Origin of the sequence: Chryseobacterium limigenitum (assembly GCF_900114875.1) — a bacterium.
Classification (GTDB): domain Bacteria; phylum Bacteroidota; class Bacteroidia; order Flavobacteriales; family Weeksellaceae; genus Chryseobacterium; species Chryseobacterium limigenitum.
Map to the genome: position 1 here is coordinate 1 of NZ_FPKW01000012.1, position 57,671 is coordinate 57,671.

Annotated in this window: 52 protein-coding genes (1 of these 52 running past the window's edge); 23 read left to right on the top strand and 29 right to left on the bottom strand. The window is 34.1% G+C overall.

All coding sequences use genetic code 11. From position 1 onward, the window contains the following. The 3 genes from BT156_RS14210 to BT156_RS14220 all read left to right on the top strand — a co-directional run. On the top strand, window positions 1-236 hold a 236-nt coding region (locus BT156_RS14210; protein ID WP_228430145.1), incomplete at its 5' end, for a transposase. Between the two features lie 565 nt (window positions 237-801). Further along, window positions 802-3,711 carry a SusC/RagA family TonB-linked outer membrane protein gene (locus BT156_RS14215; RefSeq protein WP_072410996.1) on the top strand — a complete coding sequence of 970 codons (2,910 nt, stop codon included), beginning with the start codon at window positions 802-804 and terminating at the stop codon, window positions 3,709-3,711. A 21-nt stretch (window positions 3,712-3,732) separates the two neighbouring features. Beyond that, a complete protein-coding gene (locus tag BT156_RS14220) occupies window positions 3,733-5,628 on the top strand; it encodes a SusD/RagB family nutrient-binding outer membrane lipoprotein (RefSeq protein ID WP_072410997.1) in 1,896 nt (631 codons plus the stop codon). Between the two features lie 78 nt (window positions 5,629-5,706). Here the strand turns inward: BT156_RS14220 and BT156_RS14225 are convergent, their stop codons facing one another. The 13 genes from BT156_RS14225 to BT156_RS14285 form a co-directional block, all read right to left on the bottom strand. After that, window positions 5,707-6,231: a hypothetical protein gene (locus tag BT156_RS14225; protein WP_083582356.1), complete on the bottom strand. Its 525-nt coding sequence runs from the start codon at window positions 6,229-6,231 to the stop codon at window positions 5,707-5,709. A gap of 11 nt (window positions 6,232-6,242) precedes the next feature. Further along, on the bottom strand, window positions 6,243-6,779 hold the full coding sequence (locus tag BT156_RS14230) for a hypothetical protein (protein ID WP_072410999.1): 537 nt from the start codon (window positions 6,777-6,779) through the stop codon (window positions 6,243-6,245). Further along, window positions 6,776-9,538, bottom strand: coding sequence for a COG1470 family protein (locus BT156_RS14235; protein WP_072411001.1), 2,763 nt, complete (start codon window positions 9,536-9,538; stop codon window positions 6,776-6,778). Before BT156_RS14235 ends, BT156_RS14230 begins: the two co-directional genes overlap by 4 nt. Continuing rightward, window positions 9,531-10,331, bottom strand: coding sequence for a WxL protein host-binding domain-containing protein (locus BT156_RS14240; protein ID WP_072411003.1), 801 nt, complete (start codon window positions 10,329-10,331; stop codon window positions 9,531-9,533). Before BT156_RS14240 ends, BT156_RS14235 begins: the two co-directional genes overlap by 8 nt. Window positions 10,332-10,429: 98 nt before the next feature. Beyond that, the gene (locus tag BT156_RS14245; RefSeq protein WP_072411005.1) at window positions 10,430-11,008 is read right to left on the bottom strand and encodes a hypothetical protein; all 579 of its coding nucleotides are present in this window, start codon (window positions 11,006-11,008) and stop codon (window positions 10,430-10,432) included. A gap of 235 nt (window positions 11,009-11,243) precedes the next feature. Further along, complete coding sequence (locus BT156_RS14250; protein WP_072411007.1) at window positions 11,244-13,592, bottom strand: phosphocholine-specific phospholipase C; 2,349 nt, start codon at window positions 13,590-13,592, stop codon at window positions 11,244-11,246. Window positions 13,593-13,674: 82 nt separating this feature from the next. After that, on the bottom strand, window positions 13,675-15,150 hold the full coding sequence (locus BT156_RS14255; protein WP_072411009.1) for a SusD/RagB family nutrient-binding outer membrane lipoprotein: 1,476 nt from the start codon (window positions 15,148-15,150) through the stop codon (window positions 13,675-13,677). A 22-nt stretch (window positions 15,151-15,172) separates the two neighbouring features. After that, a complete protein-coding gene (locus tag BT156_RS14260) occupies window positions 15,173-18,313 on the bottom strand; it encodes a SusC/RagA family TonB-linked outer membrane protein (protein ID WP_072411011.1) in 3,141 nt (1,046 codons plus the stop codon). A 188-nt stretch (window positions 18,314-18,501) separates the two neighbouring features. Next, window positions 18,502-20,106, bottom strand: a complete 1,605-nt coding sequence (locus BT156_RS14265; RefSeq protein WP_083582357.1) for a BamA/TamA family outer membrane protein — start codon at window positions 20,104-20,106, stop codon at window positions 18,502-18,504. Window positions 20,107-20,125: 19 nt separating this feature from the next. Next, window positions 20,126-20,926 (bottom strand): SDR family oxidoreductase, encoded by an 801-nt coding sequence (locus BT156_RS14270; RefSeq protein WP_072411015.1) that lies wholly within the window; start codon window positions 20,924-20,926, stop codon window positions 20,126-20,128. Continuing rightward, window positions 20,919-22,154: a 3-phosphoshikimate 1-carboxyvinyltransferase gene (locus BT156_RS14275; RefSeq protein WP_072411159.1), complete on the bottom strand. Its 1,236-nt coding sequence runs from the start codon at window positions 22,152-22,154 to the stop codon at window positions 20,919-20,921. The genes BT156_RS14270 and BT156_RS14275 overlap by 8 nt, the downstream gene beginning before the upstream one ends. An 89-nt stretch (window positions 22,155-22,243) precedes the next feature. Continuing rightward, on the bottom strand, window positions 22,244-22,570 hold the full coding sequence (locus BT156_RS14280; RefSeq protein ID WP_034678907.1) for a nucleotide pyrophosphohydrolase: 327 nt from the start codon (window positions 22,568-22,570) through the stop codon (window positions 22,244-22,246). Beyond that, window positions 22,570-23,979: a hypothetical protein gene (locus tag BT156_RS14285; RefSeq protein WP_072411017.1), complete on the bottom strand. Its 1,410-nt coding sequence runs from the start codon at window positions 23,977-23,979 to the stop codon at window positions 22,570-22,572. Before BT156_RS14285 ends, BT156_RS14280 begins: the two co-directional genes overlap by 1 nt. A 183-nt stretch (window positions 23,980-24,162) precedes the next feature. On the opposite strand from BT156_RS14285, the gene BT156_RS14290 reads away from it, so the two are divergent. The 7 genes from BT156_RS14290 to guaB all read left to right on the top strand — a co-directional run bounded on the left by BT156_RS14290 (window position 24,163) and on the right by guaB (window position 30,848). After that, a complete protein-coding gene (locus BT156_RS14290) occupies window positions 24,163-24,414 on the top strand; it encodes a type B 50S ribosomal protein L31 (protein WP_054511422.1) in 252 nt (83 codons plus the stop codon). Between the two features lie 270 nt (window positions 24,415-24,684). Further along, on the top strand, window positions 24,685-25,845 hold the full coding sequence (locus BT156_RS14295) for a GlmU family protein (protein ID WP_072411019.1): 1,161 nt from the start codon (window positions 24,685-24,687) through the stop codon (window positions 25,843-25,845). Window positions 25,846-25,944: 99 nt separating this feature from the next. After that, a complete protein-coding gene (locus BT156_RS14300) occupies window positions 25,945-26,454 on the top strand; it encodes an RNA polymerase sigma factor (RefSeq protein ID WP_072411021.1) in 510 nt (169 codons plus the stop codon). After that, a complete protein-coding gene (locus BT156_RS14305) occupies window positions 26,429-27,109 on the top strand; it encodes a hypothetical protein (protein ID WP_185116585.1) in 681 nt (226 codons plus the stop codon). Before BT156_RS14300 ends, BT156_RS14305 begins: the two co-directional genes overlap by 26 nt. Window positions 27,110-27,176: 67 nt before the next feature. Continuing rightward, window positions 27,177-28,457 carry a DUF4252 domain-containing protein gene (locus BT156_RS14310; protein WP_072411023.1) on the top strand — a complete coding sequence of 427 codons (1,281 nt, stop codon included), beginning with the start codon at window positions 27,177-27,179 and terminating at the stop codon, window positions 28,455-28,457. 13 nt (window positions 28,458-28,470) lie between these two features. Then, complete coding sequence (locus BT156_RS14315; RefSeq protein ID WP_072411024.1) at window positions 28,471-28,974, top strand: DUF4252 domain-containing protein; 504 nt, start codon at window positions 28,471-28,473, stop codon at window positions 28,972-28,974. Between the two features lie 413 nt (window positions 28,975-29,387). Continuing rightward, the gene (gene guaB / locus BT156_RS14320; RefSeq protein WP_072411025.1) at window positions 29,388-30,848 is read left to right on the top strand and encodes an IMP dehydrogenase; all 1,461 of its coding nucleotides are present in this window, start codon (window positions 29,388-29,390) and stop codon (window positions 30,846-30,848) included. Window positions 30,849-31,038: 190 nt separating this feature from the next. Here guaB and BT156_RS14325 read toward each other — a convergent pair whose 3' ends face one another. Then, on the bottom strand, window positions 31,039-31,557 hold the full coding sequence (locus BT156_RS14325) for a DsbA family protein (protein WP_072411026.1): 519 nt from the start codon (window positions 31,555-31,557) through the stop codon (window positions 31,039-31,041). 9 nt (window positions 31,558-31,566) lie between these two features. Beyond that, window positions 31,567-32,025, bottom strand: coding sequence for a redoxin domain-containing protein (locus BT156_RS14330; RefSeq protein WP_083582358.1), 459 nt, complete (start codon window positions 32,023-32,025; stop codon window positions 31,567-31,569). A 254-nt stretch (window positions 32,026-32,279) separates the two neighbouring features. Between BT156_RS14330 and BT156_RS14335 the strand changes: the two genes are divergently transcribed. Then, window positions 32,280-34,148 carry a zinc-dependent metalloprotease gene (locus BT156_RS14335; RefSeq protein WP_072411027.1) on the top strand — a complete coding sequence of 623 codons (1,869 nt, stop codon included), beginning with the start codon at window positions 32,280-32,282 and terminating at the stop codon, window positions 34,146-34,148. A gap of 172 nt (window positions 34,149-34,320) precedes the next feature. On the opposite strand, the gene BT156_RS14340 is transcribed toward BT156_RS14335, so the two are convergent. The 3 genes from BT156_RS14340 to BT156_RS14350 form a co-directional block, all read right to left on the bottom strand. Next, window positions 34,321-35,010 carry a T9SS type A sorting domain-containing protein gene (locus BT156_RS14340; RefSeq protein ID WP_072411028.1) on the bottom strand — a complete coding sequence of 230 codons (690 nt, stop codon included), beginning with the start codon at window positions 35,008-35,010 and terminating at the stop codon, window positions 34,321-34,323. A 6-nt stretch (window positions 35,011-35,016) separates the two neighbouring features. Then, entirely contained in the window at window positions 35,017-35,610 is a 594-nt protein-coding gene (locus tag BT156_RS14345) for a phage tail protein (RefSeq protein ID WP_072411029.1), read from the bottom strand. Window positions 35,611-35,723: 113 nt separating this feature from the next. Beyond that, entirely contained in the window at window positions 35,724-36,794 is a 1,071-nt protein-coding gene (locus BT156_RS14350) for a DUF4407 domain-containing protein (protein WP_072411030.1), read from the bottom strand. A 227-nt stretch (window positions 36,795-37,021) separates the two neighbouring features. Between BT156_RS14350 and BT156_RS14355 the strand changes: the two genes are divergently transcribed. The 3 genes from BT156_RS14355 to BT156_RS14365 all read left to right on the top strand — a co-directional run bounded on the left by BT156_RS14355 (window position 37,022) and on the right by BT156_RS14365 (window position 39,937). Then, entirely contained in the window at window positions 37,022-38,923 is a 1,902-nt protein-coding gene (locus BT156_RS14355) for a zinc-dependent metalloprotease (protein ID WP_072411031.1), read from the top strand. Window positions 38,924-38,976: 53 nt separating this feature from the next. Further along, the gene (locus BT156_RS14360) at window positions 38,977-39,444 is read left to right on the top strand and encodes a DUF6705 family protein (RefSeq protein ID WP_072411032.1); all 468 of its coding nucleotides are present in this window, start codon (window positions 38,977-38,979) and stop codon (window positions 39,442-39,444) included. 85 nt (window positions 39,445-39,529) lie between these two features. Further along, the gene (locus BT156_RS14365) at window positions 39,530-39,937 is read left to right on the top strand and encodes a hypothetical protein (protein ID WP_072411033.1); all 408 of its coding nucleotides are present in this window, start codon (window positions 39,530-39,532) and stop codon (window positions 39,935-39,937) included. 34 nt (window positions 39,938-39,971) lie between these two features. On the opposite strand, the gene ruvC is transcribed toward BT156_RS14365, so the two are convergent. Then, window positions 39,972-40,526, bottom strand: coding sequence for a crossover junction endodeoxyribonuclease RuvC (gene ruvC, locus BT156_RS14370; RefSeq protein WP_072411035.1), 555 nt, complete (start codon window positions 40,524-40,526; stop codon window positions 39,972-39,974). A gap of 162 nt (window positions 40,527-40,688) precedes the next feature. On the opposite strand from ruvC, the gene BT156_RS14375 reads away from it, so the two are divergent. Continuing rightward, the gene (locus BT156_RS14375) at window positions 40,689-41,120 is read left to right on the top strand and encodes a hypothetical protein (protein ID WP_139255485.1); all 432 of its coding nucleotides are present in this window, start codon (window positions 40,689-40,691) and stop codon (window positions 41,118-41,120) included. A gap of 2 nt (window positions 41,121-41,122) precedes the next feature. Further along, window positions 41,123-42,484 (top strand): M64 family metallopeptidase, encoded by a 1,362-nt coding sequence (locus BT156_RS14380; protein ID WP_072411038.1) that lies wholly within the window; start codon window positions 41,123-41,125, stop codon window positions 42,482-42,484. A gap of 61 nt (window positions 42,485-42,545) precedes the next feature. Here the strand turns inward: BT156_RS14380 and BT156_RS14385 are convergent, their stop codons facing one another. After that, complete coding sequence (locus BT156_RS14385) at window positions 42,546-43,064, bottom strand: 2'-5' RNA ligase family protein (RefSeq protein ID WP_072411039.1); 519 nt, start codon at window positions 43,062-43,064, stop codon at window positions 42,546-42,548. Between the two features lie 104 nt (window positions 43,065-43,168). Here BT156_RS14385 and BT156_RS14390 point away from each other — a divergent pair, with 104 nt between their 5' ends. From BT156_RS14390 to BT156_RS14400, 3 genes are read left to right on the top strand one after another with little or no spacing between them, the layout of a single operon-like run. Continuing rightward, window positions 43,169-43,492, top strand: a complete 324-nt coding sequence (locus BT156_RS14390) for a PadR family transcriptional regulator (protein ID WP_072411164.1) — start codon at window positions 43,169-43,171, stop codon at window positions 43,490-43,492. Further along, window positions 43,489-44,199 (top strand): hypothetical protein, encoded by a 711-nt coding sequence (locus BT156_RS14395; RefSeq protein ID WP_072411040.1) that lies wholly within the window; start codon window positions 43,489-43,491, stop codon window positions 44,197-44,199. The genes BT156_RS14390 and BT156_RS14395 overlap by 4 nt, the downstream gene beginning before the upstream one ends. A gap of 10 nt (window positions 44,200-44,209) precedes the next feature. Then, complete coding sequence (locus BT156_RS14400) at window positions 44,210-44,935, top strand: hypothetical protein (protein WP_139255486.1); 726 nt, start codon at window positions 44,210-44,212, stop codon at window positions 44,933-44,935. Here BT156_RS14400 and BT156_RS14405 read toward each other — a convergent pair. The 4 genes from BT156_RS14405 to BT156_RS14420 form a co-directional block, all read right to left on the bottom strand. Further along, window positions 44,916-46,085: a serine hydrolase domain-containing protein gene (locus BT156_RS14405; protein ID WP_072411042.1), complete on the bottom strand. Its 1,170-nt coding sequence runs from the start codon at window positions 46,083-46,085 to the stop codon at window positions 44,916-44,918. The two genes, BT156_RS14400 and BT156_RS14405, sit on opposite strands and share 20 nt — an antisense overlap. Window positions 46,086-46,247: 162 nt before the next feature. Further along, window positions 46,248-47,144 carry a hypothetical protein gene (locus BT156_RS14410; protein WP_072411043.1) on the bottom strand — a complete coding sequence of 299 codons (897 nt, stop codon included), beginning with the start codon at window positions 47,142-47,144 and terminating at the stop codon, window positions 46,248-46,250. Between the two features lie 42 nt (window positions 47,145-47,186). Beyond that, window positions 47,187-47,897 carry a Dph6-related ATP pyrophosphatase gene (locus tag BT156_RS14415; protein ID WP_072411044.1) on the bottom strand — a complete coding sequence of 237 codons (711 nt, stop codon included), beginning with the start codon at window positions 47,895-47,897 and terminating at the stop codon, window positions 47,187-47,189. Window positions 47,898-47,995: 98 nt separating this feature from the next. Beyond that, the gene (locus BT156_RS14420) at window positions 47,996-51,343 is read right to left on the bottom strand and encodes a methylmalonyl-CoA mutase family protein (RefSeq protein WP_072411045.1); all 3,348 of its coding nucleotides are present in this window, start codon (window positions 51,341-51,343) and stop codon (window positions 47,996-47,998) included. 183 nt (window positions 51,344-51,526) lie between these two features. Between BT156_RS14420 and BT156_RS14425 the strand changes: the two genes are divergently transcribed. Then, complete coding sequence (locus tag BT156_RS14425) at window positions 51,527-51,859, top strand: hypothetical protein (protein ID WP_072411046.1); 333 nt, start codon at window positions 51,527-51,529, stop codon at window positions 51,857-51,859. A 40-nt stretch (window positions 51,860-51,899) separates the two neighbouring features. Here the strand turns inward: BT156_RS14425 and BT156_RS14430 are convergent, their stop codons facing one another. Beyond that, window positions 51,900-53,009 carry a DUF3667 domain-containing protein gene (locus BT156_RS14430; protein WP_072411047.1) on the bottom strand — a complete coding sequence of 370 codons (1,110 nt, stop codon included), beginning with the start codon at window positions 53,007-53,009 and terminating at the stop codon, window positions 51,900-51,902. Between the two features lie 346 nt (window positions 53,010-53,355). On the opposite strand from BT156_RS14430, the gene rplM reads away from it, so the two are divergent. The 3 genes from rplM (at window position 53,356) to rpsB (ending at window position 55,176) form a co-directional block, all read left to right on the top strand. Then, window positions 53,356-53,811, top strand: coding sequence for a 50S ribosomal protein L13 (gene rplM, locus BT156_RS14435; protein ID WP_066754694.1), 456 nt, complete (start codon window positions 53,356-53,358; stop codon window positions 53,809-53,811). A gap of 5 nt (window positions 53,812-53,816) precedes the next feature. Further along, window positions 53,817-54,203, top strand: a complete 387-nt coding sequence (gene rpsI / locus BT156_RS14440; protein WP_054511446.1) for a 30S ribosomal protein S9 — start codon at window positions 53,817-53,819, stop codon at window positions 54,201-54,203. Between the two features lie 208 nt (window positions 54,204-54,411). Further along, window positions 54,412-55,176, top strand: coding sequence for a 30S ribosomal protein S2 (gene rpsB / locus BT156_RS14445; RefSeq protein ID WP_066754696.1), 765 nt, complete (start codon window positions 54,412-54,414; stop codon window positions 55,174-55,176). 74 nt (window positions 55,177-55,250) lie between these two features. Here rpsB and BT156_RS14450 read toward each other — a convergent pair whose 3' ends face one another. The 4 genes from BT156_RS14450 to BT156_RS14465 form a co-directional block, all read right to left on the bottom strand. Beyond that, entirely contained in the window at window positions 55,251-55,700 is a 450-nt protein-coding gene (locus BT156_RS14450; protein WP_072411049.1) for a DUF6759 domain-containing protein, read from the bottom strand. 32 nt (window positions 55,701-55,732) lie between these two features. Beyond that, window positions 55,733-56,380, bottom strand: coding sequence for a DUF6759 domain-containing protein (locus tag BT156_RS14455; protein WP_072411051.1), 648 nt, complete (start codon window positions 56,378-56,380; stop codon window positions 55,733-55,735). 192 nt (window positions 56,381-56,572) lie between these two features. Next, window positions 56,573-57,250, bottom strand: a complete 678-nt coding sequence (gene trmB, locus BT156_RS14460; RefSeq protein WP_072411053.1) for a tRNA (guanosine(46)-N7)-methyltransferase TrmB — start codon at window positions 57,248-57,250, stop codon at window positions 56,573-56,575. 84 nt (window positions 57,251-57,334) lie between these two features. Continuing rightward, window positions 57,335-57,671: the end of a DUF6759 domain-containing protein gene (locus BT156_RS14465; protein WP_072411055.1), read on the bottom strand. Its footprint extends 449 nt past the window's final position; only the last 337 of its 786 coding nucleotides appear in the window; its start codon lies beyond the right edge, outside the window — the gene reads right to left on this strand; its stop codon occupies window positions 57,335-57,337.

The window sequence follows — 57,671 nt, forward strand, 5'->3', positions numbered from 1 at the left end:
TGTTGAAATTGGCACATTGGTTTAAAGAGGTGGAAGAATCAGGATTTAAAGCTTTCTCAGTGCTCAGAAAAACCATAATGAATCATTACAATGAGATTCTCAATTATTTTGAAAGAAGAAGCACGAATGCTTCCGCCGAGTCTTTCAATGCTAAAATAAAAAACTTCAGAGTACAATTAAGAGGCGTGCGGGATAAAGCATTTTTCCTCTTCAGGTTGTCTAAACTTTTTGCCTAGTCCCCAAGTTTTAGGATTGATCCGGAAACTATCATAAAATAAAGCGCAAAAATTTACAACTCTATCTCAATGAATTCGTTTATAAGCTAAATCGAAGATATTTTGGAGACAAGGTCTTCGATAGACTCGTGATAGCGGCTATTACAGGGGTGATTAAAAACGGATATACATATAAATAATAATCTTATACTAAATACGATACTCTATGTAACGTTTAATTAGCCGAAACAATCCGGTTAATAATACAATATATCTATGTCTTTTCTTGTTTAATTTCCTAATAATTCTATTTCAATAATCTAATTTTCATTCCTTGCTTCAGTTTTTAGTGATTAATGTGATTTCTTCTTAGCAAGCTAAAACGTTTAACTATAAGAAAGTCAAAAAATCTTTCTTAAATGATATAAATTTTTACTTTAATTTTTTTACTATTCACTAAAATGTGATTATTTTTATTAATTTAAATTTATTATTTAATTAATAAATTGATTAAATGTAAAGATTATTAATTTTTGCTTCTTAAAATATCTTAAAATATTATTATGTTTATATCAAATCACAATTTATGAAAAGAACTTTATTTAAGATTGGATTGCTTTCATCCACATTAGTATGTTTCAGTATATTGAATGCTCAGCAAAATGATTCTCTCAAAACAACTAAAATTGATGAAGTTGTTGTCACTGCTTATGGTGTGAAAAAAGAAAAAAAAGCTCTTGGGTATTCTTTTCAAGATGTAAAAGGTCAAACTTTAGTTGATGCTAAAGAAAACAATGTTACCAATGCTTTGGTAGGTAAGGTAGCGGGTCTTCAAATAATAAAGGGAGGTTTTGGGCCAGGTTCATCTTCAAGAATAAATCTAAGAGGCTTTAATTCGTTTAAGGGAGATAATCAGCCACTTATTGTAGTTGATGGAGTTCCATTAAGTAATAATCTAGGATCGAAACCTAAACAAAATGATGGGAACTATAATAATGACTTTTGGAATCCTGATCTAGATATGGGGAATGGATTAAGTGATATTAATCCTGATGACATTGAGAGCGTTTCTGTTTTGAAAGGAGGAGCAGCTTCAGCATTATATGGTTCAAGAGGAGGAAATGGTGTTATTTTGATCACTACAAAGACTGGTAAAAAAAGAGGGGGAGTAGGAATTACCTATTCTACGAGCTTAGGTTTTGAAAATATTTTTATAAAACCAGATTTGCAACATAGTTTTGCTCAGGGAAGTAATGGTGTTGTGAATTCTTCATCTGATCCGAATCCCACAACTAGTTCATGGGGACCTAGTTTTGAGAGTTCAGGTATGAAAGTTCATGATAATTTAAAAAGTTTCTTTAAAACGGGTACTAATTCACAGCACACATTAAGTTTTCAGGAAAATTTGGGAGAAAATTCAAGTTTATATACTTCTGCGAATTATTTGTATAATAATAGTCAAATTCCGAATTCTAAATATGAAAGATTCAATTTTATGGCTAAAATGAATTCTAATTTTGGAGCCAATAAAAGATGGACTACAGAAATGAAAGCTCAATATATTAGCGCAAAATCTAATAACAGACCCTCTGGAGGAAGAGGTGATGGAAACTATTATCCTAATATCCTGTTAATGCCACAAAATATTGATATTAGAGATTACAGGGAGGGACAAATGCAAAATGATGTTGCTTCCCGCTGGATAACCTCTAATGGTATAAACCCATATTGGTCTGCTTATAACAGTCTTAATTCTGATAAAAAAGATCGTTTTTTATTAAATGGTTATCTTAAATACCAATTTAATAATTGGTTGAGTGCAGACATAAGGTTAGGAACAGATTTCTATTCTTTAAACTCTGATGCTAAAGTTTGGACAGGATCTTCTCGCAATAATTCCTATGCAACAAGTCAGGAGAAGTTTTATGAAAACAACTACATCGCAAGTTTAAATGCTAAAAAGGATAATATCATAGGGAAATGGGGAGGCTCACTTTCTGTGTATGGTCAAATGATGGAAACAAGAACAAAAGCATTGTATTTTTCGACACAAAAGCTAATTGTACCGAATGTTTTCAGTACAGATAATACGAGTGATCTCGCGGCGGCTGCTCTTAATGAAGTTGATTTTTGGAAGAAAATTAATTCTGTATTTGCAGCTGCTGAAATTAATTATGATGGTTATTTTTTCATTAATGCAACGGCAAGAAATGATTGGTCATCAACTTTAAGTATTGAAAATAGATCATATTTTTACCCCTCAGTTAGTACTTCCTTAGTTTTAACGGAAATGCTAAATAAATTTAACGGAACTACTTCTAAATTTATAACGTTTGCAAAACTTCGTGCTGCATATGCTATAACAGGGAATTCCTTAAATCCATATGAATTGTATAACACTTATAGTCTTGGTGCAGATCCTAATGGCCATGCAATTCTTGGGAAAAAGAAGATTCTTTATGATTCTAATCTAATGGCTGAAAAGCTTAAGACATTTGAAGTTGGAGTAGATTTAAAATTCTTCAATCGGGTATCATTGGATGTAAGTTATTTTAACAATAATGCAACAGGTCAATTAATTGATTTACCGATGAATCCTCTTTCTGGTTATGAGTTCAAAAAAATAAGTTCTGGAGGATTACATAACAGTGGAATTGAGATTGTCTTGAATGCAGATATCTTTAAAAAAGAGAATTTTAGCTGGAATGCAAATGCCAATTTTTCTAAAATGAAAAGTGTAATTGATAAAATTGACGGTAGCGTTTTAAAATATGTATTAGGAGGTTTTGATAATGTTGGAATTTTTGCTGAAGTTGGAAAACCTTATGGGGCAATTTATGGAACAAAATTTTTAAGAGTAGAAGATGTAAACAATCCTTATTACGGAAAACTTATTGTAACAAACAATGGGCTGCCACAAGCGACCTCTGAAAATTATTATTTAGGTGACCAAACTCCTAAGGCTTTGTTTGGATTTACCAATAGTTTTGTATATAAAAATATTGGTCTTTCTTTTTTAATTGATGGAAGAATAGGAGGGAAGTTTTTTTCATCAACACAAGCTGCTCTACAAAATTCAGGTCTTGCCGCAGATACAGCTCCGGGAGGAAAAAGAGATAATTTTATTCTTGATGGTGTGGTACAGAATGGGAATGGCTATACAGCAAATTCAACTGAAATTACACAACAAGATTATTGGGGAGCAGTAACTTCCGGAAATCTAGGAATTACAGAGCAAAATATCTATGATGCAACGAATATTCGTCTAAGAAATGTTCAATTAACCTATAATTTTCCTAAAAGTATTTTCCAGAAACTGGCATTACAAAGTGCTAAAGTTGCCTTTACAGCAAATAATGTATGGATGATTTACAGCAAAGCAAAAGGGATAGATCCGGAATCGGTTTTTGCCATCAACTCAAATGCTGTAGGATTTGAAAACATGGCATTTCCTACCTCTAGATCATACTTATTTACCATTACATTAGGATTTTAATACCAAACAACAATTGAAAAAATGAAAAAATATATTTTATCCTTTTTTGCATTGACAGTACTTTCTGTTTCATGTAATGATTTTGACGAAATTAATGAAAATCCATTTTCGGTTGATACTAATAAAGCAGAGCCAGAATACCTTTTAAATAATTCAATTCTCGGAGCACAACAAGATCCCAATATTGCAGAACGTGTTTTTGTTTTGTATTGGAAAACCGCAGGAAGACAGCATCTCACAACAGGGATTGCCGGAGGTAGCTATGACGACTCATGGACTTCGGAATATTGGAAGTATATTTCTGAGTGGCTGAATAATGCCAACGCTGCAATTCAGTTGGCAAACGAAAAGAAAGCACTTGGACAAGGAAAACCCTATTATGATAATGTAATCCAGGTTTCCAGAATTTGGAGAGCCTATTTAATGAGTGAATTTTCTGATAATTTTGGACCGCAACCAATTCAGGCATTTCAGGGTACCAATCCTACTTTTAATTCTGAAAAAGAAGTCTATTATTATATTTTGGATGAATTAAAAGATGCGGTTGCAAAAATGGATGTGAATCAAGGGGCTCCTTCAAATTCTAATGCCTATGATATGGTTTATGGATTCAGCTGGAGCAAATGGGTGAAGTATGCCAATTCTATGAGAATGAGAATTGCAATGAGAATTGCCGAGGTAGATCCTGCAAAGGCAAAAACAGAATTCGAAGCGGCTGCAAATTCAAATATGTTTATTGCTACAAGTGCGGATAATTTTAAAGTTGCTGAAAAGCAGGGTTGGGATCCTTTGACAGGAGTTATGTCCCGTGAATGGAATTCCCAAATTTTATCTGGAACTCTTAACAATATGTATATTGGTATGGGTGGAGTAAATTCTACGGATCAACTACCTTCGTCGCAGGCTTCTGCTGTAAAAGCAGCTAATTATCTGGGGATAAAATACGATCAGCAATTTACAACGATGACAAACGATCCAAGTGCTGGATATTGGTTGGATGGCTTACCCAATAAAATTGATCCAAGAGCCTATAAAACTTTTTATATTCCTGGTGATCTTACAAGTCCGGTTTATTCTCTTTATCCGACATACACCAATCAGGCAACAACTAATCACGGTGATCTGACATTTGCTGATAATTCTAAAATAACAGTGAATACAGTAAATACCTGGAATGCTTATACTATTGGGAACTGGGGCGTGAAAGGGCAAAGAAATGGGCTAAGAAATGTTGTAGGCTGTATGCCTGCTTTAGGAAAACAATATCGTGAAAGCACGAATTCCCGAATATTCTTTGCAAGCTGGGAAAGTTATTTTCTTATTGCTGAAGCGGCTTTAAAAGGGTGGTCTGTTCCAATGAACGATGAAGCAGCTTATAACAAAGGTATCCAAGATAGCTTTACTTATAATGGAGTTTCTCAGTTTTACAGTCAATATATTACATCTACAGATTATAATAGGGATGGAACTTCAGCTTCATATTCTCATACTATAGAGCCGGGTACAACACATATGATGCAGTATAAAGATCCTACAACAAATAATTTGGTTTCTGTAGCAATAAATTATCCGGTAAATACAATTTATAAAAACGGAGCATTTAAAAACGATAAATTAACGAAAATTATAACCCAAAAATATCTTGCTAATGTACCATGGCTTCCTCTGGAATCTTGGAATGATCATAGAAGATTAGGATTACCTTTCTTCGAAAATCCTGCGGTAGAAACTCCTTTGGTAAATTTACCAAATCTTAATTCTGGAAACTATATGATAAATTCAATTAAGAATTTCCCGCAAAGACTAAGATATCCAAGTACCTTCAGAAATACCGATCAGACGGGTTACGATAAAGCCGTTCAGCTTCTAGGTGGAGAAGATGCTGTTCTTACTCCCTTGTGGTGGGCAAAACATTAAGAAAACCTACTAGTTTATTTTTTTATACATCCCTTTTCGATTTTTTTCGAAGGGGGATGTTTTATTTTAAACATAATATTAAAGAGCACTGATTGTAAAAACAACCCTGCTGTTATACGTAGTTGCAGGAATGGTAACAGATACACCGCTCAATTGCAGCTGTATTGGTATATTGCTGTATGATCCAAGTGCTAAAACTGCAGCAATTCTGAACAATTCAACATCGGTGAGTGTAAGGGTTTGATAATTTGTACCCCCGGTAATAGTGCATAGAACACAAACTGTTGTTCCGTTTCCTGTTCTTCTGGCAGATAATACCAATGAATTATGCCATGTAGGATTAGCTTGATAATGTACAGAAACTTTTGCACTACCTAAAAGTAAAGGAACACTTGCAGCTAACAGCACTTGATTGGCTGCACTTTGATAGGTTCCGCTATAATTAGTTCCAGCTTCAGTAATTGTTGTAATAGGAACAGCCCAACTTGTACCGGTGACTGTTAAAGTCTGAGCTTTATGACACTGGCTGAATAACAAAAGAATAACAATATATAAATATTTTGTCAGAGGAGATTTTTCGAAAAAAGGACTGTTAGACTTCATTATAATTAATTTTACTCAGTGATGGTATAGGTGATGACGACTGGGGTATTGGTACGAGCTAATAAGTTGGCATATGTATTAGGAACAACACTGATGGTGAGTTGATGACCATTATTTGCTCCGTTTCCTGTAAATGCTCCGCCAATTCCACTGATGATGGTGACTGGCGTTGTAGTAAGGGTCACTTGCCCGGAAGAAGTTCCCATAGTACCGCCACCGACTCCTGAAGCAGTTCCTGCCTGTAATCTTATACTGACACCCGGAATAACTTGATTGACAGATGCCGTAACTCTTCTTGTAAGGCCTGCGGGAGCAATTGCAGAAGTATAATTGATCCATTTCGAGGTATTAACAGACGGATTTACTATCGTTAATCCTGCTTCTGTGGGAGCTGCAAAATTTAATGTAAAATTTCCTGTTGGTTCTATATCCAATAAAGTAACGACAGGTAATGCTACAGAAACAGCGCTATTTCCGGTAGTTTGTGAAAATAGTACACAGGATATAGTTAAACAATAGATTATTAATATGTTGATGAAGAATCTCATTTTTTCTTTTTTATTTCATTGTAACCAACTTTTATAGATTCTTGTTGATATTTTACTTCTGTTTGCTGTTTTACTATATTAATGACAAGATCTTTTGTTTCCGAAGGATTTAAGGTAAAACTAAAAGTATCCATTGGGATTTTGTAGCGCTTATCTAAACCATTTCTGTATATTTTTACATTCCAAGTGCCGGGACGCAGATAAGTAAAATCAAAATTTTCTCCTAGAAAGCCTACTTTTCGATAAATCTGCTCACCATTAGAAGCTTCAATAATAATACTCTCTTTTTTCTTTTTTTCTTTATTAAATTGAAATTGAGTAAAACTTAACTGATTTTTTTCCTCAGATTCATTAAACTGAATACGACCTTGAATATTTGCCGCTGTCGTTAAATTAAAATTAAAAATATTCTCTTTATTGGTTAATAAGACTTGAGTGGGTAAGGTTATATCAGCAATATCATTAACTTCTGTTGTTGAACGATCGATTTCTAGTAGATAATCTCCAGGAGTTACATTTTTAAAAATATAGTTTCCATTTTTGTCCGTTACAGAAAGATGGCTGCCCATCATAAGTCTTATCCCGTCAATTTTTTTTGTTCCAAGGTTACCAATGTTCCCTGATAAAGTAGTGTATTCTGCAATTTTTTGTACAGGAGCATCAAAACGCCACGTATAACGCAGTGAAAATATAAAGTCTTTATTTCCTATTTGTCCACGTTGTAAAGCATATCTACCGGAAACATCAAACTCATGACCTTTAAAGAGCTTCTGATGAAAAATGATTTCAAACAAATTTCGATCATTATAATATTCTTCTGGAAGGTAATTGTTTTGATAGAAAATACTTAAAGAGGTATCGTCTGAAAATCTGCTTAGAATTCGGGCTCCATAATATATTTGTTTTTCATTTTGCATTTGATATCGGGATGTTATGGCATAACTTCCAAATACATTAAAAGAGGTTTTAAATTTTTCAAAAGCTAAATTGAGGGTGTAAAAACTTGATTTTCCTGTAAATTCCGACAAATAATTATCCGTTTTACCGAATTGAGATTGCGCATTGATCTGGAAAATACCAATCTGCTGATCGACACTTACTCTGACAAATCTTTCATAATAATCAAATTGTCTGGGCTCCAAACGATCCTGGTATTTCTGATATCCATTATAAATCATCAAAGATCCTTTTTTTGAATATTTATAATTGATTCCATACTGAAGATAATTTCTATACGGAGCTGCTAAAAATAAAGTATCTCTTTTAAAATTTTTTGCATCCTGTATATAATTGGCGAATAGATTGAGCCTTTTTGAAATTTTATATTGAAGATTTCCATTAATGGTACTGGTATTTGTAAAGTAACCAGCAAATTGCGGACTTGACCTCATATACATTATATTTCCGTTGAATTTTTCAAAACTTCCCAAAACCTGCATCATGTAAGCACTTCCTTCCGTTCGGTCAGTTTTACTGTAAGCCAATTCACCAGAAACGTCAATGTTTTTATTAAGTTTAAATTTTCCTGTTGCGTAGGGAAGATGAGCATTAGAATCTAACTTCAATCCATTAAGATTAAACCCTACATCCTCAGTTCTTGGTATTTTATATAAATAACCTGCTGTAATCTCGGATTCTTTATTAAGTTTAAAGGTTGAATAGACATTAAATTCATCTTTTACATCCCGGAAAAATCTCGGATGATTATAAAAACTTCCTATACTGAATTTTTTGAAGTTATACCGAAATTCAGCACCTCGTCCGTACCTTGCAAATTCGGTAAGATAGGAGGAAGTATACGTTTTATCACCTAAATGAACGAAAAAATTATCTCTTTTATAATTGATAAAATACTCTTCATATTGAGTAAAAGAATTAAATTCTACAGGATTTTTTGTTACCGCATGAAATTCAATTTGTCCTTTATTATCTTTATCAAGGCTTCCTTTACCATAAATTTCTCCTTGAAAACCGTCATGATAAACTCCTCTGTTTTCCATTCCAATGAAAGATAAAGATGCTGAAATCGGTAAGCGATGGTAAATATCGTCGTCAGTAGGTTTAATAGAAATAATTTTGGTAGTCGTATAAACTGTTTGAATTTCTTGTGGGTTATCAACAGAAGAAACTGAAAGATTTAAATTGAAATATTCATTTTTTCCTAAATCGGAACTTGTACTTTTGCTGACGGTAACTATTTTTGTCTCTCCGGGTTGTAGAAGTAGATGAGAACCATTATCAACAATCGCATTTTTACTTTCGAGTAAAAGATTTTCGGTGATATTTCCACTGTTTTTTAATAGAAAAGAAGAATTGATGGTTTCTCCGGCTTTTACAAATTCAGGAGAGTTGATCGCTGTGACGGATAGCTTTTTGTTTCCCGAAACTGTTACTTGTAAAGATTTAATGACAGGATCGCCATTATTTTTCTCTTTTCCATATAATGTTACCGTATAATTTCCTTGTGGGCATTCTGCAGCAACTCTTAAAGGAACAATATAAACAGAACTTTGACCTGCCAAAACCGGGTATTCACTTTTCTTAATAATAGGGACAATATACTGACCGGAAGTTTCTACACGGAAATCATAGACCTTATTTCCTGAAGTTATATTTTCTATGGTAAAGGAAACAGAAGTAGCCGTTCCCGGCAGTAGACTATCTTTTTTGCTGACAAATTCTTTAGGTTGTTGCTGAGAAAAAATATGTACTGGGAATAATAATAGAATGATAAAATAAAGTGTCCGGTTTTTAATCATTTTTTACTTCTAGTTCCACATTCAGCGCGAATGCATTTTCGTCTTCATCGGTTGCTATGATGACGGCATTGTATTGATCAGGTGGTATTTTGTCGAGATCAATATGATATGATTTGGATGTTGTTGGCAATAGCCCCATTGCCTGACTAGAAAAAGCACCCATCTTTTGTCCGGTTTTACGATTGTATATTTCAATCGATGCTGTAGGTTTACAATAAATATCTCCTTTATTGGCTATTGCAATTTTTACAACTTGCCTGCCTTCTTCTTTTTCAATTTTTACACTTTCAAATTTTAGATCAGGTTTTACTTTTTCAGAATCATAATCTGTAATTACCTGAATGGCATACCGGATGATAGAAGTTATATTCACTCCTTGTTTACTGTCGCTGGGTTTTATATCCTCTACAGGCTCAACAATAAATACACTCCAATAGCTTCCTGCTTTGGAAAGTTGCTTCGGAACTGTGATTTCATAATATATCTCAGTTTTTTCTTTGCCTTTCAGAGTGATAAAATTGGTATTAAGTTTAATCCAATCTGTATTTGTTCTTTCATTGGTATGCGGATTGGTATAGCTGATCGTTCCATCTGCCTGATACATAAAATCCTGTAAAAATATTTTTACATTTTGCGGTTTGTTATCTGTATTTTCTATGGCAATTTTTCCTTTATAAACTTGTCCGTTTTCTACTTTATAGTTGTGGGTAAGGCCATTTAAAATGACAATGCTTGCCTGTAAAAATGTAAAAGGAATGAGTAGATAAACAAAAAAGAAGATGCGCTTTATCATTTTAAATGTAAAGTTTTATGGTTAAAAGAAGGCAAAAGAAAGCTAAGAAGAAACCGATTTATCAATTTCTTCTTACTTATAATGTGATGTTTTCAGGCTTAATTGTCTGAAATCGTGTATGTAACAGTAGCAACGGTTGTCGCGGCTGCCTGTAAATCTGCATAAGCTGCAATTCCGCCAGGTCCGCTACCTGCGGCTAGAGCATAAGTAAGATTATGACCATTGTTAGCTCCATTTCCGGTGTAAGCACTTCCTATTCCTGAAACGATAGTCTGATCTACAGCACTTAAGGTTAGTTGCGCTGATGGAGTGCCCAACGTTCCGGCTCCTGCACCTGTAGCAGCAGCGGCTGTAACATGAATATCTATTCCCGGAATGACTGCATTTAATTTTACAGAGACATTACGGGTAGGATCAGCAACAGATTTGATCGAAGAATAGTTCAGCCAAAGTGTAGTATCGTTTGCATTTGGAGTAATAGGTAATCCGGCTTCAGTAGGTGCTGTAAAACCCAATGTAATGTTTTTTGTGGCTGCCGGCTCAATATCTACCAGAGCAACTTCCGGAATACTAACAGTAATCGTATGATTGTCTGTGTTGGTGTCTTGTGCATTTAAATTAGCAGACATGGCAAATGCAACTAAAGACATTGCAATTGAAAATTTAATTTTTTTCATGGGATAAAAAGTTTGTAAAGTGAAGTTAAGAAAATTCAATAAAGTATGAAATATTTTTATGATATTTTTTATATGTTTATTTATTTACTATAAATATTCTGTTATTAATTTTTATTGTTGAATTTTTCGGTGATTTGTTAAATAATCTGTATTTAAAGTATGATTGTAATCAACCAACAAAAAAGTCTTACACAAAATTTGTATAAGACTTTATTATATTAATTGTTGCTTTTAATTATGCCCAATGCGGATCAGAAATAGAGGTTTTTCCTGTTTCAATTCTTCCTGCAAAATGCCAGGTATTATTCCCGGAATTTATCTTCAGATCATACCAGCCTTTGGTTTTATTTAAGCTGATACTTATTTTCTCCTGTTCCATAGCAACTGAAGTTTTCGTTGTCTTTTCATAAAGATCTTCCAAATCAAAACTGATACTATTGCTTTCTTTTTTATTCTTTTTAATCACTAATTCAACCTCATTTTTAGTGGGATTATTGATCAACGAAATTTCTAGTTTAGGATCGTTTTCTCCTTTAAATCGTCTGTAGAAACCATTTGGGCCAAAAACTTCATGATCATATTTTCCTTCATTTATAGAATGCAACAATTCTTTTTTTGAATATAAAGCATAAGAAAAATGGAAGTTATCATGATCAAACTGTGTTCTGTCATAGATCAACAAAGGAACTGCTGCTTCTTTTAAATTGGTCATTTTAATTTTTCCTCTTTCTAAATTTACATGATAATCATATGGAAGTGGATTGGATGGCTTTGTTCCTTTTTCCTGAATATCCAGTAAATTATCATTCAACTCGTTTTCAGAATACCATTTTAAATTCGGGACAGGTTTGTTTTTTGCTGCATTGATGGTCTTTGTGTAATCTTTTTGATTTAAATAATCCATCTGCGGAGCTTTCACATTAGACGAATTAAAAGCGGAAGTCAGATCTCCGCAAATCGCTCTTCTCCAATCGCTGATATTATCTATAGTAACATCTTTTTTATATTTTTTCTGAATGAATTTCTCCAAAAACTGTAACACAGAAGTATGATCCGAAACTTCAGAATTTACAAAGCCACCTTTCGTCCAGGGAGATGCAATGATCATCGGAACTCTGTATCCTAAACCAACCGTCCCTTCAATTCTCTCATGATCTTTCAGCTTTTGGGTCAACATATATTCCTGATTTTTGCTGACATATTCTGCGCCTTCTTTTCCATTCATATCAACAGGTTGACTTGGATTCATTGGCGGTGCAAAAGGTAAAACATGATCAAAATAACCGTCATTTTCATCATAATTAATAATGAAAATTGTTTTTTTCCAGGTTTCAGGATCTTTGGTTAAAATATTTAAAACCTCAGAAATATACCACGCTCCGTACCAAGGCGAACCGGGATGATCAGAAAAATGCTCGGGAGCAACCAACCATGAAACTAACGGCAATTTTTTCTCCTCAACATCTTTTCGGAACTGGAATAATACGTCACTTTTCGGAACTACCAATTTTTCTCCATTTTCATCCGTGCCTATTTCCAAATCCCAATATTCGGGATCATTTGAGTTGATAGTGAATGCTTTTTCGTGAAGATTTTTTTCTGTTTGAGAAAGGTTGGCAAAATTTTCAGGTTTATATTTTTCAAGATCTTCATTAAGTTCGGTAATCATTCCTTCAAATCTTTCTTTTTGACTTGGATTTTTCTCAATTTCCTTTTTTAAATAAGAAATAATATTCGGAATGTTTTTATAATATCCTTTTGAAAATTTCACATTGAATTTGGAAAACCATTCAATCGGATTATCCGTAAAATTGCTCAACCAAGCTTCCTGTTCACCCGACATTCCTTTTGGAAGACTTATTTCGTTCTGATAGATTTTCCATGAAATATTATTTTCCTCTAAAATTTCAGGAAAGCTTTTCCAGCGAGCTTGTTTAGCTTTTTCGTAATCAATATTTTCATTAAAAACATTAGCTTTTGCTTTACCATTTTGTTGTTCTCTTATTGTTCCAGACCAATGGAAAAGTCGGTTTGGCGTTGTTCCTGTCAATGATGAACAGAAATATTGATCGAAAATCGTAAATGCATCCGCCAGTTGATAATAAAACGGGAGATCTTCACGGTTATAATATCCAAGTGTCAACGGAATTTCTTTGTAATCTTTATTACCAGATGATTTTGCCTGAAGCCATTGATCGTATTTTCCTTTATTTAATGCTTTTTGCTGATTGTCCCAAGAGTGCGGAAGGGAGCTCATCCAGGTAGATTTTGTATTTCTTAGATCTAAACGTGCTGGCGAAGCATATTTTCCTGCATCATTTTTTTGAAAGAATGCTGAATGCCCATCAGGTTTGATGAAAGTTCTTTTGTCTAAAAAACCTCTCACGCCTTTTAAAGCTCCGAAAGCATGATCAAAAGATCTGTTTTCCTGCATTAAAATAACAACATGTTCTGCGTCATAAAAAGTAGACAGAGCAGCGGGTTCAATTGTTAATGCTTTTAAAATGGCAGGATGCAAAACACTTGAAGTTCCCAATCCTGCTAATAAAAGGCTCGATTTTTCTAAAAATTCTCTTCTGTTCATAATTTGAATAAATAAGAAAGAAACCACAAGATAATAGATTTTCCTGTGATTTCTTTTTTGATATTAAAAAATAGTTAGATTTTTACTGTAACCACCAAGGTTTAGAGTTGATGTTGTCATTTCCTCCATATTGTGATGTTAATGCTGCCTTCAGATTGGTACTGTTATAATTGTATTCAGATTGTGGATATCTGAATCTGAAAGGTGCTGAAACTCCAGTTTGTAAAGGATAATTTGGAAAGCCTGTTCTCAGATAATCGTAATAAGACGTCCATTGTGATTGATGAAACATTGTCATATATTTCTGGGTCATAATCTTTTCCAACTGAGTCTGTAGCGGAGCAGTATCGTTGTAAACAACTAAAGAAGTCGTTACATATTGATTCACATCAAAACCTGCAAAATACTGATTCGGATTTTTTACATAGGTCTGATAAAATGTAAAGCTCGCTTTAATTGCATTGTCATAATGCGTTTTAGCTGATCCCGAAATCCATCCTCTGGCTGTAGCTTCTGCTAAAATAAATTCTAATTCTGAATAACTTAATACCGCTGAAGGCTCATTCGTAGCATCTTTATAGAATCTGTCATTTACTTTAGAAATGTTTTTGGCTGTAACCAAAGCCGCATTATCAGAATAAGGTGAGGTTGGGTTCCCCCCGTTGTATGCTGTAAAATCGGTGATTGCTTTTCCTGCTTCTTTTGCTCCTGTAGTCTGTGCTGCAAAAGTAAACAAACGCGGATCTTGTCTGGTTTTGAACATGTTGATAAAATAATCTGCCATATACAAACTCGAACCATAGCCACTGTTATTGAACATTGTGTATCTGCTGTCTGCAGCATCTGCAAATTTCAATTCTCCATTGTCAGAAATTGAAGTCATCACAGGTTGGCTTCCTGCGATGGAAGCAAATTCCGTTGCAATATTATAAGTTCCTAATGTCGTTTTTTTAGACATCGTAATTAAGATTTTCAAACGGAAAGAATTGATCAGCTTTTTCCATTTGGTAGCGTCGCCGTTGTAGATGATGTCACCTTCAATTTTATCATTGGAATTAATGAGATCGTTGGCTTCTTTTAATTCAGATAAAATTCCTGCCATCACCGTTTCCTGAGTATCATATTTTGGCTGCGTAATGCCGGATTCTCCTTTCAAAGCCTCAGAATAAGGGATGCTGCCGAATTTTAAACTTAAATTAAAGAAATAATACGCTCTGTAAAATTTACCGATCGCCTGATAATTTTTATTGTTGATCTTTTCGGCTTCCTGCATCATTTTTGCGGTATTCAAAAGTCCTGAAGAGTAAACATCGAACGAAGCATCGTTCCATTTCATGTATTGATAGGTGTTTTCTCCGTCCGTCCCGATCATCATTCTTGAAGCGTACATATTGTCGCCGTTCACCTGAAAAGCAGATTTCGAAACGTATGTTAAAAGAAATTTAGGGTCAATACTTGCCTGATCATTCGGGTTTTCGTTGATCGTGTCAAGATTGGTTTCGCAAGATGTCATTGCAAATAATCCTACGATAAATAATGATTTTATAATATTTTTCATGTTGATTGAAATGCTTTTTTAATTAAAATTTAAGATTAAATCCTACTCCGAACCATCTGCTTGACGGATCCTGAATATCATTACCTGTTTTGATCTGGAAATCGGGATCGGAGTATAAATTTTTAGATTTTTTCCACATCGCAAGGTTGTAGGCAGAAATATTGGCTGTGAAACCTTTTACCATGCCTTTTGGATTAAGAAGATATGAGAAGTCATATTCCAGAACAACCGATCTCAATTTCACAAAGGTTCTGTCGAAAACATTGGCAAATAATTCACTTTCATCTTCTGTTACTCTGGCCTGATATGGATAATTCTGTGCCCAATCCTGGAAGCTGATGGCTTTGGTGTGCGGAGTATAAGTTCCCGTTGCAGCATTATAATTTACCCCATCCGGCACAAAATAATAAGTTCCCGGATTCGCATATTCCTGATCTCTGTAAGCTGTAGAGTTCGGATGTTTTCCGCCCCACCACATTTTTTCTACTACCTGAGATCTCATAACACCGCCGATGCTTCCATCGATCCCGATGTTTAAAGTAAATTTTTTGTATTTGAATGTATTGTTGAAACCAAACGTCCAATCCGGATTGAAATGTCCTAAGTTGGTCGGGGTTGTAGCTCTTGTCGGCATACCCGTTTCTGCATTTAAAATAACTTTCCCGTCCGGAGATTTTTGCCAGGTTATATCATAATAACTGTCCATTCTTTCTCCAAGTTTGATGTTGTTGTAATTTGGCATGTCTCCATAAATGGAAGTTAGTTTTTGCTCGTATTTACTCCAGTTGATCAAAGATTTCCAAGTGAAATTGGCAGTTTTAATCGGAACTAATCCTAATGAAATTTCAACACCTTTTGTAGTATATTCATTTCCGTTGACGTATTGCGAAGTGAAACCTGACGACTGCGCGCTCGGAAACTGAAGGATATTGTTATAATCTAACGTTCTGAAATAGGTTGCGTCTAGCGTAATTCTATTATTAAATAAACCTGCGCTTAAGCCTAATTCATAAGATTTTGTCTGTTCAGGTTTTAAAGAGTTTTCGTAGTTCAGGGTTGTCGGATAATAATAAGTCGGATTTCCGTTATAGGTCACTCCACTGTTGTTCAAATAATAATTTCGAATCGAATAAGGCTGAAAATCATACGCTACTTTTGCCCATGAAGCGGATAATTTTAATAAATTGATAGATTCCGGCATTTTAACCAGATTCGAGATCACTGCGCTTAATGAAGCAGACGGATAGAAGTATGATCTGTTAGCTTTCGGTAGAGTGGAAGACCAGTCATTACGCCCTGAAACGTTGATGAAAAAAGCATTATACAAACCGACATCTATCGTAGAATAGACACTGTAAATTAATTTTTCCTTTAAATAATCGTAATATTTTACAGAACCTATAGAGTTGTCTAACGTATATTGTTCAGGAACTTTCAAACCGTCTGTTGAAGCATTGTCAACATCATTTTTATAATAAAAAGTAGAACCTCCGGCATTGATCGTGAAATCAAAATTCTCTGAAATTTTCTTTTTATAAGTTGCTAAAACATCAGAGTTGAGATTCCAGGTTTTCGTATCGTTCAAAATATAACCACCACTTCTCGGTGCGCTGTAATTGAAATAAGAATAAGGACTTAAAATTTCCTGCTTATTATGGTTCTCAACAAGAGATATTTTCCCTTTTACGGAGAAATCTTGTGTGGCTTTATACTCTAAACCGGTCTGCGCATTGATAATGTCAGTTCTGTTTTTATTTTTATAATATTCAGCTCCGAACCAAGGATTGTTGTACCAAGCGTAGTTCCAATTTGCCTGGGCTGTTCCCTCTTTTCCGGGGATCCACATGTGGTTTTTAAGATCTCTCCCGTCTACATCGCCACCCATCCAGATCAGGATTGTGTACATGTGACCACTCGGATTATAGTCGTAATTTGGAATATTTGGAGTGAATGTTTGATTAAAATTAAACTTCGTATCAAAGATCAATTTATCTCCCAAATGATTTTCTGAAGAGAAATTAATACCATAACGTTGTAGATAAGCTTCCGGAACTCGGTCGTCATAATTCATGAAATTCCCGGAAAGTCTGTACGTATCTTTATTATTTTTATAGCTTACCGAAAAACTGTTATTATTGATAACCGCAGGTTTTAAAAAAGTAGAGAGATTGTCGTGATATTCCCAATCGATAGGAACTCTTTCATATCTTGATTTATCGTTGTACTGAGTTCCCGTCACGGCTCCATACCACGGAATAGTCTGTCCGGTTATTTTATCTCTGATCGGGCTGTTCCATTGGGTAATTTTAGTTCCGGGAACGAATTTTGGACCCCAGATCATATCTCCGTCATTCACCCCGCCGTCAGCGCCGTCCCAGAATTCATATTGTCCGTGAGAACCATTTCCGTATTCTGTCTGAGTTTTTGGAAGATTCGTAAATCCGCCTGTAACCATTGTATTTTGAGAAAACTCAACAGTGAAGCCTTTCTTTTTAGCACTTTTTGTTGTGATTAAAACCGCCCCGTATCTTCCTCGCGAACCGTATAATGCAGAAGCAGGAGCGCCTTTCAGAACATTGATATTTTCAATATTATTGGGATCTAAATTCTGAAAAACTCCTTTTTCAACAATTACTCCATCAATAACAAAAACTAAATTGGAATTTCCTCTTAACGTAAATTCCGGAGCCTGCTGCATTCCTGTTGGGTTCGAAACATTCAATCCGGCAACCTGCCCTGAAAACAGATTTCCAATGCTTGGTGTTGTAATAGATTCAAATTGTTTTGTCCCGACTTCCTGAGTGGAATAACCAATTTTTTCTTTCTTTTTCGCAATACCCAGAGCGGTAATTACAACGCCTTCAATTTGTTTTTCACTTACCTTTTTTAAGACAACAGAATAATTTCTTTTAGAAGAAACCTCAATGGAGTAACTTGAAAATTCCGGAGAATAAAATTCAAGAATATCTTTTGGGTTGGCTGTGATGGTAAAATTACCGTTTTGGTCTGTTATTACAGATTTTCCAGAATTCTTGTCGGTGATATTTACACCTGAAATTGTAGAACCATTCTCGGATTTTACATTTCCGGAAATGTTGATCTCTTGGGCAGTTAAATAAAGGGGGAGTAAAAAAATCGCAAAAGTAGCTAAAGTCTTCTTCATTTTTTTTGAGAGCAAATTTAGCGGTACACTGTTACTTAAATCTTAATACTGCATTAAGATAAAAATACGATTTCAATAAGAGACAATGGAAAAATTAACGAAAGGATAAAGCGGAAAAAGCTGTTTATATCAGAGTTTTTACTTTATTTTAAATAGTATTATTAATAGGTAAAAGGATGTTTTTAATCTTAAAATCTACTCAAGATTCCCCAATGGATTTTTATATCATTGAATTTAAACGGATTCCCAAATTCGTTCCCATTCGACAGTTGGAAGCTCATTAACCCGATCGGAATGAAGAAGTTGAATCCGAGCCCGACACTGTAGAGCTTAGGTTTGACATTTAAAGATTTATTATTAAGCTGTCCGTATTGTCCGAAGACGTCAAAAAAAGCCTGATTTCCGATGAGGTATCGATATTCTAAACTTCCATAATAATAAAAATCGGCGGCGAGGGAATTTTCATTGAATCCCCGCATGGAATTCCAGCCTCCAAAACGATATAGTTCGTTGGCGGAGAACTCAACTTTTGAGTCCATCATGGCTCCTTCTGCTTTTATATTCAGGAAATGATTTCCGTTGATGTTATAATTATGTTCCCCAAAAAAGTAGAATTGATTTTGCGGAGCTTTAATATTGTCTTTGGTGTAAGTTGTTGTCAGGTAGTCATATCCTGCGCTTATTTTTGTTTTGTAGAGGAAAAGATCAATGTCAGTGGGTTCTACCATTTCAAACCAGATCCCGATTCCTTTTTTATTGTAATCTTTTCCCTGAACGTATAATGTATCGATAATACTTGAGCTTTCAAAAGTTCCTCGAAGACCGATTTTGTTTCGGTTATTTAGATGATAATAGAAAGCAGGAAGCGCTTTCACATTCGCAAAAGTAGAATCCTGTCTAAAGATATTCACCTTCATATTTATACCTACATTGGAATTGAAAAGATAAGGGATATCAGTTTGTAAATCAAAATTTTGCCCTTTGTCGGGGTTTCTCTGCCAGTATAAATTGACGGTCTCAAAACCGTTGAACATATTTTTAAAATTGACGTTCAGCGTTCCATTTAATGTAAATTTATCTGTTTTATCATTTCCAAAACCAATAACTCCATCAAAAGTGTTGGTTTTTTTCTTTTCCATGAAAAGATAAATCTGTGTAGAATCTTTTGTAAATAAAGTCTGTGGTTGCCGTTCTAAACTAAGAAAAGGATGTCCTTGGAAGGTTTTATTGATCGCTAAAAGATTTTTATCATCGTACGTTTTACCCTTGAATTCTTTTTCAAGGTTTTTCATGAATCTTTTCGGAACTCTTACGTAATTTTTTACCACAAAACCGTCAATGGTTCTTTTATCGTTTTTGTTGATATCTAATTCTACAATAGGATAACCGTTTTTCTGACCTTTATATTTAGACTTAATTCTGCTGAAAGAATATCCGTCATCAATATATTTTTTGTTGATAACTTTTTTGGTTGAATCTAAATTTTTAGTAAAAAAATCTTTCTGAATTTTTAATTTTTGGGTAATAGAATCTGAAAGATTGACATACGTTTCGTTGAAATTTTTCCCTTTATTGTAAAATATTTCGGTACTGTCGCCTTTTATTTTAACCTCTTTTAATTCTGTGAAAAAATAATTATTTTGAGCCAGAGAATCCAGAAATTTTACCGCAGATACGGAATCTCTAACCTTCTTCTTGACTTTAGTTTCAGAATCTATTAGAAAATAGTGCTTCTTTTGCGCTTGTACAAAAACGCAAAACAGGATAAAAAATATCTTTAAAAATAACTTCAAACTTTTTTTTAAACTGAAACTAATCCAGTTTATTATATTTTTTCATTAAATTCTCATAAGTTCCCTGAGGAAGAATCCATTTCAACGGAACTCCAATTTTCTGCCCGAATTTACCAAAATAATAATGAGCTTTCCATTTATTTTTTCCTAAAAGATTTTCAACGTATTCTGCAACTTCCAAAGGCTCTGTTCCATCGCCAACATGAGAATTCATTAAAGCATACACTTTATCAAAGATAGTTGCGTAAGGCTGGGAAACTTTTGTTCTCACTCTGTTTTCTGCAATATTGGTTTTGATATCTCCTAAATGAAGCGAACAAACATTAACGTTCCAAGGATAAACTTCGTATCTCATAGCTTCGGTTACTTTATCTAAAGCAGATTTTGAAGCAGAATAAAATCCACGGAAAGGCAGTCCCATTTCACTTCCAATGCTGGAAACATTGATGATTTGTCCGAATTTGTTTTCGCGCATTTTCGGCATAACGGCAGTCATCATTTGTACCGCTCCAACAAGATTTAAATTAAATAATTTTAAAATATCTTCTTTGGTAGAATCTTCCACAGCACCAACCATTCCCATTCCTGCATTGTTGATCAAAACATCAATTCTTGTTTCGGTTTTCAACACTTCTGCGATGGCGTTTTGAACGGCATCGTTATCCGTAACATCAGTTGGAATTGATTTGAAATATTGACTTTCCGTATTTTTTCGGCTTAAACCGTATACTTTATGACCTTTCTTCCCGAAATATTCGGCTAAAACGAAACCGATTCCTGATGAGGTTCCTGTGATGATTATAGTTTTTAAGTTATTCATTATTAGCTTTAATTAAAATAGTTTCTAAATCTTCCCAAAACATCGGATAAGACTTCTCCACCACATCTTCTTCTTCAATATTCAATTCTTTGATCAGACAAAACGGAGCAAAACTCATGGCCATCCTGTGATCTTGGTACGTTTTAATAGAAATATTTTCTTGCGGCTCATTGAAACTAATAGATTTGATTGTTAAATCTGTAATTTCAGTGTCCGTTCCCAATTTTTGTAATTCAATATGTAAAGCTGAAAGTCGGTCGGTTTCTTTTACTTTTAACGTTCCCAACCCTGAAATCTCAAATGGAATTTTCAAAGCTGCTGCTGTTACGCAAAGAGTTTGTGCAATGTCCGGACAATTGTTCATATCCAGAATAATCTTTTCCGGGAATGAAAAGTTCGGATCTGGTTGAAGAGTAAGTTTATGTTCATCTTCTGAGAAAATCGTTTTAATTCCGAAGAATTTTTCATAAATATCCGCAATAGCAGAATCTCCCTGAGTTGATTCTTTATAAAAACTTTTCAGGTGAATTGTTTCTCTTCCCAATGCGCAGATAGAGTAAAAGTAAGACGCGGAACTCCAGTCACTTTCAACTTCATAATTGATAGTTGATGAATGATCATTCATGAATGATTCGACTTTTATTACATTGCCAATAAAGCTATTTTTAATTCCGAATTTTGTTAAAATATCCAGCGTCATTTCAATGTAAGATCTTGAAGTAACTTCACCTACAAGATTAATTTCTAATCCGTTTTCCAATTTTCCTGCGATAAGCAAAAGAGAAGTGATGAACTGACTTGAAATATTGGAAGGAACATTAACCTGTGCTTGAGTAATTTTCTTCCCTGTAATTTTTAAAGGTGGAAAACCTTCATTTTCCATGTACTCAATTTCTACACCTAAATCTTGAAGAGCGCTTACCAAATTCTTGATTGGCCTTTCCTTCATTCTTTTTGAACCCGTAAGAATGGTCGTTTTTCCTTCGGCTATAGAATAGTAAGAGGTAAGAAAACGCATTGCCGTTCCTGCGTGGTGAATGTCTACAGTTTCAGTAGTTTCAGACAACGCTTTTTTCAGCAATTGAGTATCCTGAGAATTGGATAAATTCCCGATTTTTATGTTTTTAAACAGACTTTCTAAAATCAACAAACGATTCGAAATACTTTTCGAACCGCTGATTTGTACTGTTTTATTTTCAATTAATTTTGATTTTTCTAGCTTCTTCATTATTCTTCTAAGTTGGAAGCCGGAAGCCGGAAGCGGGAGGTAAAAAGTTTTCATTTAAAAACTTCCTGCTTCCTGCTTCCAACATCCAGCTATTTTAATTTTTCATTATTCTGATGACGGTCTTTATCGCGATCAGTTTTTATCTTCATTTTTTTATCGAAAGCTTCCTGCAGATTAACTCCGGTTTGGTTGGCAAGACATAAAGTTACAAACAGTACGTCTGCTAATTCTTCACCTAAATCTTTGCTTTTGTCGCTTTCTTTTTCACTTTGCTCGCCATATCTTCTGGCGATAATTCTGGCAACTTCGCCTACTTCTTCGGTCAGCATTGCCATATTGGTCAATTCGTTGAAATAGCGGACGCCGATTGTCTTTATCCATTCGTCAACTTGCTGCTGTAGATTTGTAATTTCCATTATTGATAAGCTCCAAGCGTTGGGCTAGTCGTTCTTGATACGTTAACAACATCTGTAGGAACGGTTCCTGCAATTGTTGTATTTCCTTTTCCTCTCGCGAAAGAAGCCGGTTTTACTCTCAAATTAAGATGAGCCGTGAAATAATTTACAAACTGAGGATCTTCATTTTTATAACTCTGGATGACATTTGGATTACTGTCAAAAGGGAAGCCTGCTTCTGTTGTTCCTGAATATTTTAGCAAACTGCTTTGAATGATAAAATTAAACTGTTGTCCCGGTGTCTGCTCAAAACTCACAGAATTATCTCTGTCCGAGTACACAATACTGTTTCTTATATTAAGTTGCTGTAATGCGCCTTGCTCGGTTTGTCCCGCATCGTTTTTCCACTCATTGGTTGCGAAAATTCCGTTTCTGTTCATGGAAGAAAGAACTTTAGAATAATTGGCAATTGTAGCATGAGTGTAAGTATGATTTCCTCCTTTGAAGATTCCGATACAAGATTCTCCACAGTTGTTCATGACCAGGTTTTTAGCATTTACTGTAGAAGCAACAGCGTATATTCCATATTCCTGAAAAGTATGAATGAAAGAATTGCTTATCGTTGCATTAGTCTGTCTCATATCTAATCCTCTGTTTCCTCCGAAAAGTCTTGCGTGGTTCATATTCAGGGTAGAATTGGCAGCCATTCTGATAGAGTTCCAGTTTTTAGGAATCGTGTCATAATAAGGATCATTTCTGTCTCCTCGAAGAATAACTTCTTTGTCTAATGTTCCATTAATATTTAAAGTAGATCCTGTAGAAACTTTCATTCCGCTGTTTTTGTGGAAATAAACTTTCGTTCCGGCCTGAATATTCAATACTACATTAGGATTAACAGTAAGGTCTCCGTAAATAATTTTAGCTTTATCATTATTCCACGTTGTATTGCTACTGATAATATTTGGGTTGGAAGGAGTCTGAATGAAAAACTCAGCATCCTGAACCACAGAGAACAAAGTAACATGTTGCTGACCTGCCGGACTGGTGAAAATTACTTTATCTTCAGCAATTGCTTCGGGACCTGTTGCCTCAGGGGCAATTTCAACGAAAATATATAAACTGTCATTTTTTCTTAGCGGAACATCTTTAAAATCATATCCGGATTTTCCGTCTACGTTTATTTTATATAAAGAGGTTGCTCCTTTTTCAAGGTTGATTCTCGGGATAAGAATATCCTTGTCTTCATTATTATATACTTTTACTGCATAGGTTTCAGAACGAACCTGATGATAAACCGTATCACAGAATACAGTATCTTTTGAAAAGCTAAGTTGCTGTGACGGGGCATCAAAATTGATGTCATCCTTGTTACAAGACACCGCAATGAGAAGCATCCAAAAAGAAAAAGCCAGTAATAATTTGAATTTCATCGAAATTAAAGTTTAAATAGATTTCAAATTTAACGAAAATACTTTAATTTTCTTATCCTGAAAAAAATATTGCACGAGTATTTGGAAATTAGAAAAAATATTGTATTTTTGCACCCTAAAATTAGCAGAGAAATACCATTACTATTTCGAAAGCAAAACTTTAATTTTTTAAAAAATTGTATTATGAAAAACGGAATTCACCCAGAAAATTATAGACTTGTTGTTTTCAAAGATATGAGTAACGACGAGGTGTTTCTTTGCAAATCTACTGCAGAGACTAAAGATACTATCGAGTATGAAGGACAAGAGTATCCTTTACTTAAAATGGAAATCTCTTCTACTTCTCACCCTTTCTACACAGGAAAAGTGAAGTTGGTTGATACTGCAGGTAGAGTAGACAAGTTCATGAATAAGTACAAAAAATTCTCTAAGTAATTTTTTGCTACTAAAAAATATTAAAGCCTTCCAATGTTTTGAAAGGCTTTTTTGTTTATAAAGAGAAGCTGAAATCTGGAAATTATAATCTAGTTTTTAAGTTAAGTTTGATTTAAGTTTAGATTTTGTTTTCTATTTAAAATAATTCAGGAATTTTTTATTTGTATTTTTGTATTAAATAGAAATTAGAATTTGGCTAAAAAAATGAGATAATAGATTTTACTTCGTCTACTAATTTCTAACTACTAACTACTAACATCTTATATAAAAATGCAATTAGTATTTTCAGATGCACAATATTGGGAAGATTTTCTTCCGCTTACTTTTACCCGTCCCGTTGCCGAAATGCGATGCGGAATTCTTACTTTCTCAGAAAGATGGCAGAGAATTTTAGATAACACGGAAATCTCTTATTTCTCGGAAAATTATTTGCAGCAGAAATTTAAAAATCCGGAAGAAAGGGAAAGCCTTTTTTTAGTCACTAATTTTTTGCCAACTGAAAATGTAATTCAACAGATTAAAGAACTGAAACAAGGTGAAGCTTTGGTTTATGAGGACGAATTGGTCGCAGCAAAGATTAATATGAAAGATTTTTCGCTTCATCAGATTGAAAAAATGACGGATATTAAAGAAGAATTGATTTTCTTTAAAAAACCTACAGACCTGTTTACTTATAATCACCAGGCAATCGATTTCGATTTTGAATTGCTTACAAAAGATAGAACTTCTCAGGAACTTTCTTCAACCAACGGATTTTTGGGTGATAAAAAAGATCTCTTCATAGAAGAAGGAGCAGAAGTTGAGTTTTCAACAATTAATACAAAAACCGGGAAAATCTACATCGGTAAAAATGCTGAAGTAATGGAAGGCTGTAATCTTCGCGGGCCTGTCACGCTTGGAGAAAATTCTAAATTTAATTTAGGTTCTAAAATTTACGGAGCTACAACGATCGGTCCCCACTGTAAAGTTGGGGGAGAGGTTAATAATATTATCATTTTCGGATATTCAAGTAAAGGTCATGACGGTTTCATTGGAAATTCGGTGATAGGGGAGTGGTGTAATTTCGGTGCAGATACCAATTCTTCTAACCTTAAAAATAATTACGGACACGTAAGACTTTGGAATTACAGAACCAAAGTTTTTGAAGATACAGGGTTACAGTTTGCAGGTTTAATTATGGGTGACCATTCTAAAACCGCGATCAATACTCAGTTAAATACAGGAACGGTTGTAGGTGTTGCTTCTAATATTTTTAAAGAAGGCTTTCCTCCCAATCTCATAGAAAATTTTTCATGGGGCGGATTTAAAGGCGATGAAAAATTTAAATTAGACAAAGCTTACGAAGTTGCAGAAAAAGCAATGGCAAGAAGAAAGGTGCCTTTAACAGACGATGATAAGGCTATTTTGAAATATGTTTTTGAAATGTATTAAAACGATTATAAACTAAAACTTCAACATTTTTGAAGTTTTTTTTATTTATGATGTAATAGAATACAATTTTTAATTGTCTTACTAATAGAAACAAAACTCATGACCCAAGAAACTTTTAAGGATACGGTATTCATTCTCAAAAATGAGATGTATCGCTTTGCGAAAAGATTCGTTATGAGCAATGATGAGGCGGAAGATGTGGTTCAGGATCTGATGATTAAGTTTTGGCAGAAGAAAGAGGAGCTGGCGCAATTTGGAAATTTAAAATCCTATGCCTTGAAGGCCGTCCGGAACGAGTGTTTGAACAGGCTCAAGCACCACGATGTAAGGCAGGGCTTTGCAGATTTGCAACTACATCGGTCAGAGCTTTACAGTATGGAAGTCAATAATTTAAAAGAACACATTATAGGTTTTATAAATCAGCTTCCGGAGAAACAAAAAATGGTGATCCATTTGAAAGATGTAGAAGAGTATGAAGTTTCTGAAATTTCTGAAATGCTGGAAATGGAAGAAAACGCGGTAAGAGTAAATCTTATGAGAGCAAGACAAAAAGTAAAAGAACAAATCTCACAACTGATGAATTATGAACAACGACAAGTTTCAAGATAAATACAACGAAGTCTTCCAAAATATAAAGGAAGAAAAAATGGACTGGGATTTTGAAGATTTTCTTCAAAAAGCAAAAGGCGGAGAATCTGAAAATAAAGAAACTCCAATTATTCCGCTTCAAACGAAAGCGAAGCCATCTTTCCCGAAATGGTTTTGGATGGCGGCGAGTGTGGTTTTGCTTTTCGGAATTGGATTGATTTTTAATTATAATCAAAAATCCGATGTAGAAGACAAAGCGAAACTTGTTGAAAATCAGATCAAACAACAGAAAAAAGATTTCATCGAAGAAAATAGTGATCATCAATCGCAGGTTGCAGTGAATCATGTGAACGATACGATTCCTGCAGCGAAAAAAGATTCGATCTTTCAGGAAAATTCGGTTGCTGAGAAAGATGTTTTAGATCAAATTCTCCCAAAAAGAGGAAGATTGAAAAAAGAAAGAAGACCTCAGTTTGTAGACAATTCTTCTTCTGAAAAATATTCTTCTTCTAAAAAAGATTCTTCAGGTTACAAAGACTCGTATGTCATTGTGAACGGAAAAAAGATCGAAAATGTAGAAGAAGCTATTAATGTGACTAAGTATTCATTTCAAATATTTGCAAATAACGTTAGTGAAAAATTAGCACAGCCCAAAGTGATGGACGACGATTATTAACCTAACAAAAAAAGATTTATGAACCTGATCAGGCATTAATCATCTCATTAAAAATAAAAATTGACTCATGAAAAAAATATTGATAATATTCGCATTTGCTTTTTCTCATTTCTATAATGTTTATGGGCAAGGAGACAAATTTGATAAACTTTTTGAAAAATATCAGGAGGTAGAAGGTGTAACTTCTATCAAGATAGCAAAACCGATGTTTGGAATGCTTAGCAGTCTTAATATTGACGACGCTCAGCTGGATCAGATCAAGCCGTTATTGGCAAAGATCAACGGATTAAAAGTCCTGATCACAGAAAATCCGGAGAAAGCCAACAGCCCGGAAGGCAGAAAAATTCAGAACAACCTTACAGAATTAAAGAAAGACGTTTCTTCTTATCTTAAAAGTTTGAATTACAGCGAAATAATGTCTGTAAATAATTCCGGAGCGAAAATAAAGTTCCTCTCTTCGGAGGCCAAAGACGGAATTTTGGATGATCTTTTATTAAGCATCAACAGCGACAGTGGAGAAAATATTCTTGTCATGCTGGACGGGAAACTTTCGATGGATGATGTTAACAAGATCATTAATTCGAGCGAGACAAAATCAAATACGATAAGTCATACAAGAAATACGCAGACTTCGGATAATAATCCATCTTATTTAAATGGTGAAGCCAGAAATGTAGGTGAATTTTCAGGAATTAATGTAAGCACAGGTGTAAATGTGGTTTACAAGCAGGAAAGTCCTACCAACATCAAAGTCATTGCGGATGCCGATAAACTTCAATATGTAATCACTAAAGTTGAAAACGGAATTCTGAAAGTTTATATTGATAATAAAGGCGTGAAAAACTTAAAGTTTAAAAATTTAAGTGTCAATGTTTCCTCTCCGAGAATGAGCGAGATCAAAACTTCTTCAGGCGCCAATTTCTCAACAGTGAATTCTGTTAATGAAAATAATCTTACGATCGATGCTTCTTCAGGATCTACCATTAAAGGAAAATTCAATGTGTCCAATACAACAAATGTTGAAGCAACTTCAGGATCAAATATTAAAGCTGATGTTAATTCGAAAAATTTTGAATTGAAAGCTTCAAGCGGTTCCGACACAAGTTTTGAAGGAGAGGTTACGGCTGCAGTATTTGATATCAGCAGTGGAGCACTTTGTAAGGCAGAGAACTTAAGATCAGACAGTGTTGAGGCAGAATCTACATCTGGCGGAAGTCTTTCTGTAAATGTTACCACCAAATTGAAAGTAAAAGCATCTTCCGGAGGTCTTGTAAAATATAAAGGAAATCCTGAGATTGACTCAAATATCAGTAAAATGTCTGGCGGAAGCTTGAAACCGATTAACTAAAAATCTAATTGCCATGAAAACTTTAAAGAACATTTTTTTTATCGCCTGTACAATGTTTGTATTACAATCATGCATAGGAGGTTCCCGCAAACCTGATATGGATTTTTTCAGCAACACTGATTATGATTTTAAAGGAGCGAAGTTTGAAAGCTTCAACGTACCGATGTTTTTGGCGAAACCTTTTATTAAAAAAGCTTTAAGGGAAGACGGCGGAGATGAAGAATTAATCAAACTTGTAAAAAAAGTTTCTAAAATCAAAGTGTTGACCGTAGAAAATGGCGAGCAGGCAATGTTGAAAGATTATGCTAAATATTTAAATAACAACAATTACGAAGATTGGACAACTATAAAACATGATGGTGATAACGTGAATATCAGAGTAAAACAGACAGGAGAAACCATAAAAAATATGCTGATTACAGTAAATTCTAGTAAAGAATTGGTTTTTGTAGATGTAAAAGGCAGTTTTACGGCAGATGATATTTCAAAAATGATCAATTCCGCAACAGATAAGTAATTTTTTAAAACCTTCATATACTCAATTATTTTGTACAGGAAAGCCGTTCTTATTAGGACGGTTTTTATGTTTAGGATATTAAGTATTTTAATTTATTTATTAAAATTAATTTATATTTTTAGCATTAAGTTAAATTAATATTAAAATAATAATTAAAAACGGGTTTTTATATATTTCTAATGTATTTTTGCAGAAAAATAAATAGCTATAGTTTTTTCGATATAGCAAATGAAGTTTTCATCATATTCAGAATAAGTTAACCCTTATATATTCAAGTTATTTTGTACAAGAAAGACCGTTCCTAATAAGTTCGGTTTTTTGATTTAAGTTATTGATTATTAATTTTTATTTAAACTATTGAAAAGGATTTTCATATCTCGTTGAAATAGCCTAATTTTGCAAAGAAAGTAAAGATGTCTATTCATAACAAAATTGTAGAGACAGCCATCACTTTCGATGACGTTCTTCTAGTCCCTTCTTATTCAGAAGTTTTACCTAACCAGGTTTCATTAAAATCAAGACTTACCGACAAAATCACGCTGAATGTTCCGATAGTATCTGCTGCAATGGACACAGTTACTGAAGGTGACCTCGCTATTGCTTTGGCAAGAGTCGGAGGTTTAGGTTTCATCCACAAAAACATGACGATCGAAGAACAGGCTGCACAGGTTAACCGTGTAAAGCGTTCTGAAAACGGAATGATCTCAGATCCTGTTACTCTTTCAAAAGATCACACTTTGGCTGAAGCTAAAGAGACGATGAGCAGATATAAAATCTCAGGTCTACCGGTTGTAGATGCTGATAATGTATTGATCGGAATCATCACCAACAGAGATGTAAAATATCAGGAGAATCTTGATATGAAAGTTGAAGAGATCATGACGAAAGAAAATCTGATCACTTCTGATAAAAATACCAACCTTGAGCAGGCAAAAGAAATTCTTCTTAAAAGCCGTGTTGAAAAACTTCCGATCGTAGATTCTGAAAATAAATTGGTTGGTTTGATTACTATTAAAGATATCGACAATCAGTTAGAATATCCAAACTCCAATAAAGACCAAAAAGGGCGTCTTATCGTAGGTGCCGGAGTTGGTGTTGGAGAAGATACAATGGATAGAATTGCAGCATTGGTAAAAGCCGGTGTTGATATTATCGGTATTGATTCTGCTCACGGTCATTCTAAAGGTGTTTTGGATAAAATTTCTCAAATCAGAGAAACTTATCCTGATTTAGATATCGTTGGTGGAAATATCGTAACTGCTGAAGCTGCAGAAGATTTAATTAAAGCTGGTGCAAATGTTCTTAAAGTAGGTGTTGGTCCGGGGTCTATCTGTACAACGAGAGTTGTTGCGGGAGTTGGAGTTCCTCAATTATCTGCTATTTATAACGTTTACGAATATGCTAAATCTAAAAATGTAGCAGTAATCGCTGACGGGGGTATTAAACTTTCAGGAGATATCGTTAAAGCTATCGCAAGTGGAGCAGGAGCAGTAATGCTAGGTTCTCTTTTAGCCGGAACTGATGAAGCTCCTGGAGAAGAAATTATTTTTCAGGGTAGAAAATTTAAGTCTTACCAAGGTATGGGAAGTCTTTCTGCAATGAAGAGAGGAGGAAAAGAAAGATACTTCCAAAGTGAAGCTAAGAAATTCGTTCCGGAAGGAATTGAAGGTAGAGTTCCTCACAAAGGGAAATTGGAAGATGTAATTTTCCAATTAACAGGAGGTCTTAGAGCCGGAATGGGATATTGTGGAGCTAAAGATATTGAAGCTTTACAAACAGAAACCAAAATGGTAATGATTACAGGAAGCGGATTAAAAGAATCTCACCCTCACGATGTTATCATCACTCAGGAAGCTCCGAATTATTCTTTATAAGAAAAAGAGATAAATTAAAAGCCACACAATTTGTGTGGCTTTTGTATTTTGAATAATTGCTTTAGTTATCAATAGGAGCTGACTTTAGTCCGCTTTCACTGTAAGACTGCTAAACTGGCTTTAGCCAAAACTTATATTTAAATGAATTGGTGGCTTCGAGAACGTCAGCCATCAATTTATTAATCTTCAACTAAGAAAGCAGGTCAGCAAAACAATCATATGTTCCGTCATAATCTTCCCATTTTTGACCATTTACAAAAAATGATGGAGTTCCGTTAACGCCACTTCTTACTCCGCCTTCAAAATCTGTTTCAATTTTATCCTGAATTTCGGATGTATTAATATCATTCTCAATTTTATTGACATCTAATTGTAAGACTTTTACACATTCTTTCAATAAACCTTCATTCAGTAAATTTTGATTATCATAAATGAGATCATGCATTTCCCAGAATTTCCCCTGATTTCCTGCGGCTTCTGCAATCGTGGCAGCCGACATTGCATATTCATGAGAATCCGTTAAAGGAAAGTTTCTGAAAACAAAAGCAACATTATCCGGATATTCTTCCACAAATTTTTTCACCAAAGGAAAAGCATGACCGCAATATGGACATTGATAATCTCCATATTCAACCAACACAATTTTTGCGGTTTCCGGATTTCCCTGAACATGATCATTCGAACCAATCGGAATTCTTAAAGTAGACATAATTATTTTTTATTTTAAATTTTCTAATGCATCGATGATTCCGTCAGCGCCAGGATTAATCCCGTCCGGTGACAAATAGCTCCATTGGATAATTCCATCTTTATCAATTACGAATAAGGCTCTTTTTGAAGTTCCGTTTTCTTCATTATAAACTCCGTAAGCTTTAGAAACTTCACCTTTAGGATTAAAATCTGCCAATAGTGGATAATGTAATTTTCTATCCGCCATAAAAGCATCGTGGCACCAAGAGCTATCTACAGAAATCCCTAAAATATCTGCATTATATTTATGAAAAATACTGAGCATTTCGTTATATAAAGCCACCTGATCTCCGCAAACCGGGCTCCAGTCTGCAGGATAAAATACTAAAATCAAATTTTTACCTAAAAAGTCAGATCGCTTTAATTTTTGATCGGGCGTTGCGTGAAGTTCAAAATCTGGTGCTGAGATTCCTTTTTCTAATATCATATTTAAAATTTTTAATGGTATAAGTAGTAAAATTGATTGAATTTTAGTTAAAATTAGTCATTAGTATCCAAATACTTACTAATGTCTACTTAAATTAATTTTAATATAAATGTAATATTGATGTAACAAACTGAAAATTATGGGGACATATTGTAAATGTTTAGGTTGTTTTAATCAATTAAATGATTTTTTAATGGGTTGTGACAACATTATGCAAATAATATTAAATTTGAATACATTTAAATTAGAAAACAATGAAGAGAATTTTCCTTTATGGGGCGCTTGTATTATCCATTTCATTAACTGCACAACAACAGAGATGGTGTGGTTTTGATCAAACAATACAAGAACAGGATAAAGCTAATCCTGGATTAAGACAGACTTTTGATAAAATTATTCAAAAGATTCACACTGAAAAGAAGAACAACTCTTCTTCAGCCTTTGGGAAGACGGTAAATGGAGTTTATGAAATACCTGTGGTAGTTCATTTGATTTACCCGTCTGGTGCTGCAGTTGGAAGTACTTATAATAAAACTGATGCGCAAATTCAGGCATGGCTTGATCGTGCAAATCAGATGTATGCAGGAACATACGCTTGGCCGGCTGCTGGTATACCGGCTGATTTTGGACAGGCTCAAGTATTTCCGATTAAATTAGTATTGGCAAAAAGAGATCCAAATTGTAATGCTACAACAGGTGTCGTGAGATATGACGGAGGAACATTGGCAGGATATAATGCCTCTGGTATGGCTTACCAAACCGCTACTGGTGCAAGTAGAGCGGCAATCAAAGGATTGGCTCCACACTGGCCGGAAGCATCTTATTTTAATATTTATGTAATCAGTATGTTTGATGCTGATCCTACGCCTAATGCAGGGTTAATGGGATTCGCAGCATTCCCGAACAACCTTGATGCAAACTACGAATCGTTCATGAAATCAGGTGTTGTTACAAATGCTCATGACACTACTTTTGCTCACGAATTCGGACATGCGATGGGATTATATCATACTTTCCAAGGTGGAACTTACGATGCTGTTCCTGGTGCTACTGATTTCTGTCCGCCAACTACTGGTGTTTGTGCAAGTGATGATGATGGTGTTTGTGATACAGAAAGAGCAGGAAGCGGTTATACATTATGGCCGGTACCTACGAATTCTCAACTTAACCCTTGTACAGGGGTAAATTATCAAGGTGTACAATACAATATGATGAATTATTCTAACTCTGTTGCGCAGAAATTTACTTCAGGTCAGGGAGATAGAATTAATGCCTTATTCATGTTGATCAGAAGTAGCTTAACAACTTCTAAAGGAGCAACGGCTTTGCCTGCAACTCCGGTTGTTACAGGGACTCCAATTGCGGCGGCTTGTACGCCTCCGGGTGTTACTACTCCCGGAAGTTATTTGGTAGGGCCAACGTCTGTTAAATTGGGTCAGATTGATAATTCTTCAGCAGGCTATTGGGCTGGAGCGCCTTCTTATTATATTGATTATACTACACAAGCATGTAGAGCAAACAGTTATACAGAATTATTAGTTACTCAGGCACAGACTATTCAGGTTGGATTCGTTAATAATGACCAGTCAGTTAGAGCTTGGATCGACTATAATAATAACGGAACATTTGAAGCATCAGAATTGGTTGCTACAGGAGATGATGTGGCTATAGGTGCTAACGGGCAAGGATTATTGAGTGCTACATTCACTGCTCCTGCTTCAACAGTATTAAATACTCCTTTAAGAATGAGAGTTATTGCTGATGCCCCTAATAACCCTGCAACCATGACTGCATGTGGACAATTAGCTTACGGACAGGCAGAAGATTATACTGTAAAATTTGTTACGACTTTAGGTACTGCTGATGTAAAAGCAAGTGACAATGATTTCGTAATTTATCCTAACCCAAGTGTTGCTGGAGATAAAGTGTTTATTAAGGCTAAAAATGCTAAAAATCTTGACGTTACAATTTCTGATATGTCAGGAAGATTAGTGGCAACTCCATCTTTAACACAGGAAAGTAACGGAACTTTCAGAGTAAATCATAACCTTGAAAAAGGAGTTTATATGGTTCAGATCTCTAACGGAAAAGATACCAAAACTGCTAAATTGATTATTAAATAAGTATTTTAAAATCAAAAATATCAAAGCCTCTATTTTATAGGGGCTTTTTTATTGTCTTAAATATCTTGTTTCAATATTTATTGTTGAAGTAGTTTAAGGCATTCTATATTTTAAAACTAAAAAAAAGCTTCCGGAATTTCCGAAAGCTTTAATTAAATAGAAATTTAATATTCTATTTCTTCACGAACTTAAATTCATGAATTTGAGAATCTCTAGTATTTATCCTTAGTAAATAAACTCCCGAGGTTAATTGTGATACATTTATTTTTTTGCTGAATGCTTCTGATACTACCAGTTGCCCGGCCATGTTGTAGATATAAACAGATTCCGCTTTTTCAATACCTGAAATACTGATGATTTCTGATACCGGATTAGGGAAGATCTGGATTTTTGTTTTTGTAACGTCTGATGATATTCCTAATGTAGAAGTGTGAACATCTCCTGTCATTGTAGAGTTTGCCGATGTAAGGCTTCCTCCACATTGCCCGGTGGTGATTGCTGTATTTTCAACCCATGTACCAATTGTGTTGGCTGGCGGATTTACAAAAGCACTGTTTCCGGTAGAGTTATAATAAATAAGGTTTGGGTTTGTGAAAGTACCATTTCCTGTATCTGCTAAAAACTCCCATCTTGTTAAAGTGTTATTCCATTGAATTTTAAATTCGCAAGTTCCTAGACCTCCACAATCTTGATCACCAGTAACAGGAATTGTTATATAAATATTTTTATTATAAGCATCCACTCCTGTTTTCGTAAATGTGTAAACCGAGTCATCAAATAAAATAGGACAGCCCTTAAACGTTATTGTCTGCGCAAAAGCTGAGCTTCCGAGTGCAAGACATAATAAATATAAAGCTTTCATAATGTATTAGAATTGTGATGGGAAGACTCCTTGCAGAGAAATAATACATTTCAAAGTCAGGAATGGTGGCCTGTTTTCGTGTGCTTGATTTCCCCCTGCCGGATTTACCATAGTAGACTTCATGGTTGTATTGGCTGTAGCATCAGAATATTCTTTATCTAATAATTTTGTATCAGCAGGAAGTGTATTGGTTGGAGTATTTTGGTTTCCTTCAGCCGTTACAGCGTTCACAGTGTGTGAGTGAGAAGGCATTTGTGTTACTAATAAGGTAACAGATTCTGTACCGCCGGTTTGTCCCATTGTGTAATTTGTGGGTCCTCCCGGAGCTTGGCCTTCGTGAACAAGCATTCTTCCTCTCATATCAGGTAATGCAAAAGTGGTCGTTCCGTTTCCTCCATATTGAGTACCTAAAAGAGCAAAAAGTGCCTGGTTTTGTGAAATTGGCAATAATTGTCCGTTACAAGCTGCCCAGTTTTTAGGAACAAAATTATATGGTACGAAAGCTATCTGTCCAAGAAAAGGGTCTGATGCTTGGGCTTTTAAGGTAGGGGTAAATGCCCAGCTGATAAGCAGAGCGCATGCTAATGTAAAGTTTTTCATGATAATCAAGTTTAGTAGTGTAAAGTTAAATAATATTTTACATATTTAGATTATTAAAATAAAAAAACCTTTCAGGGTTAACTGAAAGGTGATATTGTGTTAAGATAATTGATTTATTGATGCAAGTTATCTTTAAAGTCTTCTATCCTGAAATCGGTGAGTGCGTTTCCTTTTTCGATTTTTTCTTTGGAATACAACCGGAAGTCATTTTCAGTTTTTTCCAGAAGATGATCGTAAGGGCCAACGGCTGAAATTAACTTTACTAATACAGGCGAAATTTCAAGACATATAAAAAGTCCCATAATAAAAGTAGCAGCCAATCCAATAATAGCGGAATTTTTCCCTAATTCATCCAACGCCTGCAATCTTGCAGCAAATCCGTTGAATTTATCTTCAAAAGTTTCTGTAGATTTTCTTTCAGTTTCAAGATTGGTATAAACTTTTGAAATTTCTTTATCAAGATAATCGAGTCTTGGAGCAATTTGTTTTTGATAGTTTTCCAAATCCTGTCTGCGCTGTTCTTTAAGCTCTTGTTTTCGTTTTGCATTCGGTCCGAAACCTTCTTTTCCGCTTGTTAAGCCAGATTGTTTTCCTAAAATCTCTTTTTCTAATTCTACAGCAGCAGAATCATATGATTTTTGATATTGAACAACCTTTTCCGAGATTTGTTTCTTTTCCGTTTCGAAAGGGTCGCTTTGTTGAAGAATTCTTCCGTTCATTTCGCCTTGAAGCTGTTTTTTATTTCTCTGAATAATGGTATTCAATTGTTTATTAACCTCTTTTTCGAAAATTTTAAGCTCTAAAGGTTTAGAAATAATAATTCCCAGAAAAGTTGCTAATATTAGACGTGGAATTGCCATTAAGATCTGATTCCACCATGTTCCTGTTTTTTTGATTGATGAAACAATGTAACGGTCAAGATTGAAGATCATCAGTCCCCACAAAATTCCGAAACCGACGGATGCCCAAATATTATCAAATACCGTGAACATTGCATAACCCGCCGAAAGTGTAGCGAAAACAGCAGTGAAAAGTACGATACCTCCGATGCCTGCAAACTTGTTCCATTCACTCGGTGTTTTTCTTAGAATATGGATGTTTCCTCCGGAGCAAACCATCAGAAATTTCTGGAACCAATTGATCTTATGATTCACCTGATTTATAGTTTGTTGATTATTTTTCATTATTGAAAATTTATACAAAAGTAATACTAAAAATCGTACCAATGTTAAAGATAGTATTATGTTTTACCAAGTAAGTCGTTTTTGAAATTTAATTAATTGATAATCAATTTTTTATATTTTTTTATTCCAAGTAGTGTGAATTTTATATAGTTTTTATGATTTTAAAATTTGCATTTTGATAAAAAAATAATAAGTTTGTAGCGAATAACATAATAAAAAGTATATAAATGAAGAGAATTACGATCTTTTGTGCATTAATGATTTTTTTTAATGCATTTTCCCAAGACCAACATAAATTTTGTGGTTTTGACGAAGTAATGAGAAAAATGGACAGCAAATATCCAGATTTAAAGAAAAAAAGAGAGGAAACAGAAGCCAGATTAAGTAGTCTGGATAAGCGATCTTATTTAAATAAATATGGCGCAACAACTTCTTGGAATGGTTTATACACTGGACAGGTCTATGAAATTCCTGTAGTGGTACACGTGATTGAATCTCAGGCTAGTGCAAACGCCAATTTAGCTTTAACAGACCAGGAAATCATAGATTGGATCGACAGAGCAAACAGGATGTATGCTACAACTTTCGGAAATGGGTTTTATGCTGAGGGTACTGGTCCAACAGGCGGTTCAGTAATACCTTTTAAACTTGTATTGGCTAAAAGGTCTCCAAGCTGTACTCCTACAACTGGGATTATAAGATATAACGGCAGTACACTTACATCTTACGATACTTATGGTGTAAAAATGCAGAGTAATAACGGAGTAGCTGATTATGATATTAAAAGTCAATTGGCACCACATTGGCCAGAAACATCTTATTTTAATATTTATGTAGTGACCGGTTTCGACGGACAGCAACAATTATCTTACGGATTAATGGGGTACGCCATGTTCCCGGATAGTTATGATTATAGCTATGAAAGTTTTATGAAGGTTGCTACAATTAAAAATACAAATGATACAACACTTACGCACGAGTTGGGGCATGCATTTGGTCTTTATCATACTTTTCAGGGAGTTAATTATACGAGCCAGACTACTTGCCCGGTAAATAATAACTGTGCAACAGACGGAGACAGAGTTTGTGATACATCACCATCAAGAAGTATGTACGGGGTAACTGTTCCTAATAATACGGCAACAGACCCTTGTACAGGTGTAAATTATGACGGGACACAGTATAATGTAATGAATTATACGAACTCTAACCGTAAATTCACAGACGGGCAAAGAGACAGAGCGATAATGTTAATGATGGAATACAGAAAGAGTTTACTGAATTCTACAGCAGGGAAAGACCCTTCAATTGTTATTCCTACTACAGTTTCTGTTTTGGCAGCACAATGTAACCCGGCAGGAACAGCTCACCCAACAAATAATAATTTTGCTATAGGGCCTTATAGAGTTAATTTCGGATCAATTAGTAGTACGACAAACGGATATGATTCTGATGAGGTTGCACCAATCTATTATGCTGATTATTCCACGGCAACTTGTATAAGACCGGCATATTACACAGATATCAACTCAAATTCTAGTACTCCACTGAAAGTAACTTATCTGAACGGATTTAATCAGGCAGATAAATTCAGAACAAAGGTTTGGATCGATTATAACAACAACGGTACTTTCGAAGATGCTGAATTGGTTGTGAATAATACTTCGGCAACAAATTTAGCATCAGGATCTTCAATAACGCTTACCAATAATATTACTCCACCTGCTTCTGCTGTGAAAAATATATATTTAAGGATGAGAGTTGCGGTAGATGCTGCAACATTTGCTTCAGCAGCCCTTCCTGATTTTACGGCTTGTTCGCAATTGCAATATGGCCAGATGGAAGATTATGCAGTGAAAATTTTAGACGTATTAGGCACTTCTGAGGTTAAAGACAATTCAGATGCTAAAATTGTATATTCTAAAGGAGAAAACAAACTTACATTGGTAGGAAGTAGAAACAACATATTTGGAGATTATCAGATCTATGACCTTAGTGGAAAACTGATCCAAAAAGGAAATTCTAAAACAAATGAAGTTCAAATCAATCAAGAGTTGGTAAAAGGAGCTTACATCATTAATTATTCAGATAAAGATAAAAAAGGATCTAAGAAATTCTTAAATAACTAAATTTACCAGAAGCCTTTTTTAATTAAAGGGCTTCTTTTTTATAATCATATGACATGGAGAAAATTATAAGTATTTTATTGCTGTGCTTATTGATAACTAACTGTCAGTCCCAACAGAAAAAAAAAGAAGTCAAGAATAAGCCTACAATATCCGTAAAAAGTGACGCAGAATATTTTTTAGGAACATGGAAATTTGTAGAAAAAAATTATCTTGATGGAACTGAAAAAAAGATCTATTCACTTCATGAATGCATGAAAAAATACAATCTCGTTTTCGAAAAGGAAAATGGAAATATGTTTTTAACTAAAAATTATGCTACAGGAAAAGACTGTAATATAAAAAGTTCTTCAGGCAAAATTGCAGTTACGATAAATCAGAGTTCTTTTTCTTATTGGGATGCAGATTTAAAGAAACTCGATCAATATAAAATACTGTCTAAAGATAAATTTTCAATTGTATATAGTGATATTCTTGATGGTAAAGTAAGAGATATTGAAGATGTTTATGAAAAGCAAAAGTGATCTTTAAATTGATGATATACAGGTGCTTGGTTGTTTAATTTAAATAATCATATCTTTAAGTATCAAATCACCAAAATCTTTAATTATGAAAAATTTAATCGTACTTTCATTAAGTTCACTTCTATTACTAATTTCGTGTAATAAAGAGAAAACAATTGATGATGAACTAAAAGAAGCTGCAGTCAATATGAATAAACTCACTCCGCAAATTCTAAATGATGGAATAAGGCTTGACAGTGTTTCCGCAGAACCGAATAAAGTTTTTAAATATAATTATACATTGATACAGGATGTAAAAGAAAATGTAACGGAAGAAGAGATCAATACTTTTAAAAAAGAAGCAAAAGAAGGCGCTGTAAATGCGATCAAGACTTCTGCTGATATGCAGGAATTTAGAGATAATGACGTTACATTGAAATATGTTTACTATGACAAAAACGGAAAACCAACAGCCGATTTTTCTGTTACCTCTGAAGAATATAAAAAGAAATAATTTAAACCATAAATAATTAAAAAAATCCGGATGCTTATTTCAGGCGATCCGGATTTTGTTTTAAAAAGCTGTCCCAACCCGTATAGGATTTGTCACTGCTTATGGTTCCTGAATTAAAGTGATGACAGACGGCAACCGCCAGTCCATCGGATGCATCCAGATATTTTGTGGGAAATTCTTTTAGTTTTAATAAACTTTGAAGCATCCCTGCAACTTGTTCTTTGCTGGCATTTCCGTTTCCTGTGATGGCCATTTTTATCTTTTTTGGTGAATATTCTGTGATAGGAATATTTCTGTAAAGGCTTGCCGCCATTGCTACACCTTGCGCACGACCTAATTTAAGCATACTCTGAACGTTTTTTCCAAAGAACGGAGCTTCAAGAGCCACTTCATCAGGGTGATATTCATCGATTAATGCTAAAGTTTTATCAAAGATATATTTAAGCTTAGTTTCGTGGTTCGGATATTTTTTTAATATCAATTCATGAATCGAAACCATCTCCATATTACCTTTCTTAACGGAAATAATACCGAAACCCATAATAGCGGTTCCTGGGTCTATTCCTAAAATTATTTTTTCTGAAATCATCACGTCAAAGATATGACTTTCATTAGTTCTTAACGATGAAAAAATTTAATTGAAATATTAAAATTTTACCAAAAACTTCTTAACTTAAACAAAAAAATAACTATGAAAAACTCATTGATCTTTTTTATGTTCCCGGTCTTTCTGTTTTGTAATTTTTTGCAGATGAAAGACTTACAGGGGAATAGTCGTGTTAGAAATGATAAGTTACTGGAAGCAAAAGACCAAATTGTTTATCTGTTTTTTAAAGTTGAAAAAAATAATTCAGGAGTCGAAAAGATAGTTTTGGAAGACAAAAAAATCATGGAAGGAAGACTAAAGTCAAAACCTTCTTTTGATAGAAATTCTGCTAAAACAGGAGATTTTATTATCTCGTTAAATGATGCAAACGGGAAAGAAATTGTAAAACAAATCGTAGGAGATCCTTTAAATCCTGAATTAGAAAGATTTGATGAAGAAGGAATGAGCAGAAATAAAGTTTCTCTTCAAAATGCAGAATTCAGCGTAAGATATTCTCATTCCGAAGAAATAAAAGTTGTGAGAGTTGAGAAAGTAACAACCGACGGAAGTCAATTATTATTCACCCAAAAACTATAATCATGAAAAAAGCTTTACTTTTCCTGTTTGTCAGCACATTTTGCTTTTCTCAGGTCTTCGATGTAGTTCCGCTTTTGCAGAGCGGATCAAATGATAAAAGAATCAATATTGCAGTTTTAGGGGACGGATTTACGGCTGCCCAACAGACCAATTTTGTTTCTTCGGCACAATCTACAATCAATTATCTTTTCACGAAAAGTCCTTACTCAGAATATAAAAATTATTTTAATGCTTACGGTATAAAAGTAATTTCTGCAGAAACAGGAGTAAAACATCCCGGGACTGCTACAGATGTTACAGAGCCTGTAATTCCTGTTTCTAATCCGAATAATTATCTTGGTTCTTCGTTTGATTTTGGTGTTCACCGATGTATTTACAGTAATTCTACCAATAAAGTAGCGCAGGTTTTGGCAGCCAATCTTCCGGATTATGATATCACTTACGTTCTGGGTAATTCTACAGAATATGGTGGCTGTGGCGGAACATATGCCTTTGCTTCGTTAAATGCTTCTGCTAATGAAATTGTTGTTCATGAATTAGGACATTCATTCGGAAAGCTTGCCGATGAATATTGGTTTTCTGGTACTGGAGAGTCTCCCAATAAAACGCAAAACTCAAATCCGGCAACGATAAAATGGAAAAATTGGGTAGGTGTAAATAGTGTTGGAGTTTATCCTTACACAGAAAGTCCGTCTTGGTTCCGTCCGCATCAAAATTGTGAGATGAGGTATCTGGACAGACAATTTTGTTCTGTTTGTAAAGAACAGATTATTGAAAGAATCCATTCTCTGGTTTCTCCGGTTGATTCTTATACTCCAGTAAACAGCAGTTCTGTAAGTGCAAATACAAATGTAATATTTACAGTGAATGAAATTCTGCCGATTCCAAATACATTGGTCAATTCATGGACATTGAACGGAACAACTCTTGCTTCTACAAGTAATTCTTTAACTCTAACTCCGAGCCAGTTGAATAACGGAAATAATACACTGCTTTTTTCGGTGACGGATAATACAACTTTAGTAAATGTAACCGGTCACAGCACCGTTCACTTTACCAATGTAAGCTGGACACTGAATAAGTCTACTCTTGGAACATCAGAAATAAAGACTGCAGAAAGAAGATTCAGTATTTATCCTAATCCTGCAAACAGTGAATTTTATATTAAAGGAAAACAGGATTTTTCAAAGAATATAAAAGTCTTTTTATATGATGCTTCGGGTAAATTAATTCCTGTGAAATATGAAATGAAGGATTCTTCTACCATATTTGTAGATGTTAATAACTTGATCATTGGAACTTATACCTTAAGTGTAACTCAGGATAAAGAACTAATCATCTCACAAAAAATTATCAAGGAATAATTTTGATTAAATAATAAACTGAATCGGCTACACGGCCGATTTTTTTTGTTTTATAGTTGATTTATCCTAGTTTTTTCTCAGCTATAGGAATCCACTTTCCGTCATGGCGGAGTAATATTATTTTATCAACTAAAAATTTAGTTTTATATTCTTTGTTTTTGTAAACTTCTAATGCTTTAAGATAATTCTCGAAGCTTAAATCTCTGTAACCAACAGTCATATGAGGATTGAAATTATATCTGATAAAATTAAAATGTTGTTTCACTCTGTTGTAAAGTTCAATCAGATGCTCATTACTTTCAGGTTTTATAAAAAGGACAGGGCTTTTATTTGGAAAACCGTCAAATCCATTTAAAGTAATTTCAAATGGTGAAATATTGGTGTCAATTTTTTGAAAAGCGATGTGAATATCTTCTTCTAATTCTATTTCTCTGGAAAATGGAGGAAATAAAGTAATATGAGCATCATTTTTTAATGCTTTTGAGTTGTTATAGTGTAATGCTAAATCCTGCTTAAATATTTTTACCTCATCAATGATCTGTTGAGGCGGATAAATGGCTATGAAATAGAGCTTTTTCATGAGTCTAAATTAAGATTTAAATTATTTTTAAGTTCAACTTTTCAAATAAATTTTGATACATAAGAAAATTATGCATAAGTTTGCTAAGTATAAAAAATGCAGCATTGAAAAAAAATAGTCTTTACAAAGGAACTCTTCAGAATATCATTTTAAAACTGCTTGCAAAAGAAGTTAAGATGTATGGCTACCAAATTACCCAGTACGCAAAAGAGCTGACAAAAGGTGAATTGGAAATGACAGAAGGCGCCCTTTATCCTATCTTACATAAGCTGGAAAGTGAAGAAATGATTATTTCAGAAATTCAAAAGATTAACGGCAGAGACCGTAAATACTATCTTTTAACCGAAAAAGGTAAAAAGCAACAGACTGTACAGGAAAACGAGATGAAAAATTATTTATGTAACCTAAACACAATTTTTAATATATGATAACCTTCTTTCAGGAAAGAGAAATTGAAAAATTTTTATTAGAAAAGAAAATTTCAGGAAATCTTTTAGCAGAAATAAAAGATCATATGATTTCTCAGATTTTAGAACTTCAATGTAGTAAAAAGCATTCCTTTAATGAAGCTTTTGATAAGACAAAACTCAATTGGGGGGAAGATTTAATTTTGGTAAGGAAGAATTTATTCTCGAGACAAAAAATTACTAAAATTGCTTATGAAATCGATAAAGCACAGAATAAAAAGTTGATATTTAAATCAATATTATATGTCTGTGGTTTTACGGTTTTACAGATTTTATTGGCTTATTCTTTAGATAAAAGGATTTACTTGAATGTGTTTTCTATTTTTCTTCTAAGCTTAGCTCTTTCTCCGTTTTTGGTATTGAAAATGTATATTCAGCAAAAAAGATTACAGGCAAAAAATAAAAGTGTTATAATTAATAATTATATCCATCCGATATTTGCTTTTTTTATTGCTTTCTCGCTTAATCAGTTTATTGATTTACCAACAAACGGACTTGGAGTAATTTACGATTACATTAATTTCAATTCGAAAACAGGTATTACAACAGAGATTTTTACAGCTGGTATGCTAAATAGTATTTTTCTTCTTACATTTTTATTGATTTCAATTTTATCTCTAAAAGAAAATATAAGAAGATTAAAACAAGCAGGTAAAATTTATAATTAAGCACGTACAAATGATGACAGCAGAACAGGAAAAACAAATAACAGGTTATCTTATTTTTCAAAAATTGCCTTTGGATATTTTATTTGAGATCAAAGATCATATGATTTCTCAGGTTTTAGAAATTCAGATTAATGATCATTTAGATTTTGATGAAGCTTTTCATAAAGCCAAAAAATTATGGGAAAGTGAATTTAAACTGACAAATTATTATGCATTTTATTCAGAAAAGATTCCTGTCATTGTTAAGAAGATTGTAAAGGAACGATATAATAATATTCTTAAGAAATCACTTTTATTTGGGTTAATCTCTTTTGGAGTTAATCTGATATTAATTTATTTTTCAGATAGTACAGAAACGTATGCGTCATTTTTCAGAGCACAGAACTGTCTGTTTATACTTGCTCCTTTGTTGGTGTTAGCAAGTAACTACAAAATGAGAAAGTATATTAAAAGAGATTTTAAATACAAAGGAAGATTATTTTACACAATGTATCAGCAAAATATGGGATTATTGATGGTATGTACAACTTCAATGGCTCAAATTATTTCAAAGGAAGGAAAGTATACCTATTTGTTTTTTAAAATGGGAGATACAGCAGACATATCTTCTGTTTTGGTTACCATACTATTTCCTTTCATAACTCAGGTAATGATTATTTTTTTTCTAATCAATTTCTTTGAACATAAAAAAACAATTATAAGACTTCAAAATTTTCTTAATCCTTCCGTTGGCTGATGAGGTCTGCTTTCGGGCTGATCATTTCTGTTTTTAAATCAATCACCGTATTTTCAATTCCATCCGTAATTTTCTTTATTTCGATATGTGGTCTGAAAATCGAGCTTTTTCCTTTTTCTTCATCTGCAATATTAGACAAGATAATAACGGAAGTTTTGGTTTCGGGATAATAGATATTCAGAGAAGGGGATCCTTTGATGTATCCGCTATGGAAATAGGCTGTGGGTTTTCCGAGGTTCAGCATAATTCCGTAGCCGTAACCCATTTTTCCAAAGATCTGATGTTGTCTTTCTGAGCTTTTAGCAATGAATTTCTGTAGCGTTTCCGGATTTAAAATTTTCCCACCATACAACGCATTATTCCACGTATGAAGATCCTGAATGGTTGAAAGAATACCTCCTGCGGGAGTGCCGATTTCTTTTCCGCCTAATCTTTTAGGCATATTTTTGATTTCTTCAAAATTTTTGTCATTACCAAGATAAGCTCCGGCAAAATCGGTGCCTTCAAAAACATTTCCTGTTGAAGAACTGTTCATTCCTGCTTTTTTGAATAAATTCAAAGCATTTTCATCATAAGATTTTCCTGAAACCGTTTCAATAATTTTTCCTAATGCATTAAAGCCGTCATTAGAATAGAAAAAATTAGAACCACTTTTGAACATCAATTTTCCTCCAAACAAATTCAATCCTGAAGTATGATTTAAGAGCTGATGAATCGTAATGTTTTCGTATTCTTTGGTCTGAAATTCCTTTAAATATTTTGAAACCTTATCATCAACTTTCAGTTTTCCCTGTTCCATTTCAAGTAATACCATTACTGCGGTAAATTGTTTACTTACAGAACCAATAGCGAAAACTGTATTGTCATCAATCTTGGTTTTAGTTTTAAAATCTGAAAAACCATTTTCTTTTCGATAAAGCTGAACAGAATCTTTGAAGACAGCAACACTTCCATTAAAATTATATTTCTTAAAAACGGAATCTATCTGTTGTTCAAGCAATTTTTTTTCAAAAGCCGTGACCGTAGAATCTATGATTGCGTTTTTGTCAATTGGCTTTGCTGCTATTTGCTTGATTATATTTTTTTCACATGAAATTAAAGTAATCAAAAGGAATAGAATTGTAGAAAAATAATAATTTTTTTGTGTCATTTGGGTGTAAATAATTTTTTAAATCAACATTGTTCCTCAAAAATAAGAAAAACCTCTTAATTTCACTTAAGAGGTTTTGAGTAAATATTATTAATACAAAATTATAAAATATTTTATCTTCCAAGGTAAAGAGCAAATTAAGCTACAAAAGTTTGCAGGTTCTTATTTGACGAATGTAATAAATAGGTCTTCTATTTTTTCATCTGGTGTGAAGACTTTTATGAACGCTTTCGGAATATAGTATACTTCATATTTATTAGAGAAAAGAGATAAACTTTTATTGAATAATTTATAGTCTAATTTTTTTCCTTCTAAGAGAACTAAAGATTTTTCATTCGCGTAAAAACCTTCTGCCGAAATATCTCCATACTGTTTTCTGGCATCGTTTTCTGCAAGATAAATGGCATTTTTTTTGAAGAGTTCTTCCTTATTGAAAATCATTAATCTCCCTTCATAATCATCATCTTCGGGAGTAAATTCCAATAAGTTTTCTGCCTTGATGGATTCTTTTGGAACTTTCAAATTGTAAAAGCCTTTAATATCTGTTTTTGCTGAATAGATTCTTGAGGGGGTAATAAAATGGACGGTCGTTTGGGGGCCAGGTTTGTTTGTTCCTTTAATTAAAACTTTCCCTGAAATAATCATATTTCCGTCACCCGTTTTATCTTCTTCTTTAGTGTTTTCTTTGAAAATTTTGGATTTAGAAAAAACAAATTCTGTTTTAGTTACAGTCTTTGTTTGTGCAGGATAAGAATTAAAAATACTTGCTGTTAAAATAACACCTGCAGCAATTTTAGTAAAAGTAGTTTTTCTAGAATGATGATTTTGTGAAAATGAAATTTTAGGTTGTAAAGAACGGTTTATCTGATTTTTAAAAACAATTCCACAGAATTTTTCACCTTTGTTTTGTTGAATTATATTTAAGATCTCAGAATCATTAAGGTTTGATAAATCCAATACTTTTTTTGAGCATAGATCGCAGAATTTTCCATCAGGAAGATCATGCATTTTTTCTAAAGATTCTTCACAAGGTTTTTCAATTCTCAAAAAAGGTTTCATAATGTGGTTTTAGTTTAGCTAAAAAACGAAAATATTCACATATTATTTTGAGATCAGATCACAAAACCAGAAAACATATTCTTCATGAGCGTCATTTTCTTCAGATTTCGGTTTGGGATATGTTTTCTTTACCGTTTCTCCAATTTCAAACTGAATTGGATTTTTAAAAATAGGTCCGTCAAAAGTAAAGGTGTGAAATTCTCCATTTTCTCCGCAAGGATCAACGTTGTCGGGTAAATCTTGAATGAAATCTTTATCAATAATTCTTCCTGCGAAGCTTTTATCAAGATAAGTTGCATTCACACAAGTCACGATTGTTTTAAAACCAAGATGTAAAAACTCATTGATGAGGTGTGAAGTATTTTGTTCCCAAAGTGGAAAAACGGCTTCCATCCCGATAGATTGTAATTGTTCCTCACGATATTTTCGAAGATCTTCCAAAAAAATATCTCCAAAAATTGAATGTGTATTTCCTCGAGATTTTATTGTATCCATCGTTGAAATCATGATCTCACGATATTGTTCCATAGACGGTTCTTTCGGAATTTCCATTATAGTTAAAGGAATTCCCAGACTTGAAGCTTGTTGTTTCAAAAGATCTACATGAACGCCATGCATAGAAATCCGTTGAAATTCTTCATTTACACTTGTAAGCAGGGAAGTGATTTCAAAACGGTCTTCTTTTAAGGTTTTATACAAGGCAAGAGCGGAGTCTTTTCCGCTGCTCCAGTTAAAGATGGCTTTTGGTTTCATGTGACAAACATAATGAAAAACCTCAAAGAAAATTCCTTGAGGTTTAATTTATAATTGTTGATGCAGTTTGTAGTTAATAATTGTCTACGGCACTGCTGTTACATATTTCTTCTGTACTTGCCACCCACTTCAAACAAAGCATTGGTAATTTGCCCTAAAGAACAGTATTTCACGGCATCCATCATGACGTTAAATAAATTCTGTTGGTTGATGGCAGCGTATTGTAAAGTTTTTAAGGCTGCTTCAGACTTATCTTCATTAGATTTCTGGAAGTTATGAAGCGTTTCAATCTGAACCTGCTTTTCTTCCTCAGTCGAACGGATAACTTCTCCCGGACGAACCGTTGGCGAACCATCTTTTCCAAGGAAAGTATTTACTCCGATGATCGGATATTCTCCCGTATGCTTCAACCATTCATAATGCATCGATTCCTCCTGAATTTTCGAGCGTTGGTACATCGTTTCCATCGCGCCCAAAACTCCACCTCTTTCTGTAATCCTGTCGAATTCTGCATAAACAGCTTCTTCAACAAGATCCGTTAATTCCTCAATAATAAATGAACCTTGCAGTGGATTTTCGTTTTTCGCTAAACCTAATTCTTTATTAATGATCAACTGAATCGCCATCGCTCTTCTTACAGATTGCTCGGTCGGAGTTGTAATCGCCTCATCATATGCATTGGTGTGAAGTGAATTACAGTTATCATAGATTGCATAAAGAGCCTGTAAAGTCGTTCTGATATCATTAAAATCAATTTCCTGAGCGTGAAGAGAACGTCCCGAAGTCTGAATGTGATATTTCAACATCTGGCTTCTTTCGTCTGCACCGTATTTCAGTTTCATTGCTTTTGCCCAGATTCTTCTTGCTACACGTCCGATTACTGAATATTCAGGGTCGATACCGTTGGAGAAGAAGAATGATAAGTTTGGAGCGAAATCATTGATGTCCATTCCTCTTGACAAATAATATTCAACATAAGTGAAACCATTTGCTAAGGTAAATGCCAACTGAGAAACCGGATTTGCACCTGCTTCTGCAATGTGATATCCTGAAATAGAAACCGAGTAGAAGTTTCTAACTTTTTCTGTAATAAAATATTCCTGAACGTCACCCATCAATCTTAAGGCAAATTCAGTAGAGAAAATACAAGTATTCTGAGCCTGGTCTTCTTTTAAAATATCAGCCTGAACGGTACCACGAACGGTTGCTATTGTTTTAGCTTTAATTTCAGCGTAAACTTCAGCAGGAATTACTTCATCTCCCGTGATTCCCAGTAATTTTAAACCTAAACCGTTATTTGATGGCGGCAATTCGCCATTATATTTTGGTCTTTCTAAGCCTTTATCATCGAATTTTGCTTTTAAAGCTTTTTCAACATTCGCTTCAAGCTTATGTTCAGCAATATATTTTTCAACATTTTGGTCAATCGCAGCGTTCATAAAGAAAGCCAGCAACATCGGAGCCGGTCCGTTGATTGTCATTGAAACGGAAGTCATGGCGTTCACCAAATCAAATCCGGAATACAATTTTTTAGCATCATCCAATGTTGCGATAGAAACTCCCGCATTTCCAATTTTACCATAAATATCTGGGGGTAAAGCTGGATCTTGTCCGTATAAAGTCACTGAGTCAAAGGCTGTTGAAAGACGTTTTGCATCCATTTCCGCAGAAACGTAGTGGAATCTTCTGTTAGTTCTTTCTGGTCCTCCTTCTCCGGCAAACATTCTTGTCGGGTCTTCTCCTGTTCTTTTGAAAGGATAAATTCCGGCTGTATAAGGGAATCCTCCGGGAAGGTTTTCCTGACCTTTCCATTTGATCAAATCACCCCAATCGGTATATTTTGGTAAAGATATTTTTGGAATTTTTAAATGGGATAAAGATTCTGTTGAGGTTTCAACTTTAATCTCTTTTCCACGAACGAAATAAGAATAAAACTCAGCTTTGAAAGCCTGTTTCGTATCATCCCAATTTTTCAGGAAATCGATATTTTCCTGTTGAAGATCTTTTTCAGCTTTTTGATATTCTGCATCTAAAGTTTCATTGGAAAGGAATTTTTTTACTCCTTCAATATGATACATTTTTCTTGCTAATTCGGCCTGTTTTTCAACATTAGCGTCGTAAATTCTATTATTTTCAACAATTTCTGATAAATAACGAACTCTTTTTGGAGGAATTATCGTGATGTCTTCAGAAACTTCTTGTTCAACAAAACCTTGCAAGTTTAAGTCAGAGAATTTATCATTTACTTTTTCAACTAATCTATTGTATAAATCAGTTGTTCCGTGGTCGTTAAACTGAGACGCTTTTGTTGCATAAACAGGCATATCATCCAAAGGACTTTCCCACAACAAATGGTTTCTCTGGAACTGTTTTCTAACGGCTTGAAGTGCATCCAAAGCACCACGTTTGTCAGATTTATTTAAAGCAACTAAATCTGCATAATCCAACATGTCAATTTTTTCCAACTGCGTTGAAGCTCCGTATTCAGGAGTCATCACATACATTGAAACATCCGCAAAATCTGATACTTCCGAACCAGATTGCCCGATACCCGAAGTCTCCAAAATGATTACATCAGGACGAGCCAGTTTCAACACATTTAATGCTGAATGAATGAACGGAGAAACAGAAACGTTGTTTTCTCTCGTTGCCATCGAACGCATATAAACTCTAGGATCATTGATCGCGTTCATACGAATTCTGTCACCCAATAATGCACCTCCGGTTTTCTTTTTCGAAGGGTCAATGGAGATAATAGCAATTTTTTTATCTGTATTGGAACGTAAGAAACGTCTTACCAATTCGTCTGTCAATGAAGATTTTCCTGCTCCACCTGTACCTGTGATACCGATGATCGGAATATTTAAATCTTTTGATTTTTCGTCAATCGCTTTTACCAATTCAGGTTTTTCTTCTGAGAAGTTTTCAACTGCAGAAATGATTTTAGCGATGCTTGTAGAGTTTTCGAAACTAATTGAATCTAAATCTTCCGCCGTCACATCTTTACCTGTCGCGAAGTCTGATCTTTTAACCAAATCATCGATCATTCCCTGTAAACCGAGCTCACGCCCGTCGTCCGGAGAATAAATTCTGTCGATTCCGTAAGACATGATATCTTCGATTTCTTCAGGCAGAATGACACCGCCGCCGCCGCCGAAAATTTTGATCTGCGGAGAGTTTTTCTCTCTTAAAAGGTCGTAGATGTATTTAAAATATTCATTATGACCTCCCTGATAAGATGTTAATGCAATCGCGTTGGCATCTTCCTGAATTGCTGTATTTACAACTTCTTCGGCAGATTTATCGTGGCCAAGGTGGATAACTTCGCATCCTGTTCCCTGAATCACACGACGCATGATATTAATAGCTGCATCATGCCCGTCGAATAACGACGCTGCTGTTACAATTCTTACTTTGTTTGTTGGAGTATATTTTTGGGTTTCCATAAAAATCTAGAAAATTTCTGAATTCCAAATATAATAATAAAATAACAACCCGATTTTTATATTTAATTTGTTTTAAATCAAATAATTAAATTTTTTTATAGAATTGACTTTCTCCCAACTGAGCAAACATTCGTTTAGAAATACTAACTAATTTCTTTATTTTTGCATCATATTATATATTGTATGAAAAAGGCTTTGATGTATTTTGCTTTAGGAACGGTTTTGAGTTTCCTTATTAATTATTTTTTTTATAGTTCTAAAAATATCGGTCTTGATATATATTATGCACTGGCTTTCGGAGTTGCGTGGGGGATTGCTTACTATTTAGACACTCCAAATATCAGTCTACCACAAAAATTAGGTTTTTCTTTTGTGGCGATGGGGGCTTTGGTGTTGGTAGGCACATTAATTTTTAGCTTAGAATTGGCAATCCCTTCGATACTTAAATTTTCAATGGTTTTTGTTGCGTATTATTTAATTGCAAGTTTTAAGGGAAGCAAGTCATTAAGAAAATAAAAAAAATGAGACTGTCTTAAAAGGCGGTCTCATTTTATATTTAGTGGATCATAAGGAAGCTTACTAAAGCAAGGCCGACGGCCAAGAGCATAAATGCAAAGAAATTTATGGTGAATAGTATAATTCCAATTATAAAGCTTACTGCTCCATGGGTGTGATAAACCTGGCGATGGGCAATAAAGAAGTACACCATGCTATACAGTGATAAAATTACTGTCAATAAATATAATAGAACATTAATAAACCCAATGTCTACTACGCTGATCAATTTTGCGATTAAGAATATAAATAGAATATTCAGCAAAAGGAAAGAGAAGTAATGTAGTGTGAAGATTCCATGATCGAAATACCACCATTTTTTCTTATTGTGAAAAATCCATAAAAAGAATGCAAACAGCGGAAGATAAATGAAAAGAGCCTTCGGCATATTATGGAAAGATTTTTCCGCCAAATTTTTAGTGATTTCCGCTTTTGTAACACCATTTTCCTTTAATTCGAAGAATTTGTGAGCTAATGGAGTTTGTATAAAGTCCAAAGCTGATGGATTTTTAGCGACTGAAGAGTCGTAGGACTTTCTTGTTCTATATCCTCCAAAATTAACATCTGCATCGATTTTCTTATCCATTTCGAAAGTTTTTTTGAAATCATTTATTTCAGCAGAATCAGATAATAATGTATTAAGTTTCTTAACCGTTGCAGAGTCTTCCTGACTGAGATTTTTTTCAGATTTTATACTGTCAAGTATTTTCTGCGTTTCCGAATCTTTTATTTTGTCAAAAAAACTTGTTTTATTATGATTTTCTGCATCTTTCTTATCTGATAAATTAATATTTATCATCGGAAAAAGAGCAAACATGAAAAAAGTAATGAAACTGACAAAAATATAAAGCTTTACCGGCGGTACAAATTTCTGTCTTTTACCTTCCAAATATATACTTGTAAGCTTTCCCGGCTTTATTAAAAGGTTTTTTAATGTACCCCAAAACTGTCCGTCGTAATGAGTAAAATCCTCGAAAAAATGGGTGAATAGATAATAGAAAGGTTGCCTTGTTTCTGCGTTTTCCTGTCCGCAGTGGGGGCAGAATCTTTCTTCTACATGATGATTGCAGTTTAAACAAGTTTTATCTTCTCTGATTTTTCCGTGGCTCATAGGTATTGAGGGCTTTGCGCAAATATAATTATTTAACTTTAGACCATAATTATATCAATAATCTTTTACGGAAATATTTAAAGAAAAATTAATAAAGCAAGAGTTTGAGTTGTCAAACTCTTTACTTTACACTTGTGTTTTTAGAATTTTCTAAAACGTTTTTTCATCGCGAAACTATTTACAATATTTATGCCAGAGATAATGTACATAGATAAGATCTATTGTATCGTTTGGTCAAAACTTACTTTCAATACTTTATCTAAAATATACTTTCGGGTTACAAAATTAATTTGTACCTTTGCACACCCTTATGGGGAAAATTATGTTTAATCTTTAACTAAAACGTGTGAATACATTAAGTTACAAAACTGTTTCAGCGAACAAAGCTACTGCTAATAAAGAATGGGTTGTGGTAGACGCTGAAGGACAGCCGTTAGGAAGACTAGCTTCTACGGTTGCAAAGATTTTGAGAGGTAAGCACAAAACAAACTTTACACCTCACGTAGATTGTGGTGATAACGTTATTGTTTTGAATGCTGGGAAAGTTACTCTTTCCGGAAACAAGTGGAACGATAAGACTTATATCTGGCATACAGGTTATCCTGGAGGTCAAAAGTCTATGACTGCAGCTGAACTTCAAAAGAAAGATTCTTTAAAAGTATTAGAAAAATCTGTAAAAGGTATGTTACCTAAAAACAGATTAGGATCTGCTTTATTGAAGAACCTTTACTTATATGAAGGAACTGAGCACAAACATGAAGCTCAACAGCCTGCAACAATTAATGTTAACGAATTTAAATAATTAATATGTCTATAGTTCACAAAATCGGAAGAAGAAAAACTTCTGTAGCGAGAGTTTATGTAAAACCAGGTTCTGGAATCATTACAGTAAACGGTAAAGAGGCTGCAACTTATTTCTCTACAGACGTTATGGTTTATAAATTAAACCAACCGTTTATCCTTTCTGAAACTGTTGGTCAGTATGACGTTACCGTAAATGTTTTCGGTGGTGGTAATACAGGTCAGGCAGAAGCTATCAGATTAGGTATTTCAAGAGCTTTATGTGAAATCAATGCTGAATTCAGATTAGCTTTAAAACCTGCTGGTTTACTTACGAGAGATGCAAGAATGGTGGAAAGAAAGAAGCCAGGTCAGAAAAAAGCAAGAAAGAGATTCCAATTCTCAAAACGTTAAAAAAGCGTATGGCTATTGGCTTATGGCGGATAGCTTTAGAAAAATTTTTAAAAAATTATTTTTTAACCCAAAGCTGGGAAGCCAGTTGCCAAAAGCAATAAGCCAACAGCAACTTTGCCCGTTACGTTTAGCATCCAAACACTTCTCCCATCTAAAGAAGTTGTTGATTGCATAAGAAGCGGAAAGTAAACTAACAAAAACAGAAAACATGGCAAAAGCAAATGTAAAAGACCTTCTAGAGGCTGGTGTACACTTCGGTCACATGACTAGAAAGTGGAATCCAAATATGGCTCCATACATTTTTATGGAGAAAAATGGTATTCACATTGTAGACTTACATAAAACAGCAGTTAAATTGGATGAAGCTTGTAGCGCTTTAGAAAAATTAACTTCTGCAGGTAAAAAAGTTCTTTTTGTTGCTACTAAAAAGCAAGCAAAAGAAGTTGTTGCAAAACACGCTTCTGAACTTAATATGCCTTATATTACAGAAAGATGGCCGGGAGGTATGTTAACAAACTTTGTTACTATCAGAAAGGCTGTTAAGAAAATGAACCATATCGACAAAATGAAAAAAGACGGTACGTTCGAAACTTTATCTAAAAAAGAAAGACTTCAGGTTGACAGACAAAGAGCTAACTTAGAGAAAAACTTAGGTTCTATCTCTGACATGGTTCGTCTTCCTTCTGCAATCTTCGTTGTAGATATCATGAGAGAGCATATCGCTGTAACTGAAGCTAAGAAATTAGGTATTCCAGTTTTCGGTATTGTTGATACAAACTCTGATCCTAGAAAAGTTGATTTCGTTATCCCAGGAAACGATGATGCTTCTAAGTCTATCGATATGATCTTGAGCGTAGTTTCAGAATCTATCAAAGACGGTCAGACTCAAAGAAAAGCTGATAAAGAAAAATCTAAAGAAGAAGGAGAAGTAGTATCTGCTGATAAAGATGCAGATTTCGATTCTGCTGAATAATTAAAGATTTTCTTTAAAATATTAAAACCGCTAAACTTTGTTTAGCGGTTTTTTTTGTGCTTATTAATGTAAGATTAGTTTGAAAGTTTAATGTTGTAAGACGTCGTTATAAACTTTGTTTTTTGATATACAGAATTACACAACATTCCGGATAGATTATAATTCTGATTTTTAGGAACCATTGCAGTACCTATTTTATTAGTCCCAATTGGAATTTTTTTGAAGTAATTATTTCCACTGATCGTAAGAACCATATTGCATCTCGAATTATTTTCCACGGTGATAGAGGTTCTGTCTCCATCTGACCCGTTTAAAAGGTCTGTAAGAACCTCGGCTGTTTCGGACTTATAAGTCTTTATTAAGGCGCTGTATTCCCTTTCTACTTGGCTTGTTGAGTTGTTTGCGCCCGAACGAATAATACCCACCGGTCTTTTAGCAGTTGGGGTTGAACGATAATTTGTTGTACCACAGCTATTTAACAATATAGCCAAAGCAAAGCTGTAAAAAAGTATCGTCTTTTTCATATGAGAAATTTGTGATGTAAAAATAATCTTTTTTACTTATTATTTGAAATCGTTTTATTCCCAACCTGTGAGGGGTTATTTATGGTTAAAAGCATATTCTTTTTTATGTCTTTCTGTGAATTATATTTCACGTCACAAACATTACTGTTCAGCGTATAAGATCCTTTATTAATCACAATAAAATTTTCTTCGTGCGCAGGAATAGCCAGATTGTAGAAATCTTTTCCTTCAATTCTTAAAACCAGATTACAGTCAGAATGATTTTTAAGTAATAGAATGACCTCCTTTTTACTGATATCTTCATTAATCATTGCATTTAAAAGCTTTACAGTCTTTTCTTTATGATCTTTTTTTGTTTCAGATATTAGGCGTTTAAAATCTTCTGCATCCTTAGAATTAGCATCTCTCATTACACTATTGGGAATCTCTGTGATAACAGGTCTGGCTTCCATTGGTTTTGCGTCTTTTTTGCCCTTCGTCCATTCCTCATTTTTTAATGCGATTAATTTTGGCTTTAAAACACTTTTTTTGGGATCTTCCGGATGGCAGGTTCTGAGATATTCTTCCATTTCCTGAATGTTGGTACTTTTGAGAATGTTTTTGCTGCTACTTTTTTGAGCATGTGTGAAACTTGAGATCAATACAAAAAGTATTGAAATGATGAGAGATTTTTTTTTCATTGATAAAAATTTTAAAAGTTGTTACTTCTATGTTTTTATGTGTTTGTTTTGTGTTTTTTTCAATGGAAAAACAAGGGTGTAAATTTTTACAACCTTTATTTTTGTGAGCGAATTTTATCACTCAAATAATAAAAAATGATTAACTATTTAAAGTAAAATGAATGAGGGTGTGTTTTTTCATCTTTCTGTTTTTTAATTTATTTTGAACTTAATATAGGTTATTGTTTTTCCTTTTGCGGAAAATAATTCTTCATAATAGGTTTTAATATCTCTTAAATGTTCTGTACCCGGATCGTATTCTGCAGCTCCGTAAATATCATGATGTGCCGATACAATTTCATAGCCCGCACCTTGAAGGTAGCCTAAAGTATAGCCATGTAAAAACTCAGAATCTGTCTTTAAGTGAATGATTCCGCCAGGTTTCAGGAATTTTTTATATCTTTCAAGAAAATCGGGGTGAGTTAATCTGTGTTTTGTACGTCTGTATTTGATCTGCGGATCAGGGAACGTGATCCAAATTTCATCTACTTCGTTTTCACCAAAAAAATGGTCAACCAATTCAATCTGAGACCTTACAAAAGCTACATTTCCCATGTTATTTTCTACAGCTTCTTTAGCTCCAAACCAAAATCTGGCACCTTTGATGTCAATACCGATAAAGTTTTTTTCAGGAAAAGTTTTTGCAAGTCCTACTGAATATTCTCCTTTGCCACAGCCTAATTCAAGAACAATTGGGTTATCATTTTTGAAGAAATCTGTTCTCCATTTTCCTTTCAATGCAAAGCTATTTAAAGCTTCGTCTCTTGTTGGTTGGATAACGTTTGGTAGTATTTTGTTTTCAGCGAATCTTGCTAATTTATTTTTGCCCATGAGATATATAAAATCCTGCAAAAATAGCGAAATTTAGAAACATGACCTTGACTTTTAACTATAAAAGAAGGTTTTGAGGATTTGTTATTTTTTAGGAGAGCTTCCCAATGCTACCATCAGTGGTTTTTGGATCGTTTTTTGGGATGCATATTGGGCTCCGCAGACAATGCTTGTTAAAAGATAATCACCTTTTGTAACTACAACCGAGCTTTCGTTATGTGCAGGCACGGCAAGTCTGTATTTTGTAGTACCGATGCCTTCCATTCTTACAATAATATTACAGTCGGATTTGTTTTGAATAAGCACGATACACTCTTTACTCATCGGATCATTATCGAAAAGTGAGTTCAATATCTGTACTGTTTTATTTTTGTGTTCCGTTGGAGATACAGACATCAGCATATTGAATTCTTCTGCTTCC

Bases quoted from the DNA above. Each gene is read 5' to 3' on its own strand.
- ruvC (WP_072411035.1), bottom strand. From the start codon at position 40,526: ATGATTTCAGAAAAAATAATTTTAGGAATAGACCCAGGAACCGCTATT.
- BT156_RS14335 (WP_072411027.1), top strand. From the start codon at position 32,280: ATGAAGAGAATTTTCCTTTATGGGGCGCTTGTATTATCCATTTCATTA.
- BT156_RS14455 (WP_072411051.1), bottom strand. From the start codon at position 56,380: ATGAAAAAAAAATCTCTCATCATTTCAATACTTTTTGTATTGATCTCA.
- BT156_RS14235 (WP_072411001.1), bottom strand. From the start codon at position 9,538: ATGATTAAAAACCGGACACTTTATTTTATCATTCTATTATTATTCCCA.
- BT156_RS14355 (WP_072411031.1), top strand. From the start codon at position 37,022: ATGAAGAGAATTACGATCTTTTGTGCATTAATGATTTTTTTTAATGCA.
- BT156_RS14225 (WP_083582356.1), bottom strand. From the start codon at position 6,231: ATGAAGTCTAACAGTCCTTTTTTCGAAAAATCTCCTCTGACAAAATAT.
- BT156_RS14415 (WP_072411044.1), bottom strand. From the start codon at position 47,897: ATGAAACCAAAAGCCATCTTTAACTGGAGCAGCGGAAAAGACTCCGCT.
- BT156_RS14290 (WP_054511422.1), top strand. From the start codon at position 24,163: ATGAAAAACGGAATTCACCCAGAAAATTATAGACTTGTTGTTTTCAAA.
- BT156_RS14255 (WP_072411009.1), bottom strand. From the start codon at position 15,150: ATGAAAAATATTATAAAATCATTATTTATCGTAGGATTATTTGCAATG.
- rpsI (WP_054511446.1), top strand. From the start codon at position 53,817: ATGTCTATAGTTCACAAAATCGGAAGAAGAAAAACTTCTGTAGCGAGA.
- BT156_RS14330 (WP_083582358.1), bottom strand. From the start codon at position 32,025: ATGATATTAGAAAAAGGAATCTCAGCACCAGATTTTGAACTTCACGCA.
- BT156_RS14295 (WP_072411019.1), top strand. From the start codon at position 24,685: ATGCAATTAGTATTTTCAGATGCACAATATTGGGAAGATTTTCTTCCG.
- BT156_RS14230 (WP_072410999.1), bottom strand. From the start codon at position 6,779: ATGAGATTCTTCATCAACATATTAATAATCTATTGTTTAACTATATCC.
- BT156_RS14215 (WP_072410996.1), top strand. From the start codon at position 802: ATGAAAAGAACTTTATTTAAGATTGGATTGCTTTCATCCACATTAGTA.
- BT156_RS14380 (WP_072411038.1), top strand. From the start codon at position 41,123: ATGAAAAAAGCTTTACTTTTCCTGTTTGTCAGCACATTTTGCTTTTCT.
- BT156_RS14350 (WP_072411030.1), bottom strand. From the start codon at position 36,794: ATGAAAAATAATCAACAAACTATAAATCAGGTGAATCATAAGATCAAT.
- BT156_RS14220 (WP_072410997.1), top strand. From the start codon at position 3,733: ATGAAAAAATATATTTTATCCTTTTTTGCATTGACAGTACTTTCTGTT.
- BT156_RS14270 (WP_072411015.1), bottom strand. From the start codon at position 20,926: ATGAATAACTTAAAAACTATAATCATCACAGGAACCTCATCAGGAATC.
- BT156_RS14325 (WP_072411026.1), bottom strand. From the start codon at position 31,557: ATGTCTACTTTAAGAATTCCGATTGGTTCGAATGATCATGTTCAGGGA.
- BT156_RS14345 (WP_072411029.1), bottom strand. From the start codon at position 35,610: ATGAAAAACTTTACATTAGCATGCGCTCTGCTTATCAGCTGGGCATTT.
- BT156_RS14310 (WP_072411023.1), top strand. From the start codon at position 27,177: ATGAAAAAAATATTGATAATATTCGCATTTGCTTTTTCTCATTTCTAT.
- BT156_RS14285 (WP_072411017.1), bottom strand. From the start codon at position 23,979: ATGAAATTCAAATTATTACTGGCTTTTTCTTTTTGGATGCTTCTCATT.
- BT156_RS14360 (WP_072411032.1), top strand. From the start codon at position 38,977: ATGGAGAAAATTATAAGTATTTTATTGCTGTGCTTATTGATAACTAAC.
- BT156_RS14425 (WP_072411046.1), top strand. From the start codon at position 51,527: ATGAAAAAGGCTTTGATGTATTTTGCTTTAGGAACGGTTTTGAGTTTC.
- BT156_RS14365 (WP_072411033.1), top strand. From the start codon at position 39,530: ATGAAAAATTTAATCGTACTTTCATTAAGTTCACTTCTATTACTAATT.
- guaB (WP_072411025.1), top strand. From the start codon at position 29,388: ATGTCTATTCATAACAAAATTGTAGAGACAGCCATCACTTTCGATGAC.
- BT156_RS14395 (WP_072411040.1), top strand. From the start codon at position 43,489: ATGATAACCTTCTTTCAGGAAAGAGAAATTGAAAAATTTTTATTAGAA.
- BT156_RS14300 (WP_072411021.1), top strand. From the start codon at position 25,945: ATGACCCAAGAAACTTTTAAGGATACGGTATTCATTCTCAAAAATGAG.
- trmB (WP_072411053.1), bottom strand. From the start codon at position 57,250: ATGGGCAAAAATAAATTAGCAAGATTCGCTGAAAACAAAATACTACCA.
- BT156_RS14450 (WP_072411049.1), bottom strand. From the start codon at position 55,700: ATGAAAAAGACGATACTTTTTTACAGCTTTGCTTTGGCTATATTGTTA.
- BT156_RS14250 (WP_072411007.1), bottom strand. From the start codon at position 13,592: ATGAACAGAAGAGAATTTTTAGAAAAATCGAGCCTTTTATTAGCAGGA.
- BT156_RS14420 (WP_072411045.1), bottom strand. From the start codon at position 51,343: ATGGAAACCCAAAAATATACTCCAACAAACAAAGTAAGAATTGTAACA.
- BT156_RS14410 (WP_072411043.1), bottom strand. From the start codon at position 47,144: ATGAAACCTTTTTTGAGAATTGAAAAACCTTGTGAAGAATCTTTAGAA.
- BT156_RS14315 (WP_072411024.1), top strand. From the start codon at position 28,471: ATGAAAACTTTAAAGAACATTTTTTTTATCGCCTGTACAATGTTTGTA.
- rpsB (WP_066754696.1), top strand. From the start codon at position 54,412: ATGGCAAAAGCAAATGTAAAAGACCTTCTAGAGGCTGGTGTACACTTC.
- BT156_RS14245 (WP_072411005.1), bottom strand. From the start codon at position 11,008: ATGAAAAAAATTAAATTTTCAATTGCAATGTCTTTAGTTGCATTTGCC.
- BT156_RS14260 (WP_072411011.1), bottom strand. From the start codon at position 18,313: ATGAAGAAGACTTTAGCTACTTTTGCGATTTTTTTACTCCCCCTTTAT.
- BT156_RS14405 (WP_072411042.1), bottom strand. From the start codon at position 46,085: ATGACACAAAAAAATTATTATTTTTCTACAATTCTATTCCTTTTGATT.
- BT156_RS14400 (WP_139255486.1), top strand. From the start codon at position 44,210: ATGATGACAGCAGAACAGGAAAAACAAATAACAGGTTATCTTATTTTT.
- BT156_RS14275 (WP_072411159.1), bottom strand. From the start codon at position 22,154: ATGAAGAAGCTAGAAAAATCAAAATTAATTGAAAATAAAACAGTACAA.
- BT156_RS14385 (WP_072411039.1), bottom strand. From the start codon at position 43,064: ATGAAAAAGCTCTATTTCATAGCCATTTATCCGCCTCAACAGATCATT.
- BT156_RS14280 (WP_034678907.1), bottom strand. From the start codon at position 22,570: ATGGAAATTACAAATCTACAGCAGCAAGTTGACGAATGGATAAAGACA.
- BT156_RS14240 (WP_072411003.1), bottom strand. From the start codon at position 10,331: ATGATAAAGCGCATCTTCTTTTTTGTTTATCTACTCATTCCTTTTACA.
- BT156_RS14340 (WP_072411028.1), bottom strand. From the start codon at position 35,010: ATGAAAGCTTTATATTTATTATGTCTTGCACTCGGAAGCTCAGCTTTT.
- BT156_RS14305 (WP_185116585.1), top strand. From the start codon at position 26,429: ATGAACAACGACAAGTTTCAAGATAAATACAACGAAGTCTTCCAAAAT.
- BT156_RS14430 (WP_072411047.1), bottom strand. From the start codon at position 53,009: ATGAGCCACGGAAAAATCAGAGAAGATAAAACTTGTTTAAACTGCAAT.
- BT156_RS14375 (WP_139255485.1), top strand. From the start codon at position 40,689: ATGAAAGACTTACAGGGGAATAGTCGTGTTAGAAATGATAAGTTACTG.